41 protein-coding genes are annotated in these 47,135 nt (G+C 44.1%); 31 read left to right on the forward strand and 10 right to left on the reverse strand.

The window, feature by feature from the left end:
* On the forward strand, positions 1-709 hold a 709-nt coding region (locus DA100_RS03985; protein ID WP_138970992.1), incomplete at its 5' end, for a VacJ family lipoprotein.
* A 71-nt stretch (positions 710-780) separates the two neighbouring features.
* Here DA100_RS03985 and DA100_RS03990 read toward each other — a convergent pair.
* The 4 genes from DA100_RS03990 to DA100_RS04005 form a co-directional block, all read right to left on the reverse strand.
* On the reverse strand, positions 781-2,052 hold the full coding sequence (locus tag DA100_RS03990) for an outer membrane protein transport protein (protein WP_138970993.1): 1,272 nt from the start codon (positions 2,050-2,052) through the stop codon (positions 781-783).
* A gap of 318 nt (positions 2,053-2,370) precedes the next feature.
* Positions 2,371-3,630, reverse strand: coding sequence for an outer membrane protein transport protein (locus tag DA100_RS03995; protein WP_138970994.1), 1,260 nt, complete (start codon positions 3,628-3,630; stop codon positions 2,371-2,373).
* Between the two features lie 265 nt (positions 3,631-3,895).
* The gene (locus DA100_RS04000) at positions 3,896-4,624 is read right to left on the reverse strand and encodes a DUF3379 domain-containing protein (protein ID WP_138970995.1); all 729 of its coding nucleotides are present in this window, start codon (positions 4,622-4,624) and stop codon (positions 3,896-3,898) included.
* Positions 4,617-5,192 (reverse strand): sigma-70 family RNA polymerase sigma factor, encoded by a 576-nt coding sequence (locus DA100_RS04005; RefSeq protein ID WP_138971037.1) that lies wholly within the window; start codon positions 5,190-5,192, stop codon positions 4,617-4,619. The genes DA100_RS04000 and DA100_RS04005 overlap by 8 nt, the downstream gene beginning before the upstream one ends.
* 600 nt (positions 5,193-5,792) lie before the next feature.
* On the opposite strand from DA100_RS04005, the gene fadI reads away from it, so the two are divergent.
* The 3 genes from fadI (at position 5,793) to DA100_RS04020 (ending at position 9,870) form a co-directional block, all read left to right on the forward strand.
* Entirely contained in the window at positions 5,793-7,100 is a 1,308-nt protein-coding gene (gene fadI / locus DA100_RS04010) for an acetyl-CoA C-acyltransferase FadI (protein WP_138970996.1), read from the forward strand.
* A complete protein-coding gene (fadJ, locus tag DA100_RS04015) occupies positions 7,100-9,220 on the forward strand; it encodes a fatty acid oxidation complex subunit alpha FadJ (protein ID WP_138970997.1) in 2,121 nt (706 codons plus the stop codon). Before fadI ends, fadJ begins: the two co-directional genes overlap by 1 nt.
* A gap of 101 nt (positions 9,221-9,321) precedes the next feature.
* A complete protein-coding gene (locus DA100_RS04020; protein WP_138970999.1) occupies positions 9,322-9,870 on the forward strand; it encodes an NAD(P)H nitroreductase in 549 nt (182 codons plus the stop codon).
* A 42-nt stretch (positions 9,871-9,912) separates the two neighbouring features.
* Here DA100_RS04020 and DA100_RS04025 read toward each other — a convergent pair whose 3' ends face one another.
* Positions 9,913-10,788 (reverse strand): LysR family transcriptional regulator, encoded by an 876-nt coding sequence (locus DA100_RS04025; RefSeq protein WP_138971000.1) that lies wholly within the window; start codon positions 10,786-10,788, stop codon positions 9,913-9,915.
* A 245-nt stretch (positions 10,789-11,033) separates the two neighbouring features.
* Here DA100_RS04025 and DA100_RS04030 point away from each other — a divergent pair, with 245 nt between their 5' ends.
* The 6 genes from DA100_RS04030 to recR all read left to right on the forward strand — a co-directional run bounded on the left by DA100_RS04030 (position 11,034) and on the right by recR (position 16,724).
* A complete protein-coding gene (locus DA100_RS04030) occupies positions 11,034-12,134 on the forward strand; it encodes a response regulator (protein WP_138971001.1) in 1,101 nt (366 codons plus the stop codon).
* A 346-nt stretch (positions 12,135-12,480) separates the two neighbouring features.
* A complete protein-coding gene (locus DA100_RS04040; protein WP_138971003.1) occupies positions 12,481-12,837 on the forward strand; it encodes a YbaN family protein in 357 nt (118 codons plus the stop codon).
* A gap of 174 nt (positions 12,838-13,011) precedes the next feature.
* Positions 13,012-13,557 (forward strand): adenine phosphoribosyltransferase, encoded by a 546-nt coding sequence (gene apt, locus DA100_RS04045; protein WP_138971004.1) that lies wholly within the window; start codon positions 13,012-13,014, stop codon positions 13,555-13,557.
* Between the two features lie 29 nt (positions 13,558-13,586).
* Positions 13,587-15,704, forward strand: coding sequence for a DNA polymerase III subunit gamma/tau (gene dnaX, locus DA100_RS04050; protein ID WP_138971006.1), 2,118 nt, complete (start codon positions 13,587-13,589; stop codon positions 15,702-15,704).
* Between the two features lie 74 nt (positions 15,705-15,778).
* Positions 15,779-16,108 carry a YbaB/EbfC family nucleoid-associated protein gene (locus DA100_RS04055; protein ID WP_138971007.1) on the forward strand — a complete coding sequence of 110 codons (330 nt, stop codon included), beginning with the start codon at positions 15,779-15,781 and terminating at the stop codon, positions 16,106-16,108.
* 16 nt (positions 16,109-16,124) lie between these two features.
* Positions 16,125-16,724: a recombination mediator RecR gene (gene recR, locus DA100_RS04060; RefSeq protein WP_138971008.1), complete on the forward strand. Its 600-nt coding sequence runs from the start codon at positions 16,125-16,127 to the stop codon at positions 16,722-16,724.
* 56 nt (positions 16,725-16,780) lie between these two features.
* Here the strand turns inward: recR and aqpZ are convergent, their stop codons facing one another.
* Positions 16,781-17,473, reverse strand: a complete 693-nt coding sequence (gene aqpZ / locus DA100_RS04065) for an aquaporin Z (RefSeq protein ID WP_138971010.1) — start codon at positions 17,471-17,473, stop codon at positions 16,781-16,783.
* Between the two features lie 210 nt (positions 17,474-17,683).
* On the reverse strand, positions 17,684-17,932 hold the full coding sequence (locus DA100_RS04070) for a YkgJ family cysteine cluster protein (protein WP_138971011.1): 249 nt from the start codon (positions 17,930-17,932) through the stop codon (positions 17,684-17,686).
* Positions 17,933-18,646: 714 nt separating this feature from the next.
* On the opposite strand from DA100_RS04070, the gene DA100_RS04075 reads away from it, so the two are divergent.
* From DA100_RS04075 to DA100_RS04155, 17 genes are all read left to right on the forward strand, one after another.
* Positions 18,647-19,654 (forward strand): sel1 repeat family protein, encoded by a 1,008-nt coding sequence (locus DA100_RS04075; protein WP_138971013.1) that lies wholly within the window; start codon positions 18,647-18,649, stop codon positions 19,652-19,654.
* A gap of 176 nt (positions 19,655-19,830) precedes the next feature.
* Positions 19,831-20,328: a type VI secretion system contractile sheath small subunit gene (gene tssB, locus DA100_RS04080; protein WP_138971014.1), complete on the forward strand. Its 498-nt coding sequence runs from the start codon at positions 19,831-19,833 to the stop codon at positions 20,326-20,328.
* Positions 20,329-20,377: 49 nt separating this feature from the next.
* A complete protein-coding gene (gene tssC / locus DA100_RS04085) occupies positions 20,378-21,853 on the forward strand; it encodes a type VI secretion system contractile sheath large subunit (protein ID WP_171052132.1) in 1,476 nt (491 codons plus the stop codon).
* Positions 21,854-21,858: 5 nt separating this feature from the next.
* Entirely contained in the window at positions 21,859-22,296 is a 438-nt protein-coding gene (gene tssE / locus DA100_RS04090; RefSeq protein ID WP_138971018.1) for a type VI secretion system baseplate subunit TssE, read from the forward strand.
* 5 nt (positions 22,297-22,301) lie between these two features.
* Positions 22,302-24,071 carry a type VI secretion system baseplate subunit TssF gene (gene tssF / locus DA100_RS04095; RefSeq protein ID WP_138971019.1) on the forward strand — a complete coding sequence of 590 codons (1,770 nt, stop codon included), beginning with the start codon at positions 22,302-22,304 and terminating at the stop codon, positions 24,069-24,071.
* Entirely contained in the window at positions 24,035-25,051 is a 1,017-nt protein-coding gene (gene tssG / locus DA100_RS04100) for a type VI secretion system baseplate subunit TssG (protein WP_138971020.1), read from the forward strand. Before tssF ends, tssG begins: the two co-directional genes overlap by 37 nt.
* Positions 25,052-25,053: 2 nt before the next feature.
* A complete protein-coding gene (tagH, locus tag DA100_RS04105; RefSeq protein WP_138971038.1) occupies positions 25,054-26,538 on the forward strand; it encodes a type VI secretion system-associated FHA domain protein TagH in 1,485 nt (494 codons plus the stop codon).
* A 2-nt stretch (positions 26,539-26,540) separates the two neighbouring features.
* Positions 26,541-27,020: a type VI secretion system lipoprotein TssJ gene (gene tssJ, locus DA100_RS04110; RefSeq protein WP_138971021.1), complete on the forward strand. Its 480-nt coding sequence runs from the start codon at positions 26,541-26,543 to the stop codon at positions 27,018-27,020.
* Positions 27,021-27,025: 5 nt separating this feature from the next.
* Positions 27,026-28,360, forward strand: a complete 1,335-nt coding sequence (gene tssK, locus DA100_RS04115) for a type VI secretion system baseplate subunit TssK (RefSeq protein WP_138971022.1) — start codon at positions 27,026-27,028, stop codon at positions 28,358-28,360.
* A 3-nt stretch (positions 28,361-28,363) separates the two neighbouring features.
* Positions 28,364-29,137: a type IVB secretion system protein IcmH/DotU gene (gene icmH, locus DA100_RS04120; RefSeq protein WP_138971023.1), complete on the forward strand. Its 774-nt coding sequence runs from the start codon at positions 28,364-28,366 to the stop codon at positions 29,135-29,137.
* A 29-nt stretch (positions 29,138-29,166) separates the two neighbouring features.
* On the forward strand, positions 29,167-31,770 hold the full coding sequence (gene tssH / locus DA100_RS04125; RefSeq protein WP_138971024.1) for a type VI secretion system ATPase TssH: 2,604 nt from the start codon (positions 29,167-29,169) through the stop codon (positions 31,768-31,770).
* 2 nt (positions 31,771-31,772) lie between these two features.
* Positions 31,773-33,368, forward strand: coding sequence for a sigma-54 dependent transcriptional regulator (locus DA100_RS04130; protein ID WP_138971025.1), 1,596 nt, complete (start codon positions 31,773-31,775; stop codon positions 33,366-33,368).
* A complete protein-coding gene (vasI, locus tag DA100_RS04135) occupies positions 33,365-34,009 on the forward strand; it encodes a type VI secretion system-associated protein VasI (RefSeq protein WP_138971026.1) in 645 nt (214 codons plus the stop codon). Before DA100_RS04130 ends, vasI begins: the two co-directional genes overlap by 4 nt.
* Before the next feature lie 2 nt (positions 34,010-34,011).
* Complete coding sequence (tssA, locus tag DA100_RS04140) at positions 34,012-35,427, forward strand: type VI secretion system protein TssA (protein WP_138971027.1); 1,416 nt, start codon at positions 34,012-34,014, stop codon at positions 35,425-35,427.
* A gap of 60 nt (positions 35,428-35,487) precedes the next feature.
* The gene (gene tssM, locus DA100_RS04145; RefSeq protein ID WP_171052133.1) at positions 35,488-38,985 is read left to right on the forward strand and encodes a type VI secretion system membrane subunit TssM; all 3,498 of its coding nucleotides are present in this window, start codon (positions 35,488-35,490) and stop codon (positions 38,983-38,985) included.
* Between the two features lie 52 nt (positions 38,986-39,037).
* Complete coding sequence (locus tag DA100_RS04150; RefSeq protein WP_138971029.1) at positions 39,038-40,294, forward strand: type VI secretion system ImpA family N-terminal domain-containing protein; 1,257 nt, start codon at positions 39,038-39,040, stop codon at positions 40,292-40,294.
* A 125-nt stretch (positions 40,295-40,419) separates the two neighbouring features.
* On the forward strand, positions 40,420-40,857 hold the full coding sequence (locus tag DA100_RS04155; RefSeq protein WP_138971030.1) for a YcgN family cysteine cluster protein: 438 nt from the start codon (positions 40,420-40,422) through the stop codon (positions 40,855-40,857).
* 57 nt (positions 40,858-40,914) lie between these two features.
* Here DA100_RS04155 and DA100_RS04160 read toward each other — a convergent pair whose 3' ends face one another.
* The gene (locus DA100_RS04160; RefSeq protein WP_138971031.1) at positions 40,915-41,214 is read right to left on the reverse strand and encodes a type VI secretion system PAAR protein; all 300 of its coding nucleotides are present in this window, start codon (positions 41,212-41,214) and stop codon (positions 40,915-40,917) included.
* 587 nt (positions 41,215-41,801) lie between these two features.
* Between DA100_RS04160 and DA100_RS04165 the strand changes: the two genes are divergently transcribed.
* The 4 genes from DA100_RS04165 (at position 41,802) to DA100_RS04180 (ending at position 46,047) form a co-directional block, all read left to right on the forward strand.
* Positions 41,802-42,392 carry a response regulator transcription factor gene (locus DA100_RS04165; protein WP_138971032.1) on the forward strand — a complete coding sequence of 197 codons (591 nt, stop codon included), beginning with the start codon at positions 41,802-41,804 and terminating at the stop codon, positions 42,390-42,392.
* 137 nt (positions 42,393-42,529) lie between these two features.
* Complete coding sequence (locus tag DA100_RS04170; protein ID WP_138971033.1) at positions 42,530-42,844, forward strand: hypothetical protein; 315 nt, start codon at positions 42,530-42,532, stop codon at positions 42,842-42,844.
* 577 nt (positions 42,845-43,421) lie between these two features.
* Positions 43,422-45,128: a hypothetical protein gene (locus DA100_RS04175; RefSeq protein ID WP_138971034.1), complete on the forward strand. Its 1,707-nt coding sequence runs from the start codon at positions 43,422-43,424 to the stop codon at positions 45,126-45,128.
* A 688-nt stretch (positions 45,129-45,816) separates the two neighbouring features.
* The gene (locus tag DA100_RS04180; RefSeq protein ID WP_138971035.1) at positions 45,817-46,047 is read left to right on the forward strand and encodes an ANR family transcriptional regulator; all 231 of its coding nucleotides are present in this window, start codon (positions 45,817-45,819) and stop codon (positions 46,045-46,047) included.
* A 329-nt stretch (positions 46,048-46,376) separates the two neighbouring features.
* Here DA100_RS04180 and DA100_RS04185 read toward each other — a convergent pair whose 3' ends face one another.
* Together DA100_RS04185 and DA100_RS04190 are read right to left on the reverse strand one after the other, a co-directional pair.
* Positions 46,377-46,736, reverse strand: a complete 360-nt coding sequence (locus DA100_RS04185) for a hypothetical protein (RefSeq protein WP_206208550.1) — start codon at positions 46,734-46,736, stop codon at positions 46,377-46,379.
* A 103-nt stretch (positions 46,737-46,839) separates the two neighbouring features.
* Positions 46,840-47,135: transposase (locus tag DA100_RS04190; protein ID WP_138971036.1), on the reverse strand; the 296-nt coding region annotated here is incomplete at its 5' end.

Here is a 47,135-nt window from a genome sequence, read left to right on the forward strand (position 1 = left end):
GTCTGGATGTGCCAGCACGCCTCCCGATGATGAGCAAGGCTTAAGCCAGCAACAAGCCTATGATCCTATTGAAGGTTTCAACCGTTCAATGTGGACCATTAACTATGATTATCTAGACCCATATTTCGTACGACCTGTCTCTTTGGCCTACGTAAATTACGTGCCAACTCCGATCCGCAGTGGCATCCGTAACTTTTTAGGCAACCTCGATGAACCCTCTAGCATGATTAACAATCTGTTGATGGGCAATGGCAGTAAAGCGCTTGACCACTTTAACCGCTTTTGGATTAACACCACGTTTGGCTTAGCGGGTTTAATCGATATCGCATCAGAGGCGGGCATCACTGACCATAATGAAAAAGCGTTCAGTGACGCAGTGGGTCATTACGGGGTAGGGAATGGCCCCTACGTTATGGTTCCGGGTTACGGCCCATGGACTGTCCGTGAAGCGACAGATGTTGTCGACGGTATGTATGTACCGTTGTCCTTTCTTAATATCTGGGCAGGGCTAGGTAAATGGGCATTAGAAGGAATGGAGACTCGTGCAGTGCTCGTTAACCAAGAAGTGCTGCTTGACAACTCGCCTGACCCGTATGCATTGACTCGTGATGCTTATATCCAGCGTCAGAACTTCAAAGCTGAAGTCGTAACAGATGACTACGATGAGGATCAAGAAGCGTTTTTGGATGAGTATCTCGAAGAGTTCTAAAGCGCTGGATATTGTTGATAAAAAAGGGCTTGGTCATCGACCAAGCCCTTTTTACTAAATATTTCTAATGATTAGAACGTGTAGTTAGCTTGTACACCGATTAGCCATACATCGCCTGAAATCTCACCCTCAAAGTTACCACCAGTTAATGCAGCAAATTCATCTGATTTATCACGTGGTTCTTTAATTGGCGCATCTTTGGCTAGGATATAAGTAAAGCCACCGTCTAGTGAGAATTGGTCAGTGAACTGGTAGCTAGCTCCTAGACTTAACCATGTGCGGTCAGTTTCAGGAATTGTTGTGGTACGGTTTTTATCATCAACAGCTGAAGTGTCATAAGCCACACCAGTTCGTAATGCTAGCTTAGCATCGTATTGATAAGTTGCACCTACAGCAAAGCGGTAGTTGTCTTTCCAGTTTTCCGTTTTTATCGTATCTGGACCAGTCGCGAATTGCGCTTGAAGCTCCTTAAATTTGCTCCAATCTGTCCAGTTGACGCTTGCATGAATCGATACTGTATCCGTTAGTTGGTGGAAGCTTGCAACTTCTAATGCTGCGGGTAGCGGAATTGAAAGTGTTCCTGGCTTCGATGGTGTGTAAGAAACCCCAGATGCAGTACCTTCAAAGTCCATCGTTACTTCTGATTTGTAAGCTACGCCTATTCGGTTGTGTTCATTGATATCCCATGCGGCACCTAGTTGGTAACCCCATGATGTATCTTCCCCTTCCATATATTTAAGGGTTGTCACTGAACCATCTACCACGCTTTTAAGACTTGCACCAAAGTGTCCTTCGCCTGTCACGTAACGAACACCTGCGCCAACACTGAAGCTGTCAACGACTTGGTAGCCAAGGCTGGCAACTGCTTCTACCGTCTTAACACTGGCTTTGTCACCGAAATGAAGAGCTGTGAAGCTTGATTCTAGTTCAGTTTCCATACCGTAATTAGTGCCAAGAGCAAAGCCAATAGCTAACTTGTCGTTATATTTGTGCGAGAGGTACAGATTAGGGATAACCGCACTATGAGCAATATCTTTTGAGGAGGTTGCACCGCGGCGATCACCCGTAGCAGAATTTGTTGTTACTTCACCGCTGATGTCGATGTTTGGATCAACATAAATCGCTCCAGTAGAGATCTGAGTACCTTCTAGATACGTCAGCATAGCAGGGTTGCGCCATTGTGCACTTGCGCTGTCAGCCATTGCTGCTTCGCCAGCGTATGCGCGACCAAGGCCTGTCGCTGAGTATTCTGCTAACTGGAAGCCTGCTGCGTTTACTGCCGCTGATGTTGATAATAGGCTACCCGCCACTGCGATAGATAGGAGAGTCTTATTCATTTTCATTGTAATGTTCGCTGAGTTGATTTGATATCAGTCGAGCGATCATAGGGTTAGAGTTATTACTTTAAAAATTAAAAACAATGTACAGATGGATTTTAGAGTTAAATGCTAGATATAATGCGTAGGCAGATGAAAACGCTGGATGTTAAGAGTGTGTTTCCAAAACTCAGCGAACACATGTGTTGTAGACAAACGTTTTTCGGATACAGGTGTAAGCTTAAATCGGCGTGGTTAATTGATAACGTATTGCTGGAAGGGGAATTTAACGCAATAAAAAGGGCCAGTAATTACTGACCCTTGGTATTAGTGCGTTAGCTTAAATTAGAAGCTGCGGCTGTATTGTAGACCCATTAGGATAGCGTCTGCGTGAGTAGTAGCTGTTACTGATGTACCCGCTGAAGATGTTTCACTTACTTGTACATCATCACCCATTAGGTAAGTAAAGCCGAAATCAACATTCGATGCAGTGTCAATGTGGTAAGTGAAACCAGCAGATAGCCACTGACGATCTGAGTCAGGTACAGAGATTGACGTCACTGAGTCTTGAGCACTTGTGTCATACATGTAACCAGCACGTAGAGTCCAGTCGCTGTTTAGGTAGTAAGTACCACCAATAGCGTAGTGCCAACCGTCTTGCCACATGTACTCACTCGAGTAAACGCCACCGTTTGCAGCTGCTAGCCCTGCACCCAGAGTAGACTGTGAAGCATCTAAGTTAGAGAAATCAATTTTGTCGAAGTCGCCCCAACCAATGTATTGGATGCTGTAATGCACAGCAAACTGTGTATCTTCAATTTTGTGGTAGCCAGAGAACTCAGCAATGTCAGGAAGCTGTAGAGTTACCTTCTGGCCGTAATCATCTTCTGCTTCGAACTCAGGGCTGTAGCGATAAGCTAAACCAAAACGGTTGTTTTCATCTAGTTCATATACAGTACCAACGTTAAAGCCTACTGCCCAACCGTCTGCCTTGTCGATGTCGATAACAGATTGACCACCAAGTAGGGCACTACCTGTACGTTTAAAAGTACCTTGACCATAGATCAAGTCCAGGCCAGCACCGAAGCTCAACTGCTCATTAACTCGATATGATGCTGCAAGACCAAGGTTAAAGCTCTTAACGTCAGTTAGGCCACCAAATTCAGATGCAACGTAGTTATCATCGAACTCAGTTTTTGTGCCGAAGTTTGAGTAAGCATTAACGCCCCAAGCAAACTTATCATTTACAGGAACAATCAAGTGAATATTTGGAGCAATAGAAGTGTCACCAACGTCATCAGTATCGGCAACAGGACCTAATGCTCCACTTGTATAAGTAGCATCTTTAACTTCAATCATTGAAGTAATGCTTTCGAAACCTAGCGATAGTTCCATTTTATCAAATAGAGCCATTGCAGCTGGGTTACGAGCCATAACAGCAGCATTATCAGCAATTACTGCATCACCAGCAAATGCACGGCCAATACCTGTTGCTGATTGAGCGTTAAGTTGGAAGCCTGCAGCGAGAGCGTGTTGCGAAGCTAGAGTTGCGGTTGTGATAGTCACTGCTAAAAGTGATTTTTTAAACAGACGCGTCTTGTTCATTTTTGCTTTTCCTTTTTGGTTCGTCTCTAGTGGACGATATTATTTGAGCAAAAGCTCAGTGGTGGCTGATAGTAGACCCAAGTATATGATATAGAAATCCGACCATTAGGTACTTTGGCAATAAAATTGTGTAAATGATGGCTATCTGGCAGGAAAATACTGACAAATGCATCTTTTTAGAGTTAGTGCTCTACTTTTATGCTAGAAAAATGGCCTGAGCGCGTTGCTCAAGCCATGATGTAGGTCACGAAATGTTACCAGACTGTTAATTTTGAGGTTTGATGATATTTGACAGACTTTCAGCGATCTTAGCCACGTTTTCACCCTTTTCACCGACGAGGATTAAACTGTTATTCCCCATAGGCTCGACAATCCCAGCCATACCATCTTTTTCAAAGTTGATTGCTTTATCTGATGCGATGCCTGTTAAGAACATCGTGACTTTGCCTTTTTCACCTTGAAATACCATATGTACTGCGTTTGATTTACCGAACCCACAGTGATTAAGGTAATAAACGTGATAAGGGAAGGTGTCAGACAGTTGATGGTCAAAAGGCATCATCTTGGCGTTGATCTGTGAGGACTCGACGCGTTCATCCAACTTAGCGACAAACGGCTTTTCATCGATTACGTGTTTAATCGCTGTATTAGCCAGACTAGCTTGCGCTGGTGTGATGATAAGATTACCCCAGTTTAGTTGTCCCACGAGCAGGCCCGCAACAAAGGCGACTGAAGCGGCCATTGCCATCGCTTTACGAGCGAAATTCGGTCTAACAATCTTGTCTTCCAGTACAGAACTTTGGTTGAACAAAATTCTATCAGCCAAATCTTCAGGAACTTCAACCGCCATTGCTTTTGCAATGTGTTTATCAAGATCAAGAATCTCATCAGCAAATTGGCGGTTTTGATCGCTTGCTGAGATAGCCGCATTAATTGACTCATCTCGCTGTTTAGGGTCGGACATAATGCGTCGACGGAATTCGAGTTCATCCATTTTGCTGCCCCCTTTGTATATTGTCTGAATCTAATAACTCTTTCAGTTGATTGCGTGCCCTAAAGAGGCGTGTCATAACGGTATTCTTATTAAGGCCAAGAATGTCACCGATTTCTTCGCCACTAAACCCACCAACAACTTGAAGAAACAGTGGTTCGCGGTACTCTTCTTCAAGCTTCATTATCTGTGCTTGAACCCATTGAGTTTGATGATGGGGATCATCAGAGGTCTTGGCATCATTACCATGATCTTCGATATCAACCAGATCAAATTGTTTACGTTCGAAGCGGCGCGCATTCTCTCGTCTCAAAATCGTAATGAGCCAAGACTTAGCGGCTTTTTCATCTTGTAAGCTATCGAGTGACTTCCAGGCTCTTAAGCAAGTCTCCTGAACCAAATCTTCAGAAATAGTGGGATCTTTACACAGCCAATATGCGTATCGATATAAGTCACGGTGATAGGCTCTTACAAGAGCTTCATATTTTCTTTGCTTGTCCATATCCGAGTTGACCGGATCTTTGGACTTTTTCTTTCCAAAAAATTGAATAATTGACACATGTGCCTCCATTGTTGCCATGTGATTTCTTATTTTTGTTTTATCCATGCCACAATCATGTCCAATGAGCGGTTACTGGCCACTGCGTTTTTACCGTAATTGCGCATGTTTGGTGTTATTCATCGCCGGATTTAGACGTGACCTCACAACTATATTGGGAGATATATAAGTCCAACGACATAGAAATCGAACTAAAATTGATCTACTTCAAAATCTAGCTAACTCTAACGGTTATAGTAACACCCGTCATCTAGTCGGTGTTTACATCGACAAGTTGAGCAAGATGACACTTCCTTTTGAAGGCTGACTTTACTTTCTCCTAATCAGGAAACTGATTATTTCAATTGGCGTAAGTTAATTGCTTTTTATATATTCCAACCACACAGTTTTGTGTGGTTTTTTTTTGCCTAAAATCTTAGTCAGAGATGGCTGTTAGCTTTGATTTCACTTGGCCCTGACTTATCGACCTACCTATGTTGTATTAATTGTCTCATCTAAACACGGTGAATGTGGAATCTGGCTTGAGTCACGTTTATTCAAACGAGCGTTTGATTGAATTAACAATCTCGTTACAATGATTCTGGTCAGACCTCTATCTATTAAGGAGCAACAATGGGCAAGCAGGAAGTGAAGACTCGCTCAGGAGAACGCGTGGCGATTGTCGCAGGATTGCGAACGCCTTTTGCACGTCAAAGTACAGAATTTAGCCTAGTTCCAGCGGTGGACCTAGGCAAAATGGTGGTGAGCGAAATGCTGGCTCGCACTGAAATCGATCCTAAGCTGATTGAGCAAGTGGTGTTTGGCCAAGTGGTGCAAATGCCAGAAGCGCCAAATATCGCTCGTGAAATTGTATTGGGTACCGGTATGCACATCCATACCGATGCTTACAGTGTCACTCGAGCATGTGCGACAAGCTTTCAGTCTGCGGTGAATGTTGCCGAAAGCATTATGGCTGGCACAATCGATGTAGGTATTGCTGGTGGTGCCGACTCTTCATCTGTCTTGCCAATTGGTGTGTCTAAGAAGCTAGCTGCAAATCTACTTGCTCTGAGCAAAACCAAAACGCTTAGCCAGAAGCTCAATATCCTAAAAACACTTTCTCTTAAAGACTTGATGCCAGTACCGCCTGCCGTTGCTGAATATTCGACGGGTTTGTCTATGGGCCAGACTGCCGAACAAATGGCAAAATCTCATGGTATTACACGTCAGGCACAGGATGAGCTTGCCCATCGCTCTCATACCTTAGCTGCGCAAGCTTGGAATGAAGGAAAAATTACCGGTGAAGTGATGACAGCTTTCCCTGAACCTTATAAAAAGTGGATCGCGAAAGATAACAATATCCGTGAAGATTCTACGATTGAAGGCTACGCGAAGCTTCGTGCCGCTTTTGACCGCCAATACGGTAGTGTTACAGCGGCGAACAGTACCCCTCTAACGGACGGTGCTGCCGCCATCATGTTGATGCGTGAAGGCAAAGCGAAGGAGCTTGGCTTAGACATCATGGGTTATATTCGCTCATATGCTTTCTCTGCAATTGGAGTTGAAAGCGACATGCTGATGGGGCCATCTTATGCGACGCCAATGGCACTCGATAGAGCAGGAATTCAGCTTTCTGATCTCACCCTAATTGATATGCATGAAGCATTTGCAGCTCAAGCGCTATCCAATGTGAAGATGTTTGCCAGCGATAAATTTGCTCAACAAAAGCTAGGTCGATCTAAAGCAATCGGTGAGATTGATATGGATAAGTTCAACGTACTTGGCGGTTCAATTGCTTATGGTCACCCATTTGCTGCAACAGGCGCACGTATGATTACTCAAACTTTGAGAGAACTGCAACGTCGTGGTGGAGGTCTTGCTCTTAACACCGCTTGTGCTGCAGGTGGTTTGGGCGCGGCAATGGTATTGGAGGTAGAATAATGAGTGAACAAACCGCATTTAACTTATCAATTGATGAACAAAACATTGCTTGGTTAGCTATCGACGTACCGGGCGAAAAAATGAATACACTTCAAGCAGCGTTTGCTGAAGAAATGGAGTCAATATTCACGCAGTTGGCTGAAAAACAGTCGTCACTGAAAGGTCTGATTGTTCACTCCCTCAAGCCAGACAACTTTATCGCGGGTGCCGATGTCCGCATGTTGGACGCGTGCACCAGTGCGGCCGAGGCGCAAGCGTTGGCTGAAAAAGGTCAGCAAATGTTTCAGCAGCTCGTTGATCTACCTTATCCGGTAGTGGCGGCGATTCATGGCCCATGTTTTGGGGGGGGGTTGGAACTTGCGTTGGCGTGTGATTATCGCGTTTGTACCGATTCTGATAAAACGCGCCTTGGTCTACCCGAAGTACAACTTGGCTTGCTACCAGGTTCTGGTGGTACTCAGCGTTTACCTCGCCTGATTGGTTTGCTGCCTTCATTAGACTTGATCTTAACAGGTAAGCAGTTAAGAGCGAAAAAGGCGAAGAAGCTAGGTGTCGCTGATGCCGTTGTGCCGAAGACGGTTCTGTTAGACGTTGCAAAAAGCTTTGTTGAGAAACATACAGGCAAAAGCAAGACAAAACGTAAAGCGTCAACCAAAGAGAAGTTGATGGCAAATACGGGTCTTGGCCGTAAAGTGATCTTTGAGCAGGCAGCAAAGAAAACACGCGCGAAGACTCGTGGCAACTACCCAGCTGCTGACGCCATCCTAGAAGTTATTCGTTTTGGCCTAGAAAATGGCTTTGAGAAAGGTCAGAAGAAAGAAGCTGAGCGTTTTGGTGAACTGGTTATGACTCCAGAGTCAAAAGCACTGCGCTCAATATTCTTTGCCACAACAGAGATGAAAAAAGAGCACGGTAGTGACGTTGAACCGAAAAAACTACAACGTGCGGCGGTACTCGGTGGTGGCTTAATGGGGGCTGGTATTAGCCACGTAAGCGTAGCCAAAGCAAAAGTACCTGTACGTATTAAAGATGTGTCTAACGACGGTGTATTGAACGCGCTAAAATACAACTACAACTTGTTTGAAAAGCAGAGAAAACGCAAGATTTTGTCGAAAGCTCAGCTTCAGGACAAGATGCTACAGTTGTCTGGTGGTACAGATTTCACCACATTCAACCATACTGACATTGTTATTGAAGCAGTATTCGAAGATTTGCAACTTAAGCAGCAGATGGTTGCTGATGTTGAAGAGAACGCGAAAAATAGCACCATTTTCGCCACTAATACTTCTTCGTTGCCGATCCATCAAATTGCTGAGAAGGCGGCGCGACCTGAAAATGTTGTTGGTCTCCACTACTTTAGCCCAGTAGAGAAGATGCCTTTGGTAGAGGTTATCCCTCATCAAGGGACGTCGGATGAAACCATCTCCAGCGTGGTTGAATTCGCTCGTAAGCAAGGTAAAACGCCGATCGTTGTTAAGGACTGCGCAGGGTTCTATGTAAACCGCATTCTCGCTCCTTACATGAACGAAGCTGCACAAGTTCTAATGGCTGGTGAGCCTATTGAACAGCTTGATACAGCACTGCTTAATTTCGGCTTCCCAGTTGGCCCAATTACACTTCTTGACGAAGTTGGTGTCGATATTGGCGCTAAAATCATGCCTATATTGGTCAAAGAGCTGGGTGAACGCTTCCAAGGGCCTGATGTGTTTGACAAGCTACTGAATGATGGCCGTAAAGGACGTAAGAGTGGTAAAGGCTTCTACACCTATAAAGGTAAGAAGAAAGACGTCGATAAATCGGTGTATAAATTGCTCGCACTCAAGCCAGAATCCAAACTGGCTGAAAGAGAGATAGCTCTACGCTGCGTGTTACCAATGCTCAATGAAGCGGTGCGCTGTCTTGATGAAGGCATCATCCGTAGTCCAAGAGATGGCGACATCGGCGCGATCTTCGGCATTGGTTTCCCTCCATTCTTAGGTGGTCCATTCCGTTACATGGATCAAATCGGCATTAAGAAGCTGGTTGAAATTATGAACGAACACGCGCAGAAATACGGCGACCGTTTTGCACCGTGTGAAGGGCTGCTCACACGAGCGGGTCTTAACCAAGCATTCTACTGATTATCAAGAAATTTACGCTAGGCGAACCGAGAGGTTCGCCTTTTTTATTTGTGAGAGTTATTATCAAGAAGAAAAAACAAAAACGCTAAAAAGGATGTCAAATGGATGCTCTAGATTTACTGCTCAACCGTCGCTCAATTGCCAAGTTGTCAGAGCCCGCTCCAGAAGGTAAAGCACTAGAAAACATTATTCGCGCTGGTTTACGTGCCCCTGATCATGCAGGGTTGACACCATGGCGCTTTGTTATTGCCCAAGGTGAAGGGCTTGGAAAGCTGTCCGAAATTCTGCTCAAAGCAGCGCAAGCAGAGCAAAGCGATCAAGCGGTGATCGACAAAGTAAAGAACGCACCTTTTCGCGCACCTATGGTGATAACTGTTATTGCGAAAGTAACAGAGCATGACAAAGTCCCAGCTTTTGAACAGCATCTATCAGCGGGTTGTGCAGTACAGGCGATGCAAATGGCGGCAGTCGCGCAAGGTTTCCAAGGTTTCTGGCGCTCTGGCGAATGGATGTTCCACCAAGAGGTGCGTAATGCGTTTGCTCTTGAGGGTGAAGATCAAATAGTCGGATTCCTTTATCTAGGAACCGCAGGCTGTACACCAATGAAGGTGCCTGACAGAGATTTGAGTAAGTTTGTTGAATACCTTTAACCGATAAAGAGAGAGCTTGGTTTATGCCAAGCTCTTTTCTTTTTAATGGATGTTGTAAGCAATAACAAAATCGATAAACAGACGTACTTTCTCAGGGAGGTGATCTTTGTGGTTGTACAACATATAGATGTCACGAGGGTTCGCACTCCAATCTTGAAGCACACGAACCAAGCTCCCATCTTCAATATATTCACGCAGCATAACATCTGGCATCAGAGTGATGCCTAAGCCTTCCGAACAAGCACTTCTAACCACGTTCAGCGTGTTCGCTTGAAAACGTCCTTTATCGTTGTTGATGACGGTTTCGCCACTGTTATTCGACAATTGCCATTTGAGCAGTGGTGACCCTTTTAGAAGCGAGTGCTGATGCAGTTCCTCCGCATGCTTCGGCGCAGGATGGGCTTTGAGATATTTGGGGCTCGCCACCAAAATATCCGCCACTGAGCTGATTTTACGCGCGATAAGGCTTGAGTCACGTTGAGGGCCGACTCGGAAAATAACGTCCCACTCGGTTGGGTCAAGTTGCTCTGAGTGATTGCTGGTGGTGAGCTCGATGTTAATGTCCGGGTACTGGCACATAAACGCGTTAAACATCGGCATCATCATTCGTTTGGTCAAGTTCGACGGTGAAGTGATGCGAATTTTACCCGCAGCACCGCGGCACTCATCGGTGATTTCTTCCGCAGCGAGTGTTAGACGGTTGAGTAGAGGTGAACACTCTGCATAAAACCGTTCGCCAGCTTCTGTCAATGAGAGTTTACGCGCGTGGCGGTTAAGCAAACGAAGGTTTAAAGATTCTTCTAATGCCTGAATACGTCGCGTAATTGTTGCAACAGGAATCATTGTTTTACGCGAAGCTGCTGTATAGCTCCCATTTTCGACTACTAGTCTAAACAGGTTTAGGTCATCTAATTTCATTGTACCAGACACATATTTTTACGAATTCGATTAATTTATATCTATATCAAATGCTAAAGCTTGAGTCATATCAACAACTACAGCGAAATTTGATACCCCATACATATAGTATGCAACTCAGGTCAAAAGTGGAAGATTTGTATAAACAGCCTTTCGCGACTACTTTTTAAAGAGTGTTTGAAACAACTGACAACAATAAAAATAACGAAACGTTGTACCCCATGCAGTTTGTGAGGCGAAGGTTTATGCATAAGACAATCGAAGTTGGGACCAATGCGATAGTACCAGTCTCTGGTGGACAAAAAGTGATTATGCTGGTGGATGACGACCCGATTTTTCGTCGCATCACCTCAGGTTTTTTGCTTGCCCAAGGATACAAGGTCATTGAAGCAGAAGATGGTCTAGATGGCTTACAAAAATTACGTACTGGTGAACCAGATTTAATACTCTGCGACCTCTCTATGCCGATTCTTGATGGAATAGAGTTCGTTGAAGAGGTGAGTTTGGAATATCCATCACTCCCTTTAATCGTCGTTTCTGCGACGGATGAGATATCGGATGTGGCCAAAGCGCTCCGGTTTGGCATCAAAGATTTCCTCGCCAAGCCGATCAGTAATCACGCCCACCTTGCTTGCGCCATCGAGAACACGCTAGATGACTCAGACAACCATTTGAGTGACCAACGGGATTTTTCAAGCCAGTGGTTCAGAGTGGACAGTGGTGATATGCCGGAAGAACAAGAGTTACACTGGCATTTAGAGTATTTGGAAGACAACCCAAGTGCTGCGAAAGACCTGCTTCATGCTCTGTTGCCGGATAAAGATACTTCCCAAGGTGATTGGAAATGCAGCTACCGACTGCTTCAGTCCATAGATGTGATGCCGCTGGTTTTTGACTATGCGTGGTTGATGAACGGTCAGTTCGCCTTTTATATAGTGGATTCTGACAGTGAAGGTCAGCATGGTGCGGCAACCACCCTGATGATCAGAGCTCTTTTCCACGATTATCTACGCAACTTGAAGTGCTTTAATGCTGACTTGAAGGATATCGCATCTCTATTGGAAAAGGGCATTAAATGTACGGGGTGCAGCACGCCAGTTCGGGCGCTATTTGGTATCGCTGACTTATCTGAAGGGGCACTCTCTTTGCTGCCTGCGGGGTTAGATGCCCAATGGTCAAATGGATATTTCAATCAGCATATTGCGGCCGGAGCTTTGTTAGGGCAGAACTGTGGTAAGAATTTTATCACTTCAGATTTACCAATTCAGTCTGCCTGTCAGTTGACGTTAAATTGCCTCGGTTCAAGCAGTTTTAGTCTCGATATTTATCAAGGAGCGAAAGCGTAGCGCAGAGCATCACAGTTTCCAAAAAACCTAATCTTAGTCAGTGTTTGTCACCGTCTGATTAGGGTATAGTCCGCCATAAACAAAAATAGCCTATTTCATTAACATTCAGTTAATGATTTGGGCAATAAGTCGTCACCTACAATTTGAGAAGTGAGCTCATGGCAGACAAAGATTTTAAAGAACCATATAATATTTTTTACTTTCTAGGATTTATAGCAGTACTACTTATCCCGACGCTTCCAGCGACTCTTACCTGGATTCGCGTGTTAAATGGATACGCGGGCTTCTAAACCAGACTTCGGAGCATGCCATCAATATTCGTAAACTCTTTCTCAAATTTGTTGGTATGCTCAGCCTAGTTTTAGGCATCATCGGTATATTCCTTCCTCTATTACCTACCACCCCTTTTATTCTGCTGGCTAGTGCGTGTTTTATGCGCAGCAGTCCACGCTTCCACTATTGGCTAAGGCACCATAAAACGTTTGGGCCGATGCTAACTAACTGGCACAAAAATCGCGCTGTTACCGCGAAAGTTAAAAAGCGTGGAGCGGTATGCATCTTGCTGAGTTTTGCGTTTTCAATCTGGGTAGTACCGCATTTCTGGTTAAAGATTATGCTAGTTTTGATGCTGATAGTTTTGCTGAGTTGGTTTATTCGTTTGCCTGTGATGGAGCACCTTGCCGACAGCGAAGAAAATCACTAAGATTGCTAGGAAGTGTGCCCGCTTTTAGAGTGGGCGTTTGTTTTTTAGGCACAATAAACTTGGTGACTGTTTCGGTTATAGCCTTAGTTTAGATTGTGCTGAGAACCATGCTAATCGTTGGTTATCGTTACCTGTAACTTGGTCAACCAACCTAGCCAATCTAAGTAAAGAGTTATGACAACTGAAACAATTGCGCAGATCAAATCTAGCATCAAGAGCATTGCTGACTACCCAAAACCAGGCATTCTTTTCCGTGATGTAACCAGTCTTATGGAAGACGCAAGTGCTTACCAAGCGACGATTCAACTACTGGTTGAAAAGTACAAAGATATGGGTTTTACCAAAATCGTTGGTACAGAAGCACGCGGTTTTCTATTTGGAGCGCCTTTAGCTCTTGAGCTTGGTGTCGGTTTTGTACCAGTGCGTAAGCCAGGTAAACTGCCTCGTGCGACCGTTGCTCAATCATACGAGCTTGAATACGGTACAGATACCCTAGAAATTCATACTGATGCAATCAAAGAAGGTGACAAGGTACTGGTTGTTGATGACCTTTTGGCAACTGGCGGCACTATCGAAGCGACAACGAAGCTAATCCGTCAACTCGGCGGTGTTGTTGAGCACGCTGCATTTGTGATTAACCTTCCTGAAATCGGTGGTGACAAACGTCTTGAAGGCCTTGGCCTTAACGTTTACAGCATTTGTGAGTTTGAAGGACATTAATCGGGTAGGTTATTAGTGAGTATAGTTTCATGAGTTATCTTGCCTTAGCGCGAAAGTGGCGACCAACTAAGTTTAATGAAGTGGTTGGTCAGGCCCACGTTTTAACTGCATTAGAGAATGCTTTAGCACAGAATCGTCTTCACCACGCTTATCTATTTAGTGGAACGCGAGGCGTCGGTAAAACGACGATTGGACGTCTGTTTGCTAAAGGTCTGAACTGCGAAACAGGCATTACAGCCACACCTTGTGGGGTTTGTGATACTTGTAGAGAGATCGATGAAGGACGATTTGTTGATCTGCTCGAAATCGATGCGGCGTCTCGTACTAAGGTTGAAGATACTCGTGAACTTCTCGACAACGTGCAATACAAACCTGCACGCGGTCGTTTTAAAGTCTACCTCATCGACGAAGTACACATGCTGTCTCGCCACAGTTTCAATGCCTTATTGAAAACACTGGAAGAGCCGCCTGAGTATGTGAAGTTCTTGTTAGCGACCACTGATCCACAGAAGCTGCCGGTAACGATTTTATCGCGCTGTCTCCAGTTTCATTTGAAGCCGATCAGCGTCGACAACATTCATCAACAGCTCGATCATATCCTACAGCAAGAAAAAGTTGTTTCAGAGGCACGAGCCTTGGGAATGATCTCCCATGCTGCTGATGGCAGTATGCGTGATGCGTTGAGTTTGACTGACCAAGCTATCGCACTGGGCAATGGACAAGTCTTGACTGACAGCGTCGCGCACATGCTGGGTACGCTAGATACAGATCAAGCCTTACACCTGCTCGAAGCGATTAGCTCCAAACAGCCTCAGGTCGTGATGGATTGTGTTACAGCACTTGCACAAAATGGTGTTGAGTGGGATGGTTTGCTACAGCAGTTAGCTGCGCAACTGCATCGTTTAGCCATGTACCAAGCGTTACCTGCCACCTTAGACCAATCTCAGCCTGATGCAGAGAAAGTGGCGCTATTGAGCCGTCAGCTGTCGCCACAAGATGTTCAACTTTATTACCAAATTGCGCTTAAAGGGAGACAAGACCTTCCTTTAGCACCGTCGGAGAGAACTGGCTTAGAGATGATTCTTTTGCGTATGATGGCGTTTAGACCTGCATCGCAAACACAAGCAAACTCTATTTCTGTTGCTGTAGAACCCCAAGTGCAGATGACGACGCCTAAGCAAAGTCATGCCTCATCTCGCTCTGCCACATCCTCAATGCAGCCGACCAATCAAACTGCTGAGCCTGTCCTTCAGGCGAGCCCTAGTCAACCAGAGATGCCACCAGTGGCACACTATGATGCTCCTCCGGCTGCCGATTACATGCCTGAGCCGCCGAACTATGATGAAGTACAGCAGTATTACGAACAACAAGGCAATCAGCCCAGTTCTGCCGCACCGATTGAACAGCCTTCTCAGCCACAACAATCAAGTGCACCTTCTCGAGTCGCTGGATTGAGGCATCAACTCCGCTCTCAACGCAATGGGGTGAATTCAGGGCAAGGGAATACGCCAAAAAAGGCTAATGCGACATCTGCAAAACCAGAATCTGTTCTAGAACGTGTAGCAAAAAAACACGCAGGAACCGAGCAGGTGTCGCCATTGTCTAACCCGAATGTCAATGCAACACCTGAGGCAGACGATGAACCGTATCGCTGGAAACCGTCGCTGCCACAGATAAACACGGTTAAAACTGAGCTGACGCCAACCTTACTAAAGCAAGCGTTAGAGCATGAAAAAACACCAGAAATGGTGGAGAAGCTGGTACAAGAAAGTCTAGAACAGAGCGAGTGGGCCGAGTTAATCAGCCAACTGTCGACGGCCAAGCTGACTGAGCAGTTGGCGTTAAACTCACATTTTCAGAAGAGTGACGCGTCCATTTCCTTAGTGTTGAGAGCATCGCAAGCGCATCTAAATACAGATCGAGCACAAAGTGAGTTGCTTGGGGAATTAAACCGGGTTCTTAACCAAGAGTGTCACTTGAGTGTTGAGATTGGTGAAAGTGGCGAGACGCCTCTAGAGTTAAGAGATAAGTTGTATCAAGGGCGTTTACAGCGCGCTTTTGACAGTCTGGAAAGTGATCCGAATATCCAGTTCATCCAAAAAAGGTTTGCAGCTGAACTCGACAGTGAAAGCGTCAGACCGATTTGATTTTACGGGGTTGAATCGTAATGAGCCAGCCCCCATCTAATAACGAAACAAGCTAAATAACCAGAGAGATTAACATGTTTGGTAAAGGCGGTATGGGCAATCTAATGAAGCAAGCCCAGCAAATGCAAGATCGCATGCAAAAGCTTCAAGAAGAAATCGCAAATATGGAAGTAACAGGTGAGTCTGGCGCTGGCCTTGTGAAAGTGACCATTACTGGTAGCCACAGTGTACGTCGCGTTGAAATCGACGACAGCTTGATGGAAGACGATAAAGAGATGCTTGAAGACCTTATCGCCGCCGCTTTTAACGACGCTGCACGTCGTGTTGAAGAAACTCAAAAAGAGAAAATGGCAAGTATTACCGGTGGCATGCAACTTCCACCTGGTATGAAAATGCCTTTCTAATCAACAAGGTTAGATAATGCGCACCAGTCATATGCTGGAGCAATTGATGGAGGCCTTACGTTGTCTGCCTGGGGTTGGCCCTAAGTCGGCACAGCGTATGGCCTTTCATTTGTTACAGCGAGATAGAAAGGGCGGCTTACAATTAGCCGATGCACTGAGTCAGGCAATGACCGAAATTGGGCATTGTAATGAGTGTAGAACCTTCACGGAAGAAGACGTTTGCCACATCTGTACCAATCCTAAACGTCAGGAAAATGGTCAACTTTGTGTGGTAGAAAGTCCGGCAGATATAGCTGCGGTAGAAGCAACAGGTCAGTACTCAGGTCGATACTTCGTATTGATGGGGCACTTGTCGCCTCTAGACGGTATTGGTCCGAGTGATATCGGCCTTGATGTTCTGGACTATCGACTACGTCGAGGGGACATTTCGGAAGTTATCTTAGCCACAAACCCGACGGTTGAAGGTGAAGCGACGGCTCACTATATCGCGGAATTGTGTAAAGAAAGCAACGTGTTAGCAAGCCGTATTGCTCACGGTGTTCCTGTTGGTGGTGAGTTAGAGCTCGTTGATGGTACGACACTTTCTCATTCGCTACTTGGCCGACATAAGCTGTAATCGTTCCAAATAAAAGCAAAGCCGCGATATCTATCGCGGCTTTTTTATGACGTCTGTTACTCTTGAGAACCTGCAAACGAACGGTAGGCGAAAGCGCCAAGAGCGGCACCGGCGATAGGTGCTAACCAGAACAACCAAAGCTGAGCGGTAGCCCAGTCACCGACGAAAACAGCAACAGCTGTACTACGAGCAGGGTTTACTGACGTGTTAGTAACAGGGATGCTGATCAAATGAATCAGTGTCAAACCCAATCCGATCGCAATCGGAGCAAAACCTTGAGGAGCACGTTTGTCTGTCGCACCCATGATGATAATGAGGAACATCATCGTCATCACGACTTCGGTGAGCAGTGCAGCTGTCAATGAGTATTGACCTGGAGAATGTTCGCCGTAGCCATTTGCCGCAAAACCTGACGCCGCGACGTCAAACCCCGACTGTCCTGTCGCAATAAAGTAAAGAACCGTTGCTGCGATAAGTCCGCCAATCACTTGAGCCACGATGTATGGAAGAACGTTTCGACCTTCAAATCGACCACCTGCCCACAAGCCGATAGTTACCGCTGGATTTAAATGACAGCCAGAAATATGGCCGATAGCGAATGCCATGGTTAATACAGTTAAACCAAACGCAAGAGATACGCCAAGTAGTCCGATGCCAACATCAGGGAAGCCGGCTGCCAACACTGCGCTGCCACAGCCGCCAAGCACTAGCCAAAAAGTGCCAAAAGATTCTGCAAAGTATTTATTCATTTGGTTATTCCTAAAGTTTGATTGGAAACACATATAGAACATAGGCAACAAATGTCATGATTGTGTGAGCCAAACAGCGAACGAAAGGAATAGTTTTATGATTCTAACAACTGAAACGAAAATTTGTAGGAAAGTGAGATAAACACTCACTATTTGGACTAGCGAGAAGGTGCGATTGACGATTTCAAATCGATATTCTAGAGACTCGATCTATGTTAATGCTTCGAGTTCAGTAATATTGCTTATCGCTTCGGCGTTCGTCGAACCACAAACGACCGGGCAAGGCTTAAAGTCGTGACAAACCTTAGGACGTTCTTTCTGACCAAATAACCGACATAGATTGTCGTCATTGAGTTGAATACAGCGAACCCCTGCGGGCTTACCATTTGGCATACCTAGTATTGGCGACGAAATACTCGGAGCGATACAACATGCCCCACAACCTAAGCGACATTCCATAACTGATTATCCTTAACGTAATTTAGCAGCATGTTAGCAAAAAATGTGATTTTTATCACTAATGTCTTTGAATACAGTCTCTACCTGATAAGCAAAATCTATCGCATAGGAAAATTTTTTTTAGTGAATTGGATGATGTAAATGAAATAAATACTCTAGGAAATATGCCGATCTGAGTGGATTTTCGTGGCTCACGACTATTTACTATTTTGTAATTTATTATCTAGCTTTTGTGGAATTAGAATCACCATAATGCAAATTAAGTTTGAACCAATAGATCAAGTATAAAAGATTTTAATAATAGTGGTGTTAATAATACATATTGTATTTATGATGCCATTTATTTGGAACTATAAACCGTATAAATGAATAATGCTATTTTATTGGCCAGTTTATTGTTAATGATATAAATGGCGAGCAAGAAATTGCTTGATCTACGGGCTGTCATTTGCCTAAAATTAGCGAATGATTAATTTAGTATTTATTTTAATATTTGACACTCAGATATTTCCTAATATTACGTAAGTTTATTCTTAGTTATTTTTTTGAAATATGATGATTAAGTAGAGTTATTTTAGGCCTCTAGAGGCCGTGGGTGATGGTATGTAACTCATGCCTTAAATAGCAGGTTCTGGTACGGTAAAATATTATAATAACCTGCGGCGAGAGTAGGGAAACTGATCGGTTATGATGTCGAGTCACAGGGTGGTAGTCGTGCCAAAGTTCACGAAACTGCTGTCCATTATTCTAGCCACTGTTACGTATAGTTTCAGTGCGTTGGCCATTGAAAATTATGATGTCGAGAAAATGTCGGCGGCAGAGGCTTATGAGTATGGCAAGCTGCTTCGAGCGCAGTTTCGCAACACAGAAGCGAGAGCTTATCTCAAGTATTCAGCAGATAATGATCATCCTGATGGCGCCTATGCGTACGCGATGGAGATGATGGGTTTCCAAGACAGTGTCAGAGCTACGGGCTATGCAAGAGGCTACTTGATAAAAGCTGCGCAAGCCGGGAGCAAACCCGCTCTTAAGTATCTGTATCGTTATGGGGACTGGTTAAGCGTTGCAAAGCGCGACAAATATAAGACTCAGTACTATAACAGCCTGATTGAGATGGGGGCTAAGTCACCGGGTCTCGCATATTTATATTTATCAGACTATTTTCACGCTTCAGACGCCGACCTATCTGAGTATTACTTAGATAAGGCTATGGCGTTCGAAATACCTAACGCTTACATGACCAGTGCGCAAAGGCTGGAGAATGGGGAAGGTGATTACTTCTTCGCAAGTGAACGATTCGAAAAGTCGCGCAGCCTATACTTAAACGCAGCGACTGCGGGGTATATTCCTGCGATCAAGCGGTATGTAGCTATCTTGGAGTCTAATGGCAAGTTTCAGGAAGCTCTTGAGTGGAGAGAGGCTGGTCTGACGCAAGGAGACATTACCTCTTTAGTTACGTTAGGCAATATCTATAGTGGCAACAGTCTCCGATACCGCTTTGTCACGACCGATTTGGTAAAGGCAAAGGCATACTATGAACTCTATTTAGAAAATGCCGGACAAGACAGATTCAGTAGTATATACCGGCAGGTTGAGGCTAATTATCAAGAAACCTTAGATCGAATCACAGATGTTCAGATTCCTCACTCCGAAGCATTTAAAAATGAGCTGTCTGAAATAAACTATTTTTACCACTATGACTATCTTTGGAATACTTATTAATAAACTATCTATCGTAGACTCAATTAGTGAACGGTTAAATTAGCTGCTTATAAACTTGTAGTCTTTATCTGACAGAAAGTTATTCGGCTTGACGTTCTTTGTGGACAATCTGCAGATTACTTTATTGTCAATATAAATACCATTCCCTTTAAATTTAATATCGGAGAACTTTGATTATGTCTAAGGAAGGAAGCGTAGCTCCTAAAGAGCGGATTAATATTAAATATATTCCGGCTACAGGAGACGCTCAAGCTGAAGTTGAACTTCCACTCAAAACATTGGTTGTTGGGGACTTTAAGGGCCACACCGAAGATACCCCTGTTGAAGAGCGCAGTACCGTTTCAGTGGATAAGAACAATTTTGAATCTGTGATGCGTGAAAGTGAGTTGCGTCTGACGACTTCAGTGAAAAGCAAGCTTACTGAAGATGAAAATGCAGAGCTGCCTATTGAATTGAATTTTAAATCATTGGCTGATTTTGCACCGGACTCCATTGCTGGTCAGGTTCCTGAACTTAAGAAGCTTATCGAACTTCGTGAAGCATTGGTTGCGTTAAAAGGTCCACTAGGCAACATTCCAGCTTTCCGAGATCGCTTACAAGAGTTGCTGCATTCACAAGACTCGCGTGACAAGCTTCTCGAAGAGCTAAACCTTGTCAGTGAAGATGCTAAATAAAACAAAATACTGACCAATAACATTCGTCATTTAATGGATTAGGAAAAACCTGATGTCTACAGAAACGGTACTTGAAAGACCCCAGCTGGCTGAAGGCGGCTTACTGGATGAAATCATGGCGCAGACTAAGATCGCGCCAACTGAAGAAGGCTACGATATTGCCAAAAAAGGCGTTGCGGCGTTCATCGAAAACTTAATTGGTTCTGAACAAGCGGAAGAAGCGGTCAATAAGTCTCTTGTTGATCAAATGCTGGTTGAGTTAGATAAAAAAATTAGCGCGCAGATGGATGAAATCTTGCACGACAGCCAGTTTCAACAAATGGAGTCTGCTTGGCGTGGTTTGAAACTGCTCGTTGATCGCACTGATTTTGGTGAAAACAACAAGATTGACCTGCTGCATGTGACCAAAGAAGAGTTACTTGAAGATTTTGAGTTTGCACCAGAAACGACACAATCAGGTCTATACAAGCATGTCTATTCTTCAGGCTATGGTCAATTTGGTGGAGAACCAACGGGCGCAATTTTGGGTAACTTTACTTTTACGCCTTCTACACCGGATATGAAGCTGCTTCAATATATGGGTGCACTTGGTGCTATGGCTCATGCTCCATTTATTTCAAGTGTTGGTCCTGAGTTCTTTGGTATCGACTCGTTTGAAGAGCTTCCAAACATTAAAGACGTTAAATCGATCTTTGAGAGCCCGAAATACACCAAATGGCGCTCACTACGTGAGTCTGAAGATGCACGTTACCTCGGTCTAACTGCCCCTCGTTTTCTTCTGCGTGTTCCTTATGACCCAGCAGAAAATCCAATCAAATCATTTAACTACACAGAAAGTGTTACAGAATCTCATGAGCACTATCTGTGGGGTAATACGGCTTTCGCCTTTGCAACACGTCTTACAGACAGCTTCGCTAAATACCGTTGGTGTCCAAACATTATTGGTCCGAAAAGTGGTGGTGCCGTTGAAGATTTGCCAGTACACCTATTTGAGTCTATGGGTGCGTTGCAAGCGAAGATTCCAACGGAAGTATTAATTACTGACCGCAAAGAATTTGAGTTAGCTGAAGAAGGCTTCATTGCACTGACAATGCGCAAAGGTAGCGACAACGCTGCGTTCTTCTCTGCAAACTCTATTCAGAAGCCAAAAATCTTTCCCAATACTAAGGAAGGAAAAGAAGCGGAAACCAACTACAAACTGGGTACGCAGTTACCTTACATGATGATCGTCAACCGTTTAGCCCACTACATCAAGGTTTTGCAGCGTGAGCAAATTGGTTCATGGAAAGAGCGTCAAGATTTAGAGCGTGAGCTAAATACGTGGCTTAAGCAGTACGTTGCTGATCAGGAGAACCCGCCGGCAGACGTACGCAGTCGTCGCCCACTTCGCGCCGCGAAGATTGAAGTTGCTGACGTAGAGGGTAATCCAGGTTGGTACCAGGTTTCTCTGTCTGTCCGTCCTCACTTTAAATACATGGGTGCGAACTTCGAACTGTCCTTGGTTGGTCGTTTAGATCAGGCGTAATAAATATGGCGTACTTTGCACCGGAAGAAAGTACGTTTGGTGTTGGCTTCTTCGAACGTTTAGAAGCCAACTCTACTAACGTTTCTTTAACTCAAGGACCTGATGCCAGCGATGTGCTCAAGTCAATCAAGCTGAATGTTTCGAGAATTTTAAACACACGTGTTGGTGGTGCTCAAAGCTCACGAGAGTTAGGTCTCATCGACTTTAATGATGCGACGCTAGATACGCTTGATTTGTCTCTTAAAATCACCTTCGCTATTCAGGATTGTCTGAATAACTTTGAGCCTAGGCTACAGAAGGTCGAAGTTGTGCCTGAAACCGATAGCTACAGTCCCCTATCGTTGAAATTCAAAATTACAGCGGAAATCAACAGTGAAGCAATACATGATCGCGTTCAGTTCAGTTTGCTGCTCGACCAAAACAGAAAATATCGAGTGATTTAGGGATTATGACTCAAGATAAGTACTTCAGAGAGGAACTGGCTTTTTTAAAGGAGCAAGGGCGAGAGTTTACGGAAATTCACCCTCAGCTTTCTCGTTTTCTCCATGGCAGAACCATGGATCCGGACGTTGAACGTCTACTAGAAGGCTTTGCTTTTCTGACCGCGAGACTAAGACAAAAAGTGGAAGATGAGTTCCCTGAACTGACTCACTCAATGATTAACATGTTGTGGCCTAATTATCTAAGGCCGATCCCTAGCATGTGTATATTGGCTTTTACTCCAAAGACGGGTCTCAGCGAGCAACACGTTATCGCTAAAGGGACCAAAGTCGACAGTAAGCCGGTACTTGGCACGAAATGCCAATTTCAAACTTGTCGAGAAGTGAAGCTTTATCCATTGGGCTGTCATGATGTCAAAGCCCAGCACACGAGAGATGCCTCTACGATTGATATTGAATTAAAACTTATTGGCGATGTTAACGTTGGTCATTCGTTGCTAGATAGTCTCCGCTTTTACCTAGGTGGAGATCAGTACAGCTCACAAATGCTTTACCTTTGGTTAAATCACTACCTTGATAAGATCAGCATCGATGTTGCTGGCACTGAGTTTCCTCTAGCAAAAGAGCATTTCAAACCCGTAGGTTTTGATAGTGAGGATGCGTTGCTGCCGTATCCGACCAATGTGTATGAAGGCTATCGAATCCTACAAGAATACTTGTCCTTTTCTGAGGCGTTCCATTTCTTTGATCTATCAGGTCTCGATAAGGCGATCCCTAAAAATGTGACAGGACAGTTCACGCTTAAGCTGCATTTCTCCAAAACGCTTCCTGTCGACGTAAGGATCACAAAAGAGAATTTTCAGCTGTATTGCACACCCATCATTAATCTGTTTAAACACGATGCAGACCCTATCTCGCTGACTGGTCGTCAGTCGGAGTATAGAGTGGTGCCGTCAAGCCGTAAGCCATCCCACTATGAAATATTTAACATAGAAAGTGTTTCGGGATGGCAAGACACCACATCTCAAGGAAAAAGAGTTCGCGGAACTGAGCGTATTTATTCATCGTTTGAAAGTTTTCAGCATGAAGTTGAAAGGGTAAGAAATCGAACGGCTCTCTATTACCGGTTACGTGTCAAAGAGAGTATTCGCGCCGATGGTTTTGAATCCTTTATCTCATTTGTCCGAAGCGATGAAACGACATCGTTTGATGTTGATGAAGCGGTCTCAATTAAGCTCAACTGTACCAACAGACTGCTACCACTCGAGTTGGGGGTGGGGGATATCTGTATGATGACGGATACCTCGCCACCGTTTGCTACCTTCACCAATATTTCTGTGCCTTCGCAATCACTACGCCCCGTTTTAGATGGCAGCTTGCTATGGACACTCATCTCTAACTTGTCACTGAATTATTTATCGTTGCTGTCAAAAGATGCCCTTAGCAGTGTACTTAGAGCCTACGATTTCAAAGCTTTGGTTGATAGGCAGGCAGAGATGGTATCGAGACAGAGGTTAGATGCGATTCACAAGATAGAGTCTAAACCAGTAGATAAGATTCTAAGAGGGTTACCGGTTCGTGGTCTTCAATCGACGCTGCATATGGATCAATCAGGCTTTGGTTCAGAAGGTGACTTGTTCCTATTTGGGACAGTGTTGAGCCATTTCTTTGCCCTGTACGCGAGCATTAACTCATTCCATGAATTACACGTGGTCAATATCACTAATCAAGAGAGGTACACATGGGGTACTCAGGCAGGGATGCAGCCACTGATTTAGTGGAACGAGTAGAGCTGCCTGAAATGGTAGCAATGCCAAATGATGTCCACGAATACAATTTCTATCAGCTTGTTGAGTTGCTACAAAAACTGAATGAGATGAATCCAGAAGAGGATATCTGGGAGCGCCAGTGCAAATTAGTGTTTAGTGCCAACCCAAGCCTAGGCTTCTCTCCGTCGGATGTGAATCGATTGGAACTATTCAACGACGAGAGAATGGTCATGATGACCAATTTCTTTGGGCTGTCAGGCGCGCAGTCACCGCTTCCCGGGTACGTGGTTGAGCAGTTATTAAATGAAGAGCCTGGTGGTGCCAAGCTGCCGTTTGTGGATTTTTTTAATAACCGCCTGATCAATTTGGTTTATCGAATCTGGAGAAAATATCGCTACTTTGTGCGCTTTCAGCCAGATGCGCAAGATGACTTCTCAGCGCAATTGCTGTCATTGGTCGGTCTAGGATCGCCTGACCTCCGAGGGGATACACCAATTAACTGGTGCAAGATGTTGGCTTATTCGGGAACACTCGCCGGACGTAGTCGCTCGCCTCAAGTGGTGTCGGGAATCATTGCACACTGCTTTGATCTCGAAGAGGTTGAGATTAGGCAGTGGACGCGACGCACAGTAAGAATTGACCCCTCGCAGCAAACTCGCGTGGGGAGCGCCAACTCGCAACTTGGGGTGTCATCAATGGTTGGGGAATCAGTGGTCGATTGTAACGGCAAATTTACTATTTGTATCAGCCGGTTATCGAGAAAAAAATTCTCCGACTTTTTACCTTCAGGTCAAGAGTTCGGACCTCTGTGTAAATTGGTCGAGCTCATTTTGCGTGAGCAGATGGCTTATGACCTAGAGCTGACGATGGACGATAACGAAGCTCCTGACTTTGTGTTAGGTGGATCTGCGGACATAGCGCTTGGTTGGACTTCCTTTCTTGGAACCAACGAAAAAGGCAAAAGCGTACTCATTCAGGTAAGGCAGTAATGATGGAAACGACTGAAAAACTCAATTTAAACCTTTTGATTATCAATGCTCAGAAGTTGGAGTCGGGCTTATCTGTGCGAATGGATTGGGATGCAAACGGAGGCGTAATAGGTTCGTCATTGGATTCCAAATGGGTGCTTAAAGACACGAATGGTCATATTTATCCGCAGCATTGTGAAATCGTAGTGCACGATGGCGCGTTCTGCCTCAAAGATCTATGTGGTGAGACTTATATCAATGGTACAGAAATGCCAATTGGCAAAGACTTGCTGGCGAAACTGGTTCACAAAGATCACATTCAAATCGGCCCCTACCAAGTACGAGTTGCCTTAGGTGATCTAGAAGCAGACAACACCACGGGTTCTTTAGCAAGTATGTTCGAAACGACGAACGATGATCTGCTTTCTGATGAAGTGCCCGATGGCGACTACGATGAGCAAAAGGAGCAAGTTGAAAACTCAGACCCAATCGCCGCTTTGGATAAGCTGATTTCGCCCAACAAAGAAGAGTCTTTGATTGATGGAGAGTTGGTGGACGTTAATGCGGAAATTAACACGCAAGGACTGGTTCCTGAAAACGACCTCACGTTAAGGGATCCTAACTTCACCGTGCAAGCTGACAGCGACAACGAAATTTCATCTTCGATGTCACTGAAAAGAATTCTTAGCTTTGGGTTTGGCGGCAAAAAGCTGTCTAAGCGTCAAAGTGCGAAAACAGAACAACCCACATTACAATCAGACCGAGCGGTGCCGCTTGAGTCTCAACAAATAGCAGCTAACAACGTTTCAGAGGACTTTCAAATGGATGAGCAAACACTAGATTTGCTAGAGGAAGAAGTAGCAAAAAGTATTCAGTCGGAGCCGGCAGCCGTTAAAAACCTTGCCAATACGGGAGGGCACCTATTAACAGGGCCAATGCTTAATGGGCTAGGTGCGAACGTCAACCATACCGATGACATTGAACGTATGCATATGCTCTCCCAAGAGATGGGTGAATCATTACAAGCGTGTATACAGGGCATTTTGGATCTTCATCAACACGTGAGTGAAGGACGTTTTGGTACCTTAAATAGAAACCTTCAACCGATTGAAGATAACCCACTACGTCTTGGTTTGTCATATGAAGAAACCATTAAGACTCTGTACGACTCTGAGAGAAGTGCCGTGCACCTTTCGGCTCCTGCAGCGATTGAAGAGAGCTTAAAGAATGTTCAAGCCCACAACGAAGCGATGCAACATGCGACGGGAGAAGCGTTAACGCAAGTTCTGAACGCGTTTTCACCACAAGTGCTGTTGCGCCGATTCCAAAACTATAAACGTCCTCACCAAGATATTGGCCAAAATAACGATGCTTGGGCTTGGAACATGTACTGCAACTACTACCGAGAGCTCGCCTCACATCGCCAACAAGGTTTCGAAAAACTGTTCTGGGAAATTTTTGAGCAGGCGTACGACAAGAAAATCCGTGAGAAACAGCTGGAGTTCTAAAGGTGAGATATTTGCTATGGATATGCGCTTTCTCGATGTTTCTCATTGGCTGTAGCAGTGAACCTCAGCCTTATGAGCCGACGGAGTTGCCGACCAAGGTCACCTTTAGCATTGTCGCGCGAGAGGAAGTTAACCCAAGTATTTTGGGGCAAGCTTCTCCAGTGGAGATCCAAGTATTTGAGCTGGTGGATGACTCGATGTTTATGTCTTCTAGTTACGACCAGATGGAAGAAGACTACGAGAAAGCGCTGAAAAGTAATTTTGTTAAAAGTTACGACTACGTTTTGTTACCCGGTCAGTTCAAGTTCGTCAACGCCATTGAGCTCGATGAAGAGACGAACTACATCGGGATTATGGCGAAATTTTCTGACATCGAACTGAGCGAATGGAAGAAGGCCGTCAAAGTAATTAATAAAGGCAGAGAGTATCACTTACTGATGCTTCTTAGTGACTACGACGTTAAGTTGGAAAAGGTGGAATAGATAAGATGTTTTCACGAAATCGTGTTATTTGGAATGAAGGTTTGTTTATCAAACCACAGCATTTCCAGCAACAACAACGCTATACGGAATATTGCATCGATGAGCGTTTGAGTTCGGTAAGTCGTTATCTGTATGGTGTATCTGAGTTTTCGCTCAATCCAGAATATTTATCGTTTGGTCGTATCGCTATCGAGCGAGCAGTTGGCATCATGCCTGATGGAACGGTTTTTCGTATTCCGCAAGAAGACACCTTGCCTGATGCATTGGATATTGATGATGCGTCTCTCGCAAACCAGTTGGTTTATTTAGCGATTCCTCTTCGCAGTGAGTCACTGATGGAAATTAACTGGCCAGATGCTCAAGGTACTGGACGTTACGAAAGCCGTCGGCTTGAGGTTCGCGATGTCCATACTTTGCAGGGTGACATGACAACGATTGACGTTTCCCCGATGCGTGTCCAACTGATGTTGGAGAAAGAGGATAGAAGTGCTTATGCATCGATGGCGGTGGGGCGCATATTGGAGAAGCGACCTGATGGCAGTGTCGTGATGGATCCTGATTTCTTCCCTTGTCATGTTAATGTGGCTGGAAACTTGGTATTGCACCGTTTTGTGAACGAGATATCAGGTTTAATGCGTGAGCGAGCGAAGAACATCGCACAACGTATTAGCTCTCCATCTCAAGGTGGTGTGGCGGACGTTTCTGACTTTATGCTGTTACAAGCGTTAAACCGATTACAACCTCAGATCCAACACCTCGCTGAGCTGGGAAGCCTCCATCCTGAACGCCTGTTTGAGTGCTTGTCTACGATTGCCGGAGAGTTGGCGACCTTTACCGACGAAAGTCGTTTGCCACCTAAAACGGAGAGTTACAACCACGATATGCCAACGGAATCGTTCTGGCCGCTTATTCGCAATTTGCGTCAGTCACTCAGCGTTGTTCTAGAGCCTAGAGCAGTCTCAATTCAACTAGACAAACGTAAGTACGGCTTAATGGTTGCGGCGATTCAGGATCCTCAATTGATGGATACGGCTGACTTTATCATTGCTGTTAAAGCTCGTATGCCTATGGATGAATTGCGTCGTCAATTTACGCAACAAACGAAAGTGTCGTCGGTTGAGAAAATACGTGAGCTTATTTCACTTCAACTGCCGGGCATCCCACTGGTGGTCTTGCCCGTCGCTCCTCGACAACTGCCGTACCACGCAGGCTATACCTATTACCAACTTGATAAAACCAGCACTGAATGGGGAATGCTAGCGCATTCTAGTGGTTTCGCTTTCCATGTGGCCGCTGCTTTTGAAGAACTTGATCTCCAGTTCTGGGCGATTAGGAGTTAATCCATGGATAACAATAAGAAACAGGGTGAGTTCAGCGGCTTACTCCACGACGATGTAGAAAAAATCAACCATGACCAAGATTATTGGTTTCAGCTTAGGGGGAGTGTCTCTAATCCTCTGATTGATGCGGCGACGCCACTTCTCGGTTTATCACTGCGAGTTCGACAGCTGTCTGAATGCAACAATATTGAAGCGATTTACGCTCAAACCATCGAGGAAATTAAGACCATCGAAATTGAGCTAACGGAGCAAGGTTATGAGCATGCAGTGTTAATGGCTTATCGCTATATCTTGTGTACTTTCCTCGATGAAGCTGTGATGGGGACGGCGTGGGGTGCTTCGACTATCTGGGCTGAACATTCCATGTTGTCACGCTTTCACAATGAAACCTGGGGTGGAGAGAAAGTGTTTACCATTCTTAAGCGACTTGAAACTGAGCCTCAACAATACAAGCCCTTGCTTGAATTTATCTACCAGTGTTTGGTTTTAGGTTTTGAAGGTAAGTACCGTGTTATTGAGTCCGGTAAGTTGGAACGGGAAAAAGTCATCTCACAGTTACATAAGTTGATCAATCAAGATCATGAGGTGGACATCTCTCATCTAACCAGTGCGACAGAGCACGTCGTGCGTTCCAAATACAAGCTCAGTAAGCAAATCCCATTGTGGTCGGTATTTACCGGTTTCATATTGCTTTGGGGAGGAACCTTCCTTGTCTATAGCTACCTGTTACACGTCAAAACCAGTGACGTAATCGAACAATTAAAACAAATCTTATAACTAGAATAATTAAAGGCTAGGTGATTGCCGTGATACGCATTGAACTACCAACACTCATCTCGAAACTAAATCAACAGAGCAAGCTCGCCCTTGAACAGGCTGCAACTGCTTGTATGGAGCGCCAGCACAGTGAGATTACGTTTGAACACTATCTTGAGGTTCTTTTAGACAATCCACTTTCGGATATTCGAGTCATTTTAAAACAGTCTGACTTAGCCCTAGATGATGTTAAACAGGCGATATCCAGTAGTTTTGTACGGGGTCAGTATTTAGATGGCTACCCTGCGTTTTCTCCGTTACTTGTCGAGCTTGTTCAAGAAGCTTGGTTGCTTTCCACCACGGATCTGAATCAAACAGAACTGCGCTCTGGCGCGATTTTACTCGCAGCGCTCACTCGTGCAGACCGTTATATGGATCAGAAACTCGTTCGTTTGTTGGACGTGATCAATCGTGAAAACTTGAAAAAGCACTTTGATGTTATCTTGTCTGATTCTTCAGAGACACAAGTCGCAGAACAGCCGAAAGCGCTTACTACGCAAAACTCCGATACATCTCTGCTGACCAAGTACTGCACTAACGTAACAGAACAAGCGCGTCAGAACGAACTCGACCCAGTGTTATGTCGAGAAAGTGAAATCAATTTGATGATTGATATTCTTTGCCGTCGCCGTAAAAACAACCCGATTGTGGTCGGTGATGCAGGTGTTGGTAAGAGTGCCATGATTGAAGGTTTAGCGCTTCGTGTTGTCGCGGGCTCCGTTCCGTTACCGCTTCAAGGTGTCGAACTCTACTCTTTAGACCTAGGATTGCTCCAAGCGGGGGCATCTGTGAAAGGAGAATTTGAGAAGCGTCTAAAAGGCGTCATTGAAGCGATTAAGCACTCGCCAAAACCGATCATCTTGTTTATTGATGAAGCTCATAATCTCATTGGTGCGGGTAACCAAGAAGGGAGTGGGGATGCGGCGAATTTGCTCAAGCCAGCTCTCGCTCGTGGTGAACTGTCAACGATTGCTGCAACCACATGGAAAGAATACAAAAAGTACTTTGAGAAAGATCCAGCGCTTACACGTCGCTTCCAACTCGTTAAGTTAGATGAACCTAGCGTCGAACAAGCGGTCGATATCCTGCGAGGATTAAACTCCGTCTATGAGCAAACTCATAATGTGCTGATCACCGATGATGCACTGAAGGCGGCGGCTGAGCTTTCGGCACGCTACATCTCTGGTAGACAGCTGCCGGATAAAGCGATTGATGTTCTTGATACTGCTTGTGCACGTATTGCCATCAACCTTACCGCCCCGCCAAAGCGTTTAGCATTTATCGAAACCGCTTGCCATCAGCGCCAACTTGAAATTGATATGCTTGAACGCGCTCAGTTATTAGGCAAAGAGGTTAATCAGCAAAGGCTTGATGAACTTAAGACAGAAGAGGTTGCAAACGAGCAAGAGCACAATCGCTTAACTGAGCAATGGCAACAGCAAAAGCTATTAGTTGAAACGATCATTGAACTTAGAGCTTCTCTAACGCAAGTCAATGACGAAGCCCCTATTAGTGATGAGCAACGCAGCGAAACTCTAGCGCAAATTCGCGTTAAGCATGAAGAGTTAGAGTCCATTCCTCATGATCACCGTTTGATTTATGCCCAAGTTGACGCCCAACAAGTGGCAGAAGTCGTGGCGGACTGGACCGGTGTTCCTGTTGACCAGATGAACAGCGACGAACTGCATAAGATCACTCATCTAACCACGATACTTGGTCAAGCGATTAAAGGTCAGGATGTTGCGATCAAACGCATCCACAAACATCTTCTCACTGCGCGCGCTGATTTACGCCGGCCGGGGCGTCCGAAAGGGGCTTTCTTACTTGTTGGGCCAAGTGGTGTAGGTAAAACCGAGACAGTGGTTCAGCTTGCTGAAAGCTTGTATGGCGGCAAACAGTTCTTGACGACGATTAACATGTCTGAATATCAAGAAAAGCATACAGTCTCGCGTTTAATCGGCTCACCTCCAGGCTATGTGGGTTACGGAGAGGGTGGTGTGCTGACGGAATCCATTCGTAAGATGCCATACTCTGTTGTGTTACTTGATGAAGTTGAAAAAGCGCACCCTGAAGTACTTAACCTTTTTTATCAGGCGTTTGATAAAGGGGAGCTCGCAGACGGTGAAGGGCGCTTAATTGATTGCCAAAACATCGTATTTTTCCTGACATCGAATTTGGGCTTCCAAACGATAGTTGACCATGCTGAGAGACTAGATCAACTTGATGATGCCCTCTATCCTGAGTTAGCCGCATTCTTTAAACCTGCCTTACTTGCACGTATGGAAGTGATTCCTTACATGCCACTTACCCCAGAAGTGCTGGAGCAAATTGTTCGCGGTAAGTTAGTTCGTTTAGAAAACCTGTTTAGTGAACGTTATGACGCTGAAGTGGTGATCGAGGACTCATTGATTGATGAGATTTTGTCGAGAGCAACACGCTCTGAAAATGGTGCGCGTATGTTAGAAGCCATCATTGAAGGTCAATTGCTTCCGCCTATCTCTCTCGCACTACTGAATAAGCTCTCCGAACAGAAACCCGTGAAACGAATCTATCTAGCGGCTCAAGATGGTGAGTTTATTGGTGAGGTAGAGTAGCTATGTCGAATTGGCTAGAACTGGTGACGGAGTTGATCGCTACGCGCAGTAAATTTGAGCTGACGGAAAAGTTTACTCAGATTCTTAGTACTGAACTCGGTCTATCAAAATGCTTGCTTCTAATGCCAACATCAGATGGTCGTGAACTTGTGCCGCATGATCCGCTAGTGGAGGCGTCTTGGGGGGTGAATGATTTAAATAATCCCTTTGCACACGTACTCCAAAACGCTAGTCAGATGTCGCTGACGGCAGATGAATTGCTGTTTTGGCGCGGAGATACAGCTTTCACTGAGTTGGTATCGAATATTGGCACGTTTGAATGTGTGTTCATTTGCCCTTTGCCTCTCCATTCCAATCAAGTGCAATTGATCCTCTTTATGCAAGGTGCAAAGACAGCAGTAACTGATGTCTTTAACAGTGATGATGGCGCTAAGTTTATCGACATTTTCACTAAGCAGTGGGGGCTACTGGGAGAGAAGGAGCGTGAGCAGCGAGATATTCAAACGCTCGCTGAATCTTTGAGTGATATACAAAGAGACACTAAGCGAAGGGATCTCGCCGAGCAACTTTCTTACTCTTTGATTGGCAAAAGTTCGGTGATGCAGAGGCTACGTCAACAGATAGTCAGCGCGGCGGACTCTCAGTTGTCCGTTATGGTTCAAGGCGATACAGGTACAGGTAAAGAGTTGGTGGCTCAGGCGATTCACCAAATCTCAAGTCGCAGTGCGCAACCTTTAGTTGCCATTAATTGTGCCGCTATCCCAGAGAACTTACTCGAAAGTGAACTGTTTGGTTACTGCAAAGGTGCCTTCTCTGGTGCTGAATCTGACAGAGATGGTCTGATTGCACAGGCGAATGGTGGAACGCTCTTTTTAGATGAAATTGGTGATATGCCGCTCGCTTTGCAGGCTAAATTGCTACGAGTGCTGGAAACGAAAAAGTTCAGACCTATCGGCGGTAAGAATGAGCTGAGCTCTGATTTTCGTTTGGTATCTGCAACACATGTCAATTTGCTTGCTCAAGTGAGAAACAAACTATTTAGACAAGACCTTTATTACCGATTGTTTCAGTTCCCTTTGACTTTGCCAAAATTGTCGGAGCGATTGGAAGACATTGAGCTATTAAGCCAACACTTTGTTACCGAGTTCAATTCACAACACGGTACTCAGATTCGGGGACTGCACTACAAAGCGTTGGATTGCCTTAAACAGTACTCATTTCCGGGCAATGTCCGTGAGTTGAAGCTTTTGGTCGAGTTTGGCTGTGCACAGTGTCGCGATGAGTTGGAAGTGAGTGAAGGCAGCTTGGCGAATCGGATTGCGTGTCTTGATTTCGAACTGAACAGGGTCGAGCAACGCGCGACCTTACCGCAGAGCACTCAGTCGAGCGGTATGACGGATAACCCTTATCTTGCCGCACAGAGTGATTTATCGACGATCAAAGACCTTAAACAAGCCGTCAACGAATTTGAAGAATTTATCATTCGTGAGCGCTTGATCCTTTTTTCTGGTGATCGAGGTAAAACGGCGGAAAGCTTGGGAATTCCTAAACGAACACTGGCTTATAAATGCCAGAAATTGGAGATCAAAGCAGAATGAACAATTTGAGCTCTCTCATTTTATTGTCGACTTTGGCCGCTTTTTCTCTCTCAACGAATGCGGCTCAAGAGTCCGTTAGTTCTGAACTGATTATGGGCAAACAATGCACCTTAATCTCTGAGCGATTAGAGCGCCTGAGCTGTTTTGATGACGTTTTTCAGACGCCGACCACTTCGAATCGTCAATCTGTATCTGATGATAAGCCGCAAGCTTGGCACATCGCTTTTGAGACTTCAGATAGTCATGCGCCATTGAACGTGATTGAAAGTGGTACCGAGCAAGAGGACGACGTCTGGTTAACCTTAGCATCCCGACATGCCGAGGGCGAACTGGCGGCGGTGTTAATGATGAGCTGCATTAATAAGATCAGCCGTATTGAGTTGGCGCTACCTGAAGCGATAGAAGATGGACGAATTCGAGTGTCTATCGCTGGTGGTCCGAGTCAGAGCTGGAGAAGCGATGATACTGGAGTGTTGTTCTCTTCGGCTAGAGGTTTGCCTGCAATATCTATGATGAAGGTGATGGCGTTGGATACAAGGCTTGTTCTTCGTTCTAACTCGCAGACGGTGGATGGGTTGCAGTTTGATACGACAGGATTGAACCAAGCTTTAACACCACTTAGATCAAGGTGTGGGTGGTAGCAATGGAATTGACTCAATATCGAACCAGTATCGTTAGACCAATTAGTGGCGATTCACCGGTAGGAGAAAGACTATTAGATGAGCCACTGTTTGATTTTGTTGAAGACCAAATGATGAAAGTCGGTTCTCTTTCTCACGCCACAGTTCAGTGGCAAGAGGTTGAGCACAGTGCGATTACTTTGCTTAATGAGAAGAGCAAAGATATTAAGTTACTGGTTTATTTACTTCAGTGTTTGCATAACCAATTGACACCAAGCCGTTTGATAACCTCGTTTGGTGTGATGAGCGACTTCATTGAGCACTATTGGAATGATTGTTTCCCAGCACCCGGAAAGAGAGGCAACTTACCGCGCAGAAAGTTTTTCAGTCAGATGTGTCAACGTTTCTCAATGGCTGTGGATAAGTTTGATTTCACGACTCTCGATAGCCAAGACAGAGACGAGTTGCAAACGGTGGTTCAAGGGTGGCAGAAAACAATACAAGCCAATCAACTCTCTTCGGATATTGCGGATTCTATCGCGCTAACGATTAGCACCCAGCTTAAACGAGCTCAAGAGCGAGAGAAGTCACAGCACAGCACGGTACAAGCAAAAGACTCAGAGACAGAGACGTCACAAAGCACAGCGGCATCCTCCTCTTATTCTTTATCCGTTGACAATTCCAGTGATAAAGCAGCAAAGCAAACCCTGCTTAAAGTCGCGGAATATCTCTCTGATCAGGAGTCGGGGGCGGCATTAGCAATACGAGTACGTCGCCACGCGCTTTGGGGTTCTATCACGACGTTACCCGATCATGATCATCTCGGAAAAACGTTACTGCGTGGCATGCAAGTGGAGCGAATTAAAGAGTATCAAGACCAGTTACATCAACCTGATCTCGCTCTGTGGAGAAAGATTGAACAAAGTTTGACGATTGCTCCTTATTGGTTTGATGGTCAGCTCATGAGCCACGATATCGCAAAGTCGCTTGGTCAACAGAGCTGGTGTCAGGCCATTCGTGAAGAAACTCAGTGTTTTGTCGAACGTTTTCCAAACGTGTTTGAACTCAAGTTTAAAGATGGTTCGCCATTTGTAACTGACATGGTGCGTGATTGGTTAGCGAGTGGTGACATGGCCGCTTCAGGTGGCAATGTTTCAGGTAGTTGGAGTGAACAACGTGAAGAAGCTTTCAAGCTCGCTCAAGAGGGGGGGATCGCCGTTGCGATGTCGATGCTCAATGATGGCCTTGTTGCCGCGACAGAGCCACGCGAGCGCTTTTATTGGCGTTTGCTTTGTGCCGATCTTTTGCGGCATAGCCAGTTAGAAGCGATGGCGAAAGAACAGTATCAAACCTTAAAGCAAGAAATTATCCAGGCGAGCGTCACTGAGTGGGAGCCGTCTTTAATAGAACAACTAGAACGATATACAGCGTTAGATTAAGCAAAGGGACTATCCATGTGGAAAAGTATCATTGGGCTTGTTAAGAAACTTAAGCCGGGCATAGCAGCGGCCCTTCCTATTTTGCTGTTTACTCTATTTATACTACTCAACGTTGCCATTTGGTGGGCAGGTCCTTGGCTGGAAATTCTCGGGACGAAACCTTTAGAGTCCGTGATGGCTCGAAGCATCGCGAGTGCACTGTTTGTGTTGCTCTCGTTGTCAGCGTGGGGTATTTGGCAGTGGCGTAAATTGCAAGGTTTTAAGAGTCAGCAAAAACGAGAAGAACAGCGAAAACTCGATCCAATTGCGAAATATGAAGAGCGTCAGGAAGTCGAACTGAATAACGTAATGAAAGAGATGAAGCAAAGTCTCAATACGCGTAACTATCTCTATTCATTGCCTTGGTATCTAGTGTTGGGTGTTGAAAACGCGGGCAAAACAAGCTTAATCAACCGTTCAGGACAGAACTTTGCGCTTTCTTCTGTGATGCGAGCCTCGGGGCAGAAAAGTGATAACCCTTACTATTTCGACTGGTGGATTGGTGACGAGTCCGTACTGATTGACCCTGATGGTGAGTTACTTACTCAAGGTAATCGTAAAGACAAGGAAGCTGCTGAAATACAGCGCCGCTTATGGCTTCATTTCATCAATTGGTTGGAAAAAACGCGCAGTAGAAGGCCGTTGAACGGTATTGTTCTCGCGCTTGATATCTCTAATCTTGCCGTCTCTACTGCGTCAGAGCGTAAGGCTTATGCAAACTTGCTGCGTGCGCGTATTCGCGAATTAATGGAAACACTGGCGACTCGCTTGCCAGTCTACATTACGCTGACAAAACTTGACTTGTTGTATGGTTTCGAACCTTTCTTTAAACATTATTCCAAGTCACAGCGAGATGAAGTATTAGGTTTCACCTTCTCTCTAGAATCGGTCGATAATTTAGATCACTGGTTAGAAGAGTTTTCTAAAGACTATGGGCAGTTTGTATCAAGAATCAACGAACTCTTTCCCCATGCGGTGGCAGAGCCGTTGGAACAAGCCGAGCGTGACGCTATCTATAGCTTTACGCGTCAAATGTCAGGGCTGCAAGATATTCTCAAAAACTTTTTCCGAGATGCACTCTCAAGTGATCAGTTCTCTACCTCTGCGTTAGTTCGTGGGGTTTACTTTACGTCGGTTTATCAGCAGGGAGTGCCTAGCAACGCCTTTGGAGATTCCGCCTCTCGTCGCTATGGTCTATCGCATGCGGTGAACGAAGCTCAAAATGCTAAGAACTCAACGGTATATTTTACTCAGAAGTTATTTAGCAACATTATCTACCCAGAGGCAGGATTGGCTTCGGATAACTTCCGAGTGGCAAAACACAAACGTCGTTTAATGGGCCTTTCTATTACCGCTTGTATGGTGGCAACGGTGCTTTTAGCGGGGACGTGGCATCGCTATTACCTAACCAATGTTAACCAGTCTGATGCGGTACTCACTAAGGTCAATGAATACAAAACTCAATACCCATCTAATCTTTATCTGGCTTCTCAGAAAGACATTCTTGAACCGTTAAACAAGATTCGACAAGCGACATTGGAGTTCGGTTTTTTCCGTGACAAGCCACGCTACTTATCTGATCTTGGTCTATATCAAGGGCATACTATTGGGCCAATGGTCGAAAATACCTACCTTAACTTGCTCGAAAACCGTTTCTTGCCACTTCTAATGGCGGATGTCGTTGTTGCGCTTAAACAGGCTGAGAATGAGGAAGAGAAACTGGCAGTTCTGCGAGTTTATCGCATGCTGGTAGATAAGAGTGGTCGCTACGAAGATTATGTGCTTGATTACTTTGGTAAATATTGGCAGAGCACGTTTGTCGGGCAAAAACAGGTTCAGGGTGAACTGTTAGAGCACTTAGATTATGCGATGCGCCATACCGATCTCGCTGGAAAAAGGCAGCAAGGTGACGAGTTCGCAGAACGAGTGATGAAGCCATACGATCGCACCATCGCCAGCGCTCAAGCAGAACTTAGCACTATGCCTAACGATCAGCGTGTTTACCGAAATTTGAAGCTGAACGCGCAAACCGTGTTAGGCCCTTCGATCAGTATTCGTAATTTAGTTGGTCCAATCTTTGATGTTGTGTTCGAAGAGCGTGTGGCTAATAGCAGCTTGTATATACCACAAATGCTGACAAAAGCCGGCTTTGAAAACTATTTCATGCCGAGATCCGAGTCTGTCTCGGAGTTAGCCCTGATCGATAGTTGGGTATTAGGACAGTCTAAAACGGCGCAGTTTAGTGAAGCAGATAAACAAGTACTTCGTGAAAAGATTCGCAATCTGTATGTTGCAGATTATGTGAACACTTGGCGTGCAGCATTGAATGATATCGACATGAAATATTTTGGTGACATCAATGATGCGGTGATGGTGCTAGAGAGCTTGACTGGAAACGTCGAGCCAATGCAGCGATTACTCAGGACATTAAAGAACAACACTCAGGTCATTGAGGGATTAGACCCAGATAATGACGTAGCAGAAGAACTGCTAAAGAGTGCTAAATACAAAGTCGCGTCAAGCATTCAATCTCCATTTGCTGAGTTAAACTTAATGCTTAAACCCGTTGGAGAGCAACCTGCGTATATCAATGAAGTCCTTGAATCGGTTGATGAACTGAAGGCTTATTTGAAATCGATTCAAGAATCACCAGATGTCGGTATGGCAGCGCTTGACGCAACGAAGGCGCGAGTAAAGTTAGTCAGTGCGGATCCTATCTATACCTTGAAGCGCATCTCTTCTGGTTTACCAAGACCATTGGATAGCATGATCGCTAAGCTGGCAGATGAAAGCTGGTATGTGGTGAAGCAAGAAGCGATTAGATACTTAGAAGTGCGTTGGACTGAAGATGTTTACAAGCCGTACTATACCAAGCTTGCGAGTCGCTACCCGTTTAATCCTGCTTCCACAAAAGATGTGGCACTGGAAGATTTCGAATCCTTCTTTGCTCCTAATGGCACCTTGGATAACTTTTACACTAATCAGCTGAAAATTTTTATTGAAGAGAACATTGCCGTTGATGATTACGATAACGCTCAATCGCTGATCCGCCCTGAGGTACTAGCGCAGATTGAACAAGCACAAAGAATTCGTCAGGCGTTCTTTAACCGTAAAGGTATCTTAGACGTAAACTTCTCTGTCGAGCCTCTTCAGTTAAGTGGGAATAAACGCCGCAGTGTACTTAATGTTGATGGTCAGTATCTCACATACAGCCATGGACCGCGTGAAGGTGTTGAGCTGATTTGGCCAAATACCCTGCGTGATTCTGCCGTGTCTAAAGTGACTTTAGTGCCAACCAAGTCTAACTTGTCGCCTAGAAGTATTAACGAGAAAGGACCTTGGGCATTTTTCCGACTATTGGAAAAGGGTAACGTTATGTCAGCGGGCAAGACGTCGGTTGATTACCGATTTGATGTCGATGGCGGAGACATGATTTATCGCATCAATGCTGAATCGGATGCCAATCCATTTACTGAACGCCTGTTTAAGTCGTTCAAGTTATCTAAGACTCTTTACTAAAACACTAAAAGGAGCGAGGTGACTCGCTCCTTTTCTACAGGACGAAGTATCTATGTCCAATACAGTATTACTTGACCAAGTTGTTTATCGTGTAACAGCCGATTCTGACTCAATCAGACATCTCGAAAGTTATCAAAAAATCAGAGATGAGATTAATAGTCGCTTTAATCCCCTGTCTGGTGGCACTAATTGGCAAGAGGTATATGAAGCGTGTGAACACCTAGCTAAGGGACCAGGTGTTGACTTACTCATGTGTAGCTATCTAACCATAGCCAAGCTGAAAATTGAGGGGTTGGCGGGTTATGCCAATGGCTTAGAGCTCCTAATACAATGCTTGAGTTTGCTACCCAAGCCGGACTCAAAATCGGCCAAAATGCGCAAAGAAGTTTTAGATTGGGTCAATGGCAAGGCCATTCCTGAGTTAAAGAAAATGAAACCCTCTCAAGAGCAGTTGCGAGATCTTTATCGCAGCGAGAGAGTATGCGAAAGAATCCATCACTGGATGACACTTCAACAGCCTCAAGTGGACGTTGATTTTGAAGGGGTTGGATTTGTTCTGTTTGAACATATTGATCAAATAGAAACGCGTTATCATACGGCGATAAAGCGCCAAGAAAAGCAGCGAGAAAACGACAATAGAGTCACGCGTCGCCGTTACTACTGGAGTTTGACGGGCACACTTGTATCGACGCTTGTCGTGAGTGGTGTGTGTGGGTGGCTCTATTACAATCCGAGCTTCATCAATCAATACCAGTTCAAGCAGTCGGTCGAAGTTCCCGCAATCAATACAAGCAACCTTGATCGTTATGTGGAGCATACTAAACCGAAAAAATTAGCCGCTGTTCAAGCTGAGCTGATCCCTATGTATCAGACGTCGATTGAAGAGAAAACCAAAGTCTCTATTGAGCAGCCTTACTTAAAGGCGCTAGAACAACTCAATGTTTTGCAGAAACTGTATGCAGGAGACGAGCAAGTTGAACAGATAAGCCAGACCCTATATCAAGACCAACAGTTCGCGCTCGATCAGGCGAATGAATTTATCGCTCGGTTTAGTGAAATACGCACAAAGATGGCAAATATTGCGCTGCTCGCTAAGAAACAGCGCTGGCAACAGGTCGCGAATGAAACCAAATCATTGGAGGACTTTGCTGTCAGCCTATCGCCAATCTATGGTCGAGTCGGCTATGTAGAAAACTTGATTGAGCAACACCAGTACGAGCAAGCTCGGCAAGAGTTTGATGAATTGAAAAGACGTCTGAATAATTTAAGTTGGAAAGTGGCCGAACTAAATCAAAGGCTTGAAGAGTAGAGCCTTGAATAACATAGATGCATATCGGTTAACCCCTAGAGGAATCACTTGCACTTTGGACAAAGGATCTATATAAATTCCGCTTTCCTTTTCCACGATGATATTTGAACACTTGGGGTTACCATATGACGCAGTTTTGGCAGCAAAAAGCTCTCGAAGAGATGACCGAAAATGAATGGGAGTCCCTTTGTGACGGTTGTGGAAAATGTTGCTTGCACAAACTGATGGATGAAGACACCGATGAGATCTACTACACCAACGTGGCGTGTAGTTGGTTAAACAGTAAAACCTGTTCGTGTAAAGACTACCCAAACCGTTTTAGCTCAGGTGAAGAGTGTACCAAGCTAACTCGTGAAGATATTGATGATTTTACATGGCTTCCGAACACTTGTGCTTATCGTTTACTCGCTGAGAAGCAACCTCTTCCTGAATGGCACCCGTTAATCACGGGCTCTAAGTCTGCTATGCATGCTGCAGGGGAGAGCGTACGCAATAAAGTGGTCTACGAAATCGATGTTGTTAACTGGGAAGACCACATCCTCAATCACCCAAACAGAGATTAAAATTAATAGGCTGTAACATAGGTCTACAGCCTATTAGACGATGGTGAGGTTGGAATATTATCCTATCTCGACATCGGATGATGCCGACGATATTGTTCCTCCGCAGTCTATCGAATCCCCAAAACGTGCTGCGGGTTTACCGTCAATAAATACGCTCGACGAACCTTCCGCGACACTTCTAGGGTGGTTGCCATGAGGGGTCTTATCACACGGGCAGCCATGATCTTGCAGTGGATCACCTTGGCGAACTGATGGCTGAAAATTAATCATCACACTTGGACTCCCTGCAATGATTGGTGTTGGTGGGAAGCAATCGTGCTCCGATCCGGTATCACCTAGCCTTGCTGCTTTTGGCATATAGCCTCCTACTATTAAATTGACATTATGCCCATCGATATTTAAAAAATGACGAGCACATGAAGCGAAGTTATGTCATCTCTCAGAGCTTACTCAGATCGCCGAGAAAACCCTTGGCGCTAAGGTCAAACCAATATTGATCAGTCTAAACAAAGGCGAGTTGTTCATTGTTAATCAAGTACTGTGCCAATTTTAAAAATTCAATATTTTCAATTGCTTAATATTTTTATCTACTTTGAGCGGGCAGTTTTTTGCTCGATTCAAAGACTTTGGTTCCTAATTCGTTTTCAGTTAAAAACACGCCTAACATGACTGATTGTTATGCGCTCACCATCGTTTCGGGCATCCGACCGCTAGATTGCGAGGGTGACCTCGTTCCAACAAGGCTGCGCCCTCGGCGTAGAGCTTTAGTCCTGTCGCATCAATCCAAAATGTCAGTGAGCCGCGATTAAATAAAGCTTGGTTATGTTGTTTCCAATTTGGAATTGATGACTTTCCATACTTTCATAAAAATATTTCTTATTATATAAAAACTAGGAATACATCCAGGGGGGATCATCATGCAAACCTATTTATAGAGGCTTACAATGAACTCAATTAAAACGCTTATATTAGATAACCAACCAATTATTAGACGTGCTCTTGCATCAATGCTTAATAGCATTACTGTTAATACTGAGATTTTTCAATCAGATTCGATAAAGGATGCACACCGTATTCTTCGTGGACAGAGTATTGATATGATCATACTTGATATCGTTTTGAATGATGGAAATGGCTTAGATTTCATTCAGCGTATTCGAAAAAGTGGTTATAAAGGCAGGGTTTTATTTGTTTCTTCAAATAATTCCCCTCTCTTTAACCATACCGCTAAGAAAGTAGGTGCTAATGGTTACATACTTAAGACAGAAGACACTTCACTAATTAATGAAGCCATTTTAGTAACCTATCGAGGGTTTTATGCATTCAAAGAGAGTTTGGCTACAGCACATGAACTCCCTGATCTAACAGAGCGTGAATCAGTAGTATTTGGCTATTTATCTCTAGGCTACTCAAACAAGAAAATCTCAGAACTATTATCTTTGAGCTCAAAGACAGTTAGCACTTACAAATCTAGAATTCTAGAAAAATTCAACGCTAATTCCATTGTCGAGATAATGGAGTTTCAACGCGCATAACACTGTTACTGACGCCGCCAAACATGAAAATAACTCTCCAAATTGGAGAGAGTACTTTTGAAAAACTCATTCACTTTACTACAAGCATGGAATAACTGAGCACGGATTCTCATTATCTACATTGAGAGAAATTGACGATGCTATTACCTAAGAACACCTTCGAAGCACTGCAAATTCCAAATATGATGTTACATCATATGAGTATTAAACTACTTGAGGACCAGGGGTTTAGCGAATCTGAAGCAAGAAAAATCATTGAGGTAGAAGTCTATTTATTAAGCCTAAGAGACACACGCAAGATTCGTAATCAAGTGAACCGGCACGAATACACTTTCGAGCGAGCGATGCTCAAGATTCTGAAGCAAAAACAACGTCAATATTTCTTCATATTGTTACAACAATTTTGGGAAGCTCAAGTCCGAAATTACGAAGAAAAGGCTAAGCCATCTTAATTCTTTAACGGTATCAAAAGCTAAAGTAAAAAAGGGAGTTTTCACTAAAAGAAGTTCATATAAACAGGTGAGGGCATTATGTGTACAGATACAATAAAAATGTTGGCAATGAACCGGTTTCACCCAGTAAGAGTGCCTTATCAAAATGTATCCCGACAGGCTATCTGCTGTATGCGACGCTCAATAATGTTGACACGCTATTATTCTAAAGGGCAAAACTTCTATTGGTTTTGCTTAAGTTGTCACTCTATTACCCTTGATCGGACAGAGCATTATTAGTCTGACTTTACACTTCTGAATTATTCACTCAATTTGGTAGCGATTGAGTGAATGATTTTAGTAACTATACCCGGCTTTGATTCGTGTTTTCTTAGTTGTCATTGTCCACCTCGTTAGTAAATATACTCACTTAACACAGTGTCCAAGACTTCTGGAGCGGTTCGGCCGAGATTCACACATAAAAGCCTTACAAAATAAAAGTGTAGGAAAACTCTTATTTCTTTTGGTTGATCTTGAGTACACAAGTAAGCCGCAATACTATTCACCCTCTTTTCAGCACAGTATAAAGGTTTCATTAATGAACGTAAATTTTAACAAAATGCTATTTATTCTAGTTATTATGTTATCTGCATGCAGTGAGGAAAGTGATGTTAAGCGACTATCTGTTGATGGTGATAATAACCCTTCAACAGATGGCGGAACCCCTCCAGTTGTGATATCAGATTATCCATGGACTTCAAACGATGGTGGGGAGTTTTTAAGTGTAAATAGTATTGATTATAAGACTAATGATAGTTTAAAACTAATTGATGTTACAGTCTTACAAACCGAAAATTTCGTTAAGTTGAATTCAAATGGAAAACAAGTTTATAGATTTGATGATATTGATATTATTGATTTAGGTTCAAATCAGTTTGAAGTAATAAATAATACTCCTGATAGAATTAACAAAATGTTGGTCAAGACAAATGAGCATGACAATCCTGTTTTGGTTTCAATGGATATCACGCTTCAACCATTCAGTAAGTCTGAGATATTATTTAGTGAAAATGTTACTAGTGTTTCTTTCTATAATACGTTAGGGATGTTTTTACCCCAAATAACTTTGGCTGGAGAAATGTCCTCTGAGGAAGGTAAATTATGTTCAACTCCTTGCTATTCAGATCCAGATGCTCAGCAAAGCAGTGTGTATTGGGTTCTTTCTAGTAACTTACATAAAGCGCTTAACCACAAAGCTCTCTTACCTGAACTATTACGTTACTATCGTGAGCATGGATGTACAGATTATCCGAGCGCTTGTGCTAGTAATGGTGAAAGTGTTGCGAATATAAACTATATGAAAATGGGAGTTAAGGGGCATAAACTTACCTTGAAAACGCTTTCAGGTCCTTATTCTAATGAGGGAGTTGGGGGCGGAGGTACGCCTAATCTAGATGACATTCAAACCAATAGTTCGGGGTGGGCGTCAATTTGGACCGACTATATTACAGCTGGTGTAGCATCTTTTAGACCTTTTGACCTGAGAACTCAGAAAACCTTATTCCACGAAAGTGCACATGGATATGGTTACAATCATTATTCAGGTATGACATATGGTTTTGCAGATTATTATGGTAAAGAGTTTTTAAGTGCCTATTTTGATGATAAAGATATAACGGGTGTAAGTTATTTAAATCCAGCATCTATTGTCCCAGTATTAGTCGAGTCCAAAAATAATCATTTGAAGTACAAAATTTTTACTCTTGAGGAAAATTATGATTACACTAGGGTTTTTTCACGCGTTATTACAGAAGAAAAAATTTCTAGAAAGGATAGATTTTTCGTAGAAAATGGCTCTCTTTACTATGAACTTAATTTAAATGAATCTCCGACTAGCTCTGTTGTCATCCAATTTTATGATGATTCGAGTAACTTTGTGTTTAGCACACGAGAAATATCTGAATTTCACCAACCTAAACCAATTATTGTTGATGGAGTTGATTTGAATTACTATGAACTATCTAATAAGGTAACTCAAGGTCGAAATTTTATTCACGTCAATAGTATTTGTAGCAAATACATTCCAGGAAGTATAGGGGCTACAAAAAACAACTATAGCGATCTTTGGAATTCAAATGATTTTGACGCATCCTTATTAAATTCTACTTATTATATTTCTAGTAATATGTCTCAAACCAATAAGAGATGGAAAATTAATATGAAGGATACCTTGACATTGAACATGACTAGCGAAGATAGATATACTCCTTTTGGGATGGAGGATAGCTTACTCTGTGTAAATTGATTGGTAGGCGATCACCCGATGACCTTTAGCTATTGCAATTTGGGCAAATTCAATTGGAAGCGCATTGCGCCACAAGAGAGTCGAGCTTTGGCATTAAACAATTAAGATATTCTGACATTGTTTAATTCTTCTACACTGTGTGCCGATTAATTAACTTTACCAGTTCTATCTTTCGTTGTTAATATTATTGCTCACTGTCGACTCGATATGATAGAACTTGTTGAAGAGTTCGCAAGTATTATCCAAAGCGGTCGTATCCTCGGTTGTTCCTGATTTAATTAAGACGGAGATTTGCGTGACAGATTGTGTTGTGTAAAGAAATGATTTAGGTATAAATTCTGACGTTAATATAAGAAATATCATGCTTAACATTGTTGTAGGAACGTGTATTTTATATGTTCAGGAGGTAACAATGGTCAAACAACAGTTTCGATACAAAGGATTTGTAATTTCCTACTTCGATGGACAATACCATCTTACGATCCGGGATGTTAAAAGCGGAAAGAGCAAAACGTACAAGCGTCCTGAAATTCACTCATTAATCACAATTATTGATAACATCAGACGTTTTGAGACCCCTCCTCCCTCAGAACCTGAAACAAAGCGAGGCCGTTTTTGGACCACCCAATTAAAGTAAGCTTAATGATTGTTTTTATGTCGAAAGTTCATACTCTTTTATAGGTGAAAAATGCAGCTAGATACATTGACACAACTGTCTTACAACGAACTTTCACAACAGGCAGCTCTATTTGAAAGGCAAAAGCAATGGAGTGCGGCGGCAGAGTATTGGCAATACGCCGAAGAGAAAGCCAAAAATGGAGACAATAAAAAATGGGCAGTTTGTCGTAAGGCGTTTTGTATCAATCGTTATTATTACTCCCAAAAATCAACCAAGCGACCAAATGTCATTGTCATTTAGCCGCTTGGTTGATTGAACGGTTTTGTATTAAGCGTTAACGGCTTCTTTCAGTGTTTTACCCGCGAAACCTCGTTACAAAACAAATAACTGGAAGCAGCCTTCTGAGAACAAAGGCATCCTCGTAACTTAGCGGTAGGTTGCCAGAAGCTCTAGGGCTCCGAAAAAACGCTATGGCTACCATAAGCGCTCGCTATCATCACAGCGCAGAACAAGCTGACAGGACAAGGCATGCCTGAAAATCAGTATCGAGTACAACCCAGATAGTGCGCTCACTGAAACCAGAACCAATGCGAAACTCCTCTCTATGAATTGTCGCTTAGTTAACCGAGTCACTTGCCAGTCTCTGGATCTAACGGGGTACTACGATACTCTTCACCAGCTAAAATATCGTAGTGAATCACGGTGTCGCTATTGAACTGAGAAAAATCAAAGTAGATACTGTAAGCATTGAAAACGACTAAATCCGCTTGTTTATCCCTTATTTCTCCATTCGTATAAAAACTGCATGCTAAGCCAGATGACCACTCATTTAAATCTTCGTAATATCGAGTACGACAATCTTTGGCTTCAATTGTAGAATCTAAGTCTATCGGTTTGTTGTAATATTTTGTGCCTGATTGGGGAATACGTAGTTGGGCAAAACCTACTGTATCAAATGCGTTATAGGCTTGAACTGTTATATTCCCCAAGTTTACTTCACAATCAAACGAGTCTTGATATTGCTGGAAAGGAATGCGCAATTCATACCTGTTTGGGTCGTTGGAGAGTAAGCGTTCACCAGCACCGTGTTGACTAAGTGTTTAGGTAAAAACTCGTGTGTTTAAGATCGAGCACATTTGGGTACGGCTGCTGACGAACAACAGCATTGACTATGCGTGAAAGCGTATCAAGTGACGATATCTTTCGCTTTTTACAAGTTTCGATTAGCGAGTGTAGGCGGTCTCGGAACTTGTCGCCTGCATCCGAGGTAGTGCCGTAGCTGATTTTTCTTTGAATAACAAAGCCACGAAGCCGGCGTTCAGCTTCATTGTTGGTCAATGGTATTTTGGGGTTAGTTAAGAACAACCACAAGCTTGGGCTATGCTCAT

Source organism: Vibrio sp. Hep-1b-8, assembly GCF_006124995.1.
Taxonomy (GTDB): domain Bacteria; phylum Pseudomonadota; class Gammaproteobacteria; order Enterobacterales; family Vibrionaceae; genus Vibrio.

Bases quoted from the DNA above. Each gene is read 5' to 3' on its own strand.
- tssK (WP_138971022.1), top strand. From the start codon at position 27,026: ATGTTTTCACGAAATCGTGTTATTTGGAATGAAGGTTTGTTTATCAAA.
- DA100_RS04040 (WP_138971003.1), top strand. From the start codon at position 12,481: ATGCTCAGCCTAGTTTTAGGCATCATCGGTATATTCCTTCCTCTATTA.
- DA100_RS04180 (WP_138971035.1), top strand. From the start codon at position 45,817: ATGCAGCTAGATACATTGACACAACTGTCTTACAACGAACTTTCACAA.
- tagH (WP_138971038.1), top strand. From the start codon at position 25,054: ATGGAAACGACTGAAAAACTCAATTTAAACCTTTTGATTATCAATGCT.
- icmH (WP_138971023.1), top strand. From the start codon at position 28,364: ATGGATAACAATAAGAAACAGGGTGAGTTCAGCGGCTTACTCCACGAC.
- dnaX (WP_138971006.1), top strand. From the start codon at position 13,587: ATGAGTTATCTTGCCTTAGCGCGAAAGTGGCGACCAACTAAGTTTAAT.
- fadI (WP_138970996.1), top strand. From the start codon at position 5,793: ATGGGCAAGCAGGAAGTGAAGACTCGCTCAGGAGAACGCGTGGCGATT.
- recR (WP_138971008.1), top strand. From the start codon at position 16,125: ATGCGCACCAGTCATATGCTGGAGCAATTGATGGAGGCCTTACGTTGT.
- DA100_RS04130 (WP_138971025.1), top strand. From the start codon at position 31,773: ATGTCGAATTGGCTAGAACTGGTGACGGAGTTGATCGCTACGCGCAGT.
- aqpZ (WP_138971010.1), bottom strand. From the start codon at position 17,473: ATGAATAAATACTTTGCAGAATCTTTTGGCACTTTTTGGCTAGTGCTT.
- DA100_RS04160 (WP_138971031.1), bottom strand. From the start codon at position 41,214: ATGCCAAAAGCAGCAAGGCTAGGTGATACCGGATCGGAGCACGATTGC.
- tssA (WP_138971027.1), top strand. From the start codon at position 34,012: ATGGAATTGACTCAATATCGAACCAGTATCGTTAGACCAATTAGTGGC.
- tssF (WP_138971019.1), top strand. From the start codon at position 22,302: ATGACTCAAGATAAGTACTTCAGAGAGGAACTGGCTTTTTTAAAGGAG.
- DA100_RS04055 (WP_138971007.1), top strand. From the start codon at position 15,779: ATGTTTGGTAAAGGCGGTATGGGCAATCTAATGAAGCAAGCCCAGCAA.
- DA100_RS03990 (WP_138970993.1), bottom strand. From the start codon at position 2,052: ATGAAAATGAATAAGACTCTCCTATCTATCGCAGTGGCGGGTAGCCTA.
- vasI (WP_138971026.1), top strand. From the start codon at position 33,365: ATGAACAATTTGAGCTCTCTCATTTTATTGTCGACTTTGGCCGCTTTT.
- DA100_RS04150 (WP_138971029.1), top strand. From the start codon at position 39,038: ATGTCCAATACAGTATTACTTGACCAAGTTGTTTATCGTGTAACAGCC.
- tssB (WP_138971014.1), top strand. From the start codon at position 19,831: ATGTCTAAGGAAGGAAGCGTAGCTCCTAAAGAGCGGATTAATATTAAA.
- fadJ (WP_138970997.1), top strand. From the start codon at position 7,100: ATGAGTGAACAAACCGCATTTAACTTATCAATTGATGAACAAAACATT.
- DA100_RS04170 (WP_138971033.1), top strand. From the start codon at position 42,530: ATGCTATTACCTAAGAACACCTTCGAAGCACTGCAAATTCCAAATATG.
- DA100_RS04070 (WP_138971011.1), bottom strand. From the start codon at position 17,932: ATGGAATGTCGCTTAGGTTGTGGGGCATGTTGTATCGCTCCGAGTATT.
- DA100_RS04155 (WP_138971030.1), top strand. From the start codon at position 40,420: ATGACGCAGTTTTGGCAGCAAAAAGCTCTCGAAGAGATGACCGAAAAT.
- DA100_RS04175 (WP_138971034.1), top strand. From the start codon at position 43,422: ATGAACGTAAATTTTAACAAAATGCTATTTATTCTAGTTATTATGTTA.
- tssG (WP_138971020.1), top strand. From the start codon at position 24,035: ATGGGGTACTCAGGCAGGGATGCAGCCACTGATTTAGTGGAACGAGTA.
- DA100_RS04165 (WP_138971032.1), top strand. From the start codon at position 41,802: ATGAACTCAATTAAAACGCTTATATTAGATAACCAACCAATTATTAGA.
- DA100_RS04000 (WP_138970995.1), bottom strand. From the start codon at position 4,624: ATGGATGAACTCGAATTCCGTCGACGCATTATGTCCGACCCTAAACAG.
- tssE (WP_138971018.1), top strand. From the start codon at position 21,859: ATGGCGTACTTTGCACCGGAAGAAAGTACGTTTGGTGTTGGCTTCTTC.
- DA100_RS04005 (WP_138971037.1), bottom strand. From the start codon at position 5,192: ATGGAGGCACATGTGTCAATTATTCAATTTTTTGGAAAGAAAAAGTCC.
- DA100_RS03995 (WP_138970994.1), bottom strand. From the start codon at position 3,630: ATGAACAAGACGCGTCTGTTTAAAAAATCACTTTTAGCAGTGACTATC.
- DA100_RS04030 (WP_138971001.1), top strand. From the start codon at position 11,034: ATGCATAAGACAATCGAAGTTGGGACCAATGCGATAGTACCAGTCTCT.
- DA100_RS04020 (WP_138970999.1), top strand. From the start codon at position 9,322: ATGGATGCTCTAGATTTACTGCTCAACCGTCGCTCAATTGCCAAGTTG.
- apt (WP_138971004.1), top strand. From the start codon at position 13,012: ATGACAACTGAAACAATTGCGCAGATCAAATCTAGCATCAAGAGCATT.
- DA100_RS04025 (WP_138971000.1), bottom strand. From the start codon at position 10,788: ATGAAATTAGATGACCTAAACCTGTTTAGACTAGTAGTCGAAAATGGG.